Origin of the sequence: Pararobbsia alpina (assembly GCF_902859895.1) — a bacterium.
Lineage (GTDB): Bacteria > Pseudomonadota > Gammaproteobacteria > Burkholderiales > Burkholderiaceae > Pararobbsia > Pararobbsia alpina.
The window spans coordinates 56,902-114,572 of the sequence record NZ_CADIKM010000012.1 but is presented as its reverse complement, the minus strand read 5'-3'; the positions used below and the strand labels follow the sequence as shown (position 1 = coordinate 114,572).

At 62.2% G+C, this 57,671-nt stretch carries 51 protein-coding genes and 2 pseudogenes (2 of these 53 only partly in view); 32 read left to right on the top strand and 21 right to left on the bottom strand.

Annotation, left to right across the window (positions count from 1 at the left end; all coding sequences use genetic code 11):
* A pseudogene (locus HV670_RS31015) lies at positions 1-95 on the top strand (IMPACT family protein); it begins 498 nt to the left of the window's first position.
* A gap of 322 nt (positions 96-417) precedes the next feature.
* Positions 418-630 carry a 30S ribosomal protein S21 gene (rpsU, locus tag HV670_RS14720; RefSeq protein ID WP_175105525.1) on the top strand — a complete coding sequence of 71 codons (213 nt, stop codon included), beginning with the start codon at positions 418-420 and terminating at the stop codon, positions 628-630.
* 407 nt (positions 631-1,037) lie between these two features.
* On the opposite strand, the gene HV670_RS14715 is transcribed toward rpsU, so the two are convergent.
* The gene (locus HV670_RS14715; RefSeq protein ID WP_175105524.1) at positions 1,038-1,895 is read right to left on the bottom strand and encodes an NAD-dependent epimerase/dehydratase family protein; all 858 of its coding nucleotides are present in this window, start codon (positions 1,893-1,895) and stop codon (positions 1,038-1,040) included.
* A 239-nt stretch (positions 1,896-2,134) separates the two neighbouring features.
* Here HV670_RS14715 and ydiK point away from each other — a divergent pair, with 239 nt between their 5' ends.
* Positions 2,135-3,256, top strand: a complete 1,122-nt coding sequence (gene ydiK / locus HV670_RS14710; RefSeq protein ID WP_246257431.1) for an AI-2E family transporter YdiK — start codon at positions 2,135-2,137, stop codon at positions 3,254-3,256.
* A gap of 28 nt (positions 3,257-3,284) precedes the next feature.
* On the opposite strand, the gene HV670_RS14705 is transcribed toward ydiK, so the two are convergent.
* Positions 3,285-3,578: an acylphosphatase gene (locus tag HV670_RS14705; RefSeq protein WP_175105522.1), complete on the bottom strand. Its 294-nt coding sequence runs from the start codon at positions 3,576-3,578 to the stop codon at positions 3,285-3,287.
* 101 nt (positions 3,579-3,679) lie between these two features.
* On the opposite strand from HV670_RS14705, the gene HV670_RS14700 reads away from it, so the two are divergent.
* The 17 genes from HV670_RS14700 (at position 3,680) to HV670_RS14620 (ending at position 23,094) form a co-directional block, all read left to right on the top strand.
* Positions 3,680-4,714, top strand: a complete 1,035-nt coding sequence (locus tag HV670_RS14700) for a substrate-binding domain-containing protein (protein WP_175105521.1) — start codon at positions 3,680-3,682, stop codon at positions 4,712-4,714.
* Between the two features lie 449 nt (positions 4,715-5,163).
* On the top strand, positions 5,164-6,396 hold the full coding sequence (locus HV670_RS14695; RefSeq protein ID WP_217478424.1) for an ABC transporter substrate-binding protein: 1,233 nt from the start codon (positions 5,164-5,166) through the stop codon (positions 6,394-6,396).
* 107 nt (positions 6,397-6,503) lie between these two features.
* Complete coding sequence (locus tag HV670_RS14690; RefSeq protein WP_175105520.1) at positions 6,504-7,406, top strand: carbohydrate ABC transporter permease; 903 nt, start codon at positions 6,504-6,506, stop codon at positions 7,404-7,406.
* An 11-nt stretch (positions 7,407-7,417) separates the two neighbouring features.
* Complete coding sequence (locus HV670_RS14685) at positions 7,418-8,230, top strand: carbohydrate ABC transporter permease (RefSeq protein ID WP_175105519.1); 813 nt, start codon at positions 7,418-7,420, stop codon at positions 8,228-8,230.
* 53 nt (positions 8,231-8,283) lie between these two features.
* Complete coding sequence (gene yicI / locus HV670_RS14680) at positions 8,284-10,698, top strand: alpha-xylosidase (RefSeq protein ID WP_175105518.1); 2,415 nt, start codon at positions 8,284-8,286, stop codon at positions 10,696-10,698.
* A gap of 82 nt (positions 10,699-10,780) precedes the next feature.
* The gene (locus HV670_RS14675; protein ID WP_175105517.1) at positions 10,781-11,248 is read left to right on the top strand and encodes a GNAT family N-acetyltransferase; all 468 of its coding nucleotides are present in this window, start codon (positions 10,781-10,783) and stop codon (positions 11,246-11,248) included.
* A gap of 275 nt (positions 11,249-11,523) precedes the next feature.
* On the top strand, positions 11,524-12,822 hold the full coding sequence (glgC, locus tag HV670_RS14670; protein ID WP_175105516.1) for a glucose-1-phosphate adenylyltransferase: 1,299 nt from the start codon (positions 11,524-11,526) through the stop codon (positions 12,820-12,822).
* Positions 12,819-14,300 carry a glycogen synthase GlgA gene (gene glgA, locus HV670_RS14665; RefSeq protein WP_175105515.1) on the top strand — a complete coding sequence of 494 codons (1,482 nt, stop codon included), beginning with the start codon at positions 12,819-12,821 and terminating at the stop codon, positions 14,298-14,300. The genes glgC and glgA overlap by 4 nt, the downstream gene beginning before the upstream one ends.
* A gap of 277 nt (positions 14,301-14,577) precedes the next feature.
* Positions 14,578-15,660 (top strand): sugar ABC transporter substrate-binding protein, encoded by a 1,083-nt coding sequence (locus tag HV670_RS14660; protein WP_175105514.1) that lies wholly within the window; start codon positions 14,578-14,580, stop codon positions 15,658-15,660.
* An 8-nt stretch (positions 15,661-15,668) separates the two neighbouring features.
* Positions 15,669-16,658, top strand: coding sequence for an ABC transporter permease (locus tag HV670_RS14655; protein WP_175105513.1), 990 nt, complete (start codon positions 15,669-15,671; stop codon positions 16,656-16,658).
* Entirely contained in the window at positions 16,658-17,455 is a 798-nt protein-coding gene (locus HV670_RS14650; protein ID WP_175105512.1) for an ATP-binding cassette domain-containing protein, read from the top strand. Before HV670_RS14655 ends, HV670_RS14650 begins: the two co-directional genes overlap by 1 nt.
* A gap of 101 nt (positions 17,456-17,556) precedes the next feature.
* Positions 17,557-18,177 carry a LysE family translocator gene (locus tag HV670_RS14645; RefSeq protein WP_175105511.1) on the top strand — a complete coding sequence of 207 codons (621 nt, stop codon included), beginning with the start codon at positions 17,557-17,559 and terminating at the stop codon, positions 18,175-18,177.
* 107 nt (positions 18,178-18,284) lie between these two features.
* On the top strand, positions 18,285-19,214 hold the full coding sequence (locus HV670_RS14640; RefSeq protein ID WP_175105510.1) for a nucleoside hydrolase: 930 nt from the start codon (positions 18,285-18,287) through the stop codon (positions 19,212-19,214).
* Positions 19,215-19,351: 137 nt separating this feature from the next.
* Positions 19,352-20,635 (top strand): ABC transporter substrate-binding protein, encoded by a 1,284-nt coding sequence (locus HV670_RS14635; protein WP_175105509.1) that lies wholly within the window; start codon positions 19,352-19,354, stop codon positions 20,633-20,635.
* Positions 20,636-20,673: 38 nt separating this feature from the next.
* Positions 20,674-21,558, top strand: a complete 885-nt coding sequence (locus HV670_RS14630) for a carbohydrate ABC transporter permease (RefSeq protein ID WP_175105508.1) — start codon at positions 20,674-20,676, stop codon at positions 21,556-21,558.
* The gene (locus tag HV670_RS14625) at positions 21,555-22,421 is read left to right on the top strand and encodes a carbohydrate ABC transporter permease (protein WP_175105507.1); all 867 of its coding nucleotides are present in this window, start codon (positions 21,555-21,557) and stop codon (positions 22,419-22,421) included. The genes HV670_RS14630 and HV670_RS14625 overlap by 4 nt, the downstream gene beginning before the upstream one ends.
* Positions 22,422-22,620: 199 nt before the next feature.
* Positions 22,621-23,094 carry a VOC family protein gene (locus tag HV670_RS14620; RefSeq protein WP_175105506.1) on the top strand — a complete coding sequence of 158 codons (474 nt, stop codon included), beginning with the start codon at positions 22,621-22,623 and terminating at the stop codon, positions 23,092-23,094.
* Positions 23,095-23,185: 91 nt separating this feature from the next.
* On the opposite strand, the gene HV670_RS14615 is transcribed toward HV670_RS14620, so the two are convergent.
* Complete coding sequence (locus tag HV670_RS14615; RefSeq protein WP_175105505.1) at positions 23,186-23,485, bottom strand: hypothetical protein; 300 nt, start codon at positions 23,483-23,485, stop codon at positions 23,186-23,188.
* A 151-nt stretch (positions 23,486-23,636) separates the two neighbouring features.
* Between HV670_RS14615 and HV670_RS14610 the strand changes: the two genes are divergently transcribed.
* From HV670_RS14610 to ribA, 3 genes are all read left to right on the top strand, one after another.
* Positions 23,637-24,842 carry a calcium:cation antiporter gene (locus HV670_RS14610; protein ID WP_217478423.1) on the top strand — a complete coding sequence of 402 codons (1,206 nt, stop codon included), beginning with the start codon at positions 23,637-23,639 and terminating at the stop codon, positions 24,840-24,842.
* Positions 24,843-25,006: 164 nt separating this feature from the next.
* Entirely contained in the window at positions 25,007-25,681 is a 675-nt protein-coding gene (locus tag HV670_RS14605; protein WP_175105504.1) for an alpha/beta hydrolase, read from the top strand.
* Positions 25,682-25,951: 270 nt separating this feature from the next.
* Entirely contained in the window at positions 25,952-26,602 is a 651-nt protein-coding gene (gene ribA, locus HV670_RS14600) for a GTP cyclohydrolase II (protein WP_175105503.1), read from the top strand.
* A gap of 112 nt (positions 26,603-26,714) precedes the next feature.
* Here ribA and HV670_RS14595 read toward each other — a convergent pair whose 3' ends face one another.
* The 3 genes from HV670_RS14595 to HV670_RS14585 form a co-directional block, all read right to left on the bottom strand.
* Positions 26,715-28,283: a DHA2 family efflux MFS transporter permease subunit gene (locus tag HV670_RS14595; RefSeq protein WP_175105502.1), complete on the bottom strand. Its 1,569-nt coding sequence runs from the start codon at positions 28,281-28,283 to the stop codon at positions 26,715-26,717.
* Positions 28,284-28,478: 195 nt separating this feature from the next.
* Positions 28,479-29,360: a GNAT family N-acetyltransferase gene (locus HV670_RS14590; protein WP_175105501.1), complete on the bottom strand. Its 882-nt coding sequence runs from the start codon at positions 29,358-29,360 to the stop codon at positions 28,479-28,481.
* A gap of 217 nt (positions 29,361-29,577) precedes the next feature.
* Complete coding sequence (locus HV670_RS14585; protein WP_175105500.1) at positions 29,578-29,739, bottom strand: hypothetical protein; 162 nt, start codon at positions 29,737-29,739, stop codon at positions 29,578-29,580.
* Positions 29,740-30,206: 467 nt separating this feature from the next.
* Between HV670_RS14585 and HV670_RS14580 the strand changes: the two genes are divergently transcribed.
* Entirely contained in the window at positions 30,207-31,580 is a 1,374-nt protein-coding gene (locus HV670_RS14580) for a pyridoxal-phosphate dependent enzyme (protein WP_175105499.1), read from the top strand.
* Entirely contained in the window at positions 31,577-32,758 is a 1,182-nt protein-coding gene (locus HV670_RS14575) for a cystathionine gamma-synthase (protein WP_175105498.1), read from the top strand. Before HV670_RS14580 ends, HV670_RS14575 begins: the two co-directional genes overlap by 4 nt.
* 35 nt (positions 32,759-32,793) lie before the next feature.
* Here the strand turns inward: HV670_RS14575 and HV670_RS14570 are convergent, their stop codons facing one another.
* Together HV670_RS14570 and HV670_RS31010 are read right to left on the bottom strand one after the other, a co-directional pair.
* On the bottom strand, positions 32,794-33,129 hold the full coding sequence (locus HV670_RS14570; RefSeq protein WP_175105497.1) for a hypothetical protein: 336 nt from the start codon (positions 33,127-33,129) through the stop codon (positions 32,794-32,796).
* A 452-nt stretch (positions 33,130-33,581) separates the two neighbouring features.
* Positions 33,582-33,992: pseudogene (locus tag HV670_RS31010) on the bottom strand (YaiO family outer membrane beta-barrel protein); the annotation flags it as partial.
* 93 nt (positions 33,993-34,085) lie between these two features.
* Between HV670_RS31010 and HV670_RS14560 the strand changes: the two are divergent.
* Both HV670_RS14560 and wecB read left to right on the top strand, forming a co-directional pair.
* A complete protein-coding gene (locus HV670_RS14560; protein ID WP_175105496.1) occupies positions 34,086-34,433 on the top strand; it encodes a hypothetical protein in 348 nt (115 codons plus the stop codon).
* 1,008 nt (positions 34,434-35,441) lie between these two features.
* Complete coding sequence (wecB, locus tag HV670_RS14555) at positions 35,442-36,656, top strand: non-hydrolyzing UDP-N-acetylglucosamine 2-epimerase (protein WP_175105495.1); 1,215 nt, start codon at positions 35,442-35,444, stop codon at positions 36,654-36,656.
* Positions 36,657-36,692: 36 nt separating this feature from the next.
* Here the strand turns inward: wecB and HV670_RS14550 are convergent, their stop codons facing one another.
* The 3 genes from HV670_RS14550 to HV670_RS14540 all read right to left on the bottom strand — a co-directional run bounded on the left by HV670_RS14550 (position 36,693) and on the right by HV670_RS14540 (position 39,100).
* Positions 36,693-37,022: a thioredoxin family protein gene (locus tag HV670_RS14550; RefSeq protein ID WP_175105494.1), complete on the bottom strand. Its 330-nt coding sequence runs from the start codon at positions 37,020-37,022 to the stop codon at positions 36,693-36,695.
* Positions 37,023-37,107: 85 nt separating this feature from the next.
* Complete coding sequence (locus tag HV670_RS14545) at positions 37,108-37,929, bottom strand: alpha/beta fold hydrolase (RefSeq protein WP_175105493.1); 822 nt, start codon at positions 37,927-37,929, stop codon at positions 37,108-37,110.
* A gap of 244 nt (positions 37,930-38,173) precedes the next feature.
* Positions 38,174-39,100, bottom strand: a complete 927-nt coding sequence (locus HV670_RS14540; RefSeq protein WP_175105492.1) for a helix-turn-helix transcriptional regulator — start codon at positions 39,098-39,100, stop codon at positions 38,174-38,176.
* Between the two features lie 152 nt (positions 39,101-39,252).
* Here HV670_RS14540 and HV670_RS14535 point away from each other — a divergent pair, with 152 nt between their 5' ends.
* A complete protein-coding gene (locus HV670_RS14535) occupies positions 39,253-40,071 on the top strand; it encodes a sugar phosphate isomerase/epimerase family protein (RefSeq protein ID WP_246257428.1) in 819 nt (272 codons plus the stop codon).
* 7 nt (positions 40,072-40,078) lie between these two features.
* The gene (locus tag HV670_RS14530; protein WP_175105491.1) at positions 40,079-41,230 is read left to right on the top strand and encodes a Gfo/Idh/MocA family protein; all 1,152 of its coding nucleotides are present in this window, start codon (positions 40,079-40,081) and stop codon (positions 41,228-41,230) included.
* Positions 41,231-42,517: 1,287 nt separating this feature from the next.
* On the opposite strand, the gene HV670_RS14525 is transcribed toward HV670_RS14530, so the two are convergent.
* From HV670_RS14525 to HV670_RS14515, 3 genes are all read right to left on the bottom strand, one after another.
* Positions 42,518-42,871: a DOPA 4,5-dioxygenase family protein gene (locus tag HV670_RS14525; protein ID WP_175105490.1), complete on the bottom strand. Its 354-nt coding sequence runs from the start codon at positions 42,869-42,871 to the stop codon at positions 42,518-42,520.
* 84 nt (positions 42,872-42,955) lie between these two features.
* A complete protein-coding gene (locus HV670_RS14520; protein ID WP_175105489.1) occupies positions 42,956-43,318 on the bottom strand; it encodes a translation initiation factor Sui1 in 363 nt (120 codons plus the stop codon).
* Positions 43,319-43,554: 236 nt separating this feature from the next.
* Positions 43,555-45,207, bottom strand: a complete 1,653-nt coding sequence (locus tag HV670_RS14515; RefSeq protein ID WP_175105488.1) for an FAD-dependent oxidoreductase — start codon at positions 45,205-45,207, stop codon at positions 43,555-43,557.
* A gap of 436 nt (positions 45,208-45,643) precedes the next feature.
* On the opposite strand from HV670_RS14515, the gene HV670_RS14510 reads away from it, so the two are divergent.
* The gene (locus HV670_RS14510; RefSeq protein ID WP_175105487.1) at positions 45,644-47,080 is read left to right on the top strand and encodes a DHA2 family efflux MFS transporter permease subunit; all 1,437 of its coding nucleotides are present in this window, start codon (positions 45,644-45,646) and stop codon (positions 47,078-47,080) included.
* Between the two features lie 316 nt (positions 47,081-47,396).
* Positions 47,397-48,965, top strand: coding sequence for an SH3 domain-containing protein (locus tag HV670_RS14505; RefSeq protein ID WP_175105486.1), 1,569 nt, complete (start codon positions 47,397-47,399; stop codon positions 48,963-48,965).
* Between the two features lie 32 nt (positions 48,966-48,997).
* Here the strand turns inward: HV670_RS14505 and HV670_RS14500 are convergent, their stop codons facing one another.
* From HV670_RS14500 to xylA, 7 genes are all read right to left on the bottom strand, one after another.
* Positions 48,998-50,137, bottom strand: a complete 1,140-nt coding sequence (locus HV670_RS14500) for an ABC transporter ATP-binding protein (RefSeq protein ID WP_175105485.1) — start codon at positions 50,135-50,137, stop codon at positions 48,998-49,000.
* 16 nt (positions 50,138-50,153) lie between these two features.
* Complete coding sequence (locus tag HV670_RS14495) at positions 50,154-50,831, bottom strand: ThuA domain-containing protein (RefSeq protein ID WP_217478422.1); 678 nt, start codon at positions 50,829-50,831, stop codon at positions 50,154-50,156.
* Complete coding sequence (locus tag HV670_RS14490) at positions 50,824-51,957, bottom strand: Gfo/Idh/MocA family protein (RefSeq protein ID WP_175105484.1); 1,134 nt, start codon at positions 51,955-51,957, stop codon at positions 50,824-50,826. Before HV670_RS14490 ends, HV670_RS14495 begins: the two co-directional genes overlap by 8 nt.
* Before the next feature lie 165 nt (positions 51,958-52,122).
* Complete coding sequence (locus HV670_RS14485; protein ID WP_246257427.1) at positions 52,123-53,007, bottom strand: carbohydrate ABC transporter permease; 885 nt, start codon at positions 53,005-53,007, stop codon at positions 52,123-52,125.
* A gap of 1 nt (position 53,008) precedes the next feature.
* Positions 53,009-53,941, bottom strand: a complete 933-nt coding sequence (locus HV670_RS14480) for a carbohydrate ABC transporter permease (RefSeq protein ID WP_175105483.1) — start codon at positions 53,939-53,941, stop codon at positions 53,009-53,011.
* A gap of 77 nt (positions 53,942-54,018) precedes the next feature.
* Entirely contained in the window at positions 54,019-55,293 is a 1,275-nt protein-coding gene (locus HV670_RS14475) for an extracellular solute-binding protein (RefSeq protein ID WP_175105482.1), read from the bottom strand.
* A 199-nt stretch (positions 55,294-55,492) separates the two neighbouring features.
* Positions 55,493-56,809 (bottom strand): xylose isomerase, encoded by a 1,317-nt coding sequence (xylA, locus tag HV670_RS14470; protein WP_175105481.1) that lies wholly within the window; start codon positions 56,807-56,809, stop codon positions 55,493-55,495.
* Between the two features lie 262 nt (positions 56,810-57,071).
* On the opposite strand from xylA, the gene HV670_RS14465 reads away from it, so the two are divergent.
* A protein-coding gene (locus HV670_RS14465; RefSeq protein ID WP_246257423.1) for a LacI family DNA-binding transcriptional regulator crosses the window boundary here: on the top strand, positions 57,072-57,671 show its 5' portion. 477 nt of this gene lie beyond the right edge of the window; only the first 600 of its 1,077 coding nucleotides appear in the window; its start codon is at positions 57,072-57,074; its stop codon lies off the right edge, out of view.

The window sequence follows — 57,671 nt, the reverse complement described above, 5'->3', positions numbered from 1 at the left end:
TGGTCGTGCGCTTGCCTGCTTCGACCGAGGCCAGTGCACGCAACGAACTACGCGACCTCACGCATGGCCGTGGTGTGTTCAGGGACGTGGAGTGAAGTCCTGCGGCCGCGCTTGAATCTGCGATAATTCAAGTCTCGGATGAACGCGCGGGCCACGCGAGATGTCTGCTGGAAAATCGGCAATCTGCTTAAAACTTAAGCAAATCCGCATACCGATAGTCCAACTGACACATCGAAATAGCGTGATTGGCCAAAAAAACGCGTTTCACGCTATCCGAATTGGCGCAAAACGGCAGAGGAAACCGCGAGGACGTGTATACTGCGCGTTCTCGTCTCCGCGATGAAAGACTGGCGGATGACCCCTGCCGATTGCGATCGGCAATTTGAGCACCCCCCTGACATTCAACTGAAGGATTGCATGACGACCGTTCATATCAAGGAAAATGAGCCGTTTGACGTAGCGCTGCGCCGTTTCCGCCGTACCATCGAGCGCAATGGCCTGATCACCGAACTGCGTGCGCGTACCTCGTACGAAAAGCCGACGACCGAGCGCAAGCGCAAGAAGGCTGCTGCTGTCGCCCGTCTGCGCAAGCGCCTGCGTCGCGATCAGTTGCCGAAGAAGATGTATTGAGCGTTTCGATGCACGACGCGAGCCAGCGTTCATCGGCTTGCGTGCTTGCGTTGTAACCGCTGTGGATCGCAGGAACGTGCCGGTGAATCATGCGAATTCGCGCCAGCGAATTTCGTCTCCCGGACGTGACCTGCGGTGCATTTGAAGTGTGTGCACCCTTCAGGCTTCATCCGGTAGTTCGTCCCCGCGCCGATCGACTGTCCAACGTCACCGTTTGAATGAGTGTGACGCGCTTTGGCACGTCCAGAATTTCTCGCTACGCATATTCAGGTCCTTCGTTTTCGAGTCATCCCCATCCCGATTCAAAGCGTCTGCACGTGAGGTTTGCTGGCCTGCGCGGCGGCAGCACGAATGGATGTTGAACCACTCGCACCGCCGCCTCCCCCTGTAAAGGTTCGCTTCGAGCGTCAGGCCGAGTACGTCTTGCGCCAGCTGAATTGCGGCTGGTAGCCGAGGATGCGGCGAGCCTTTTCGATCGACAGCAGCGTGTCGTTGGGTCCTTTCGGTTCGGTGAACGGTACCGTCGGGAAAAATTCGGCCACCAGTTCACGATTCGAACGCGTCATCACGGTGTCGGCATTCGCAATGATGAAATGGTCGGCACCTTTCAACGGCGCTTCGAGCGCGCGCCGGACGGCCTGTGCACCGTCGCGCGCGTCGATATAGCCCCACAGGTTCCACTTGCGCGAGGCCGGCTTGTCATCGAATGGAAACGCACCATACTCGGACGGCTCAAAAACGTTCGAGAATCGCAGCCCGACAATCTTGAGCTCGGGGTCCCAGCGACAGAACTGCTTGGCCATCTCCTCGCCGACCAGCTTCGACAGGGAATACGCCGTTTCGGGCCGCGGCTCGCATTCCTCGTCGATCGGAATGCGCTGGGGCGGGATGTCGAGTGGCAGGCCGAGCAAGGTTTCGCTCGACGCCCATACGACGTTGCGGATCTTCAGCCGCCGCGCCGCTTCGAACACGTTGTAGGTCGTCATCGTATTCGTGCGAAACAGCACGCCGTTGGGCTGCAAGCCGGGCGCCGGAATCGCGGCCAGATGCACGACACCATCGACGCCGTCGAAGCGGTCATCGACCTGCGAGAGGGCCTCGATGGTCTGCCCGAGGTCTTCGAGATCGACCTTGACGAAAGGGCAATTGCGCTGCGCCGGGAGCGCGGCGTCGACGTTGACGACGTCATAGCCATGTTCGAGCAGGTCAGCCACGCAAGCCCGACCGAGCTTGCCGCTGCCGCCTGTCACTACGATCCTTGCCATACATTTGTCTCCTGTGGGTTGTCGTGCGATCGTTAGCGTAACCGCGATTCGCGTCGGCCGTTTGAAATGAACTCACGTGCGCCCAAAGCTTCGGCCCCGATGAATCGAACCCGTTGGCCCCGAGATCGCCTATCCTTGTTGTCGAAAAGCGCACGCTCGCGTGCCGGCGGTCTCCACGAAGCGATTTATGGGATGCTGGAACCCGCACAATGCGCCCGCCACTCCTGGAGCCCATATTGTTGAACCGAGAGCAACACGTCGATCTAGCCCGCAACCTTCTGGTCATTGTGATTCTGTCTGCCCTCGCGGCCGGCAGTTTCTATATCCTGAGGCCGTTTATCCCAGGGCTGATCTGGGCGACGATGATCGTCGTCGCGACCTGGCCGCTGATGCTGGGACTCCAGCGCCGCCTCGGCAACCGGCGCTGGCTCGCGACCACCCTCATGCTGATCGCGCTGCTGGTGGTCATCGTGCTCCCGATGTACGAGGCGATTTCAACGCTCGCGCTCCATGGCGGCGACATCATGGACTCGATCAAGGCACTGCCGAGCTATTCGCTGCCGCCGCCGCCCAGTTGGGTCACGGACATCCCCCTGATCGGCATGCGGATCGCGCAAGAATGGCAGAGACTGTCGGATGCAGGCCCTGGCGGCATACTCGCGACCCTCGAGCCCTACATCACGGTTGCGGCGCGCTGGTTACTCGGCCATGCGGCGGTCGTCGGCGCTTTCGTGATCCATATGTTCATCACGCTGATCATCAGCGGTATTCTCTATATGCACGGCGAGGCTGCCGCCGGGATCGTGATGCGCTTTGCGAGCCGTGTCGCGAAGGAGCGCGGAACGGCTGCGATCCGCCTGACCGGTCTCGCGATCCGCGCGGTCGCGCTCGGCATCATCGTGACCGCGATCACGCAATCGGCGCTCGGCGGCCTCGGCCTGTGGATCTCCGGCGTACCGGGCGCGGGCATCCTGACCGCCCTGATGCTGATGTTCTGTCTCGCGCAGATCGGCCCGCTCCCCCCGCTGCTCGGCGGCATCATCTGGCTGTTCTGGCACGATGCGCATGTCTGGGGCGTGCTGCTGATCATCTGGACGGTGCTCGTCGCGATGCTCGACAATGTGCTGCGGCCGATGCTGATCCGGCGCGGCGTCGACCTGTCGATGCTGCTGATCCTCTCGGGGGTGCTCGGCGGAATGTTCGCGTTCGGGATCGTCGGGCTCTTCATGGGTCCCGTGATCCTGGCCGTGACCTACACCTTGCTGCGCGCGTGGATTGACGACATGCCCCAGCAGCACTCGGACGATCCGGTGGTCGAGGCACTGCTCGTGCCGTCCGTCGACGAACCGAAGGACGACTGAGGCGAGCCACCGTGGCGGCGGACCGGTCCTAGCGTTGCTCGAACCGGTCGTAGCGGCGCTCCGCGTAGCTGCGCTCGCTTTCGAGCGCCATCACACGGGCCGCGGGCGGCCCGCGCCGCATGAACTCCAGCATCCGGTCGACCTGATCGGGCGGTCCCTGGACGACGGCCTCGACCGTGCCATCTTCCATGTTCTGCACCCAGCCACCGATGCCGAGTTCATGCGCGCGGCGAACCGTCGAGTTGCGGTAGCCCACTCCCTGCACCCGTCCCTGGACGCGGACGTTATACGTCTCGACACGTTCTTCGAGCCCTCTGCGCATCGTTGCTTCTCCCTGCATGTTCGTGGTCGGCGATATTCTAGGACGTCTGGGGCAATCGCGAAGGTCAGGACCTATAATCCCGCCGAACAACCGGAGACGACGTGGGCATCAAGAAACTGGCGAGCCATCTGAACTTGTCGATCGCGACCGTCTCACGCGCGTTGAACGCGAGCGACGAAGTCAGCGCAGCGACCCGCCAGCGCGTACTCGAGGCGGCCGCGGAACTCGGCTACTCACCCAACAAGGCCGCCGAGAGCCTTCGCAAGGGCCGCATCGACACGATCGGCCTGATGCTGCCGATGCGAAATCCCGAAGAAAACTACACACTGTCTCTGTTTCTCACGCTGGCCGACGGCATCCAGGCGGTGCTGGCCCAGCACCAGCTCGACCTCGCGATCTATCAGAGCAATTCGGATGAAGACGAGCTGGGCCGGCTCAGGCGGATCGTCGAGCGCCGCCAGGTCGACGGGCTGATCGTGTCCGGCACGCGCCGCCACGACGCGCGTCTCGACTATCTCGCGAAGCAGAAATTTCCCTTTGTCGCGTTCGGCCGCAGCGACTCCGGCGGCGACCATGCATGGCTCGACCTCGACTTCGAAGCAGCGGCGCAGGAGGCCATTGCGCGACTGGTGGGCTTCAGGCATCAACGCATCGCCATCGGCATGCCGGGCCAGGATGCGATGCAGGCGCATGTCTATCTCAAGGGCTACAAACGCGCGCTGAGGCATTTCGGACTGCGCTTCGACGCTTCGCTCGCGTTGCATGACGAGCTCAGCGAACGCGGCGGCTATCGCATCACGGAGAGGCTGCTCGCCTCGCCGACGCCGCCCACCGCGATCCTGTTCCAGAGCGATTGCATGGCGATCGGTGCGTACCGCAAGCTCAGCGAACTCGGGCTGCGGCCCGGCAAGGACATTGCGATCAGCGGCGGCGTATTGACCGGCGAGATGCCCGACTACCTGTCGCCACGGCTCACGGGCTTCTCGATCCCGGTCCGAGAACTCGGCATGCGCATGGCCGAGGCGATCCTCGCCAGGCTCCCGGGCACGCGCACTCATGACAAGCGCGTGCTCGTACAGGAGGTCTGGCCGCTGCAGTTCAAGGCGCGGTCGAGCGATGCGAGCGAGGAGAAGTAGCACGGGCGGCGCTTGACCCCGTTGCGTATTCCGACTCGTTTGAACCTCGTTTGAATATAGAGGGAGGTCCGCGCGTACCGCCGCGCTTGTCGTGGTTCAACTTCCGCATGGACTTGGCGCCCGTGACCCGGCAGCACGGATCGATGTTTACCCGCGGCCTCCCGCGCGACCCGCGCACGCGGGCGCGCTTCTCTCCCCCTCCGGAATCCTTGTCGGGCAAGGCTCCCGCGCCGAGTTTGCGTCAATGCGCCTCTTACGTTTTCGCCGTTTTGCGCTTGCGATTCATCGCGCCAAGGCTTGACATCGCTCCTTACCGGGACAAGAATTCGCAGCGTTCCCGGAAACGTTTCCGGAACCGTTCCGGCACCAGTCCCGCGGAACGCTTCCTGGACCGGGTCAAAAGAAGTGCGCCAAACGAGCGCCCCTATCTACAAAACCTGGAGGAGCACATGAAACGAACTCTCACCGCGACCTGCGCGGCGATCAGCGTTGCCGTCTCGATGTTCTCGATGACCACCGCGGCTCAGGCGGCCGATCAGCAAACGCTGAGCGTGTGGACGGTCGACGAACCGAATCCGTTCACGGAACACATGGCCAACGAGTTCGCCAAGCTGCATCCCGAAGTCAAGGTGCAGATCCGCCGCGTGGGCTTCGCAGCGCTCAACGACGAAGCGATGCGTGCGGTCATGTCGGGCAATGGTCCCGATGTCGTGCCGGTCGACAATCCGAACACGGCGATGTTCGCTGCACGCGGTGCGCTGCTCGATCTGAACCCGTACCTCGCGAAATCGAAGGTTATCGACGCCAAGCAGATCTACCCGGGCCCACTTGCCAACGCCACCTGGGACCATAAGGTCTACGCGATTCCGCGGGGCGCGAATACGCTCGCGCTGTACTACAACCAGGATGCCTTCAAGGCCGCGGGCCTCGATCCGAGCAAGCCGCCGCAAACGTGGGACGAGCTCTACGCCGACGCGAAGAAGCTCACGGATGCATCCAGGGGCGTCTATGGCCTCGCGTTCTCGGCGATTGGCACGGAAGAGGGCACGTTCCAGTTCCTGCCGTTCATCCAGACCACCGGTGCCGACTGGACCTCGCTCGGCTCGGCCGGCGCGATCCGCGCGGCGCAGTTCTGGCAAAAGCTGCTCGACGACAAGGTCGCTTCGCCCGATACGCTTTCGCATTCGCAATCCGAAGCTGCCGCGACGTTCATCAACGGCAACGCCGCAATGGACATCGATGGTCCCTGGGAACTTCTCGCGGTCTCGAAAGGTGCGAAGTTCAAGTGGGCGGTCGCGCTGCTGCCGGTCGAGAAAGCCGGTTTGCCGCGTGCCTCGGCGCTGGGCGAACAGAATCATGCGATTCTGAAGACCAGCAAGAACCCGGCACTGGCCTTCGAATTCCTCGAGTACATGTATAGCCAGGGCGGCCGCGACTGGAACGAGTACGGCATGCTGCCGCCGTCAAAAGACGCGGTCACGAAGGACCCGAAGTGGCCCGAGGGTTATGCGGTCTTCAACGAGCAAATGCAGTATGCGCGCGGCCGTGGTCCGAACCCGAACTGGCCGCAGATCTCGAAGGCGATCTACACGGCCATGCAGCAGGTACTCACGCATCAGGCCGATGCGCCCACGGCCATGAAGGCCGCCGCGACTGAAATCGACAAAGTCACGAAGAAGTAGGCAGGGCACGATGCGTTTTCGACTCATGGCGGCCACGATGCTGTTGCGCGCCATGGGTCGAAGCCGCGATGTCGCGGTTTGTCCGGACGAATTCCCGTGGAAGCAAGATGAACAAGCTGCTCAGCCGCGTTCAAGGCCGCAACGGCTTTGAAATCGCGATGGCCTCGCTGGCCCTGCTCTATTTGTTGCTGTTCGCCGGCATCCCGCTGGTCTACAACCTCGCGCTGTCGTTCCAGCAAGTCGACCTGATGAGCCCCGCGTTTCTCGTGCGACCCTTCGCGGGCCTGAGCAACTACATCGACGTGATGGCGCGGCCGGAGTCGCGCATGGTGGTCGTCAATACGATCCTGTTCGTCGGGCTCTCGCTGGTGTTTCAGATCGTGATCGGCTTGCTCCTGGCCGTGCTTTTCATGCAGCGCTTTCCGGCCGCATCGTTCATGCGCGGCCTGTTCCTTGCCGGATGGATCATGCCCGGACTCGTGGTCGGCGCGATCTGGAAGCTCGTGTTCGCGGGCGACTATGGCGTGCTCAATCATGCCTTGATGTCGATCGGCCTGGTTCACGGCAAGATCTTCTGGCTGTCCGATACTCACTATGCGCTGTTCGCGGTGATTATCGCGAACGTATGGCTCGGGGTGCCTTTCAATATGCTGCTGCTTTCGGTCGGCCTGCTTGGCATTCCTGCCGAGATCTACGAGGCCGCAAAAATGGATGGCGCAGGCCCGATTCGCCGCTTCTTCTCGATGACCTTGCCGATGATGCGCTCGACACTCGGCGCGGTCGTCTCGCTCGGCGCGATCCTCACGATGCAGCAGTTCGACCTGATCGCCGCGCTCACGCAGGGTGGTCCCGCGAATGCCTCCGAGGTCGCCCAGTACTGGTCCTGGCAGCTCTCCTTCCAGACCTTCGAAGTCTCCCAGGGCAGCGCGGTCGCCACCGTCATGCTCCTGCTCGTGCTCGTCGTCGCCATCGTCTACGTGCGCTCGATCCGTCACGAGCAACTGGCCTGAGGGCGAGCGCCATGAAGAAAACGATCCTTTTCGTCATCGCCCTCGCCGTCACCGCGCTCTATCTGTTCCCGCTCTACTGGATGTACGTCACCGCCTTCAAGAGCGCGGCCGAGATGTTCCGCTATCCGCCCACGCTCTGGCCCCTCGCGCCTCAGTCGCATTTCGTCGCGACCTTCGTCGACCGCCAGATGGCCAACTACCTCTGGAACTCCTTCGCGATCGCGTGTGGCACCACCTTCGCCACGATCGTGCTCGGCACCGGCGCTGCCTATGCGCTCGCCCAGTCCCAGAACCGCATCACCGGCATCGCGATCTTCGCCGTGCTCGTGCTCCAGGCGCTGCCCTCCTCGCTGATGGTCACGCCGTTGTTCACCGCCTTCAAGTCCCTCGGTCTGCTCGCGACACCCCGCGTGGCCGTGGTGCTCGCACAGATCGCCAAGACCCTGCCCTTCTTCATCGTGCTGTGCCGCTCCAGCTTTGTACAGGTGCCGCGCGATCTGCGCGATGCCGCACTCGTCGACGGCGCTACGCCCGCGGGTGCGTTCTTCCGCGTCGTACTGCCACTCGCGGTCAACGGCATCCTCGTGAGCGGCATCCTCGTGTTCCTGCAGTCCTTCGGCGAATACGTCTATGCGCGCTCGCTGATTCTCGACGACAGCTATCAGACCGCGACGGTCGGCCTGTCGGCCTTCGTCGGCGCGACCAACACCGACTGGATCGGCATCATGACCTACTCCGCGATCTACGTGACCCCGATCCTCGGCATCTTCATGCTGCTGCAACGCCGCATCGTCGGCGGACTCACCGCGGGCGCGCTCAAGTAAGGAAGACTCGCCATCGCCATCGCAACATCGCTTATCGAAACGAGACAATCCATATGAAAATCAGCGACGGTAACTGGCTGATCCACGAAGGCTTGCAGGTTCTCTATCCGGTCCATGTGCACGACGTACAGCTAAGGGGGAAGGAACTGCGGGTCCACGCCGCGCCGCGCGACGTGAGTTCGCGTGCCTTCCAGCTCGATACGGCACTGCTGACGCTGCGCATCTTCTCGCCGCAGGCGGGCGTAATCGGAGTCAGAATCGAGCGCTATCAAGGGGCCTATCCGGTCGGGCCGAATTTCGAACTCCACTGCGACGAGGATCTCGACGTCCAGACCCGGCTCGACGACAACGAAGCCACCCTGACGAGCGGTTCGCTGACCGTGCGCATCGCACGCCGCGGCGACTGGGCGATCGACTTCCTGCGCGACACTCACGCGAGCGGCGCGGGCGCCGGGGGCGGACCGGTCTTCGAACGCCTGACCGGCAGCGGCGTGCGCGCCGCGGGCCATGTCACTGAAACCGGCGGTGGTACACATGTCTTCGAACGGCTCGACCTCGGTGTGGGCGAGACCGTCTACGGACTCGGCGAGCGCTTCGCGGCCTTCGTCAAGAACGGCCAGACCATCGACATCTGGAATCGCGACGGTGGCACCGGCACGGAGCAGGCCTACAAGAACATTCCCTTCTACCTGACCAACCGCGGGTACGGCGTGTTCGTCAATCATCCGGGCCATGTGGAGTTCGAGGTCGCCACCGAGAAGGTCGCGAAGGTGCAGTTCAGCGTGCCGGGCGAAGGACTCGAGTATTTCGTGATCGACGGCCCCTCACCCAAGGCGGTGCTCGACCGCTACACCCGCCTGACCGGCCGCCCCGCCCTGCCGCCGGCCTGGTCGTTCGGGCTTTGGCTCACGACGTCTTTCACGACCGACTACGACGAAGGCACCGTCAACCGCTTTATCGACGGCATGCGCGAACGTAATCTGCCCCTGCACGTATTTCACTTCGACTGCTTCTGGATGCGCGCCTTTCACTGGTGCGACTTCGAATGGAACCCCGCGACCTTCCCCGATCCCGAAGGCATGCTGCGCCGGCTCAAGGACAAGGGCCTGCACATCTGCGTGTGGATCAATCCGTATATCGCGCAACCGTCGCCGCTTTTCGCCGAAGGCATGGCCCGTGGCTACTTGCTCAAGAAGGCCGACGGGAAAGTCTGGCAGTGGGACAAGTGGCAGCCGGGCCAGGGCATCGTCGACTTCACGAACCCCGCGGCATGCGAGTGGTACGCGGCTCATCTGCGCCGGCTGCTCGCGATGGGCGTCGATTCCTTCAAGACCGACTTTGGCGAGCGCATCCCGACCGATGTCGTCTATCACGACGGATCGGACCCGGAACGCATGCACAACTACTATGCGTTCCTCTACAACAAGCTCGTCTACGACGTGCTCGCCGAGGTGCGCGGTCCGAAGGACGCGGTGCTGTTCGCCCGCGCGGCCGCGGCCGGCAGCCAGCAATTTCCGGTGCATTGGGGCGGCGACTCCAATTCGACCTATGAATCGATGGCGGAAAGCCTGCGCGGCGGCCTGTCGCTCGGACTCTCGGGCTTCGGCTTCTGGAGCCACGACATCGGCGGTTTCGAAAACACCGCGCCCGCGCACATCTACAAGCGCTGGTGTGCGTTCGGCCTGCTCTCGAGCCATAGCCGGCTACATGGCAGCAAGTCGTACCGGGTACCCTGGCTGTTCGACGAAGAGGCTGTCGATGTGCTGCGGCACTTCACCCAATGGAAGTCGCGCCTGATGCCTTATCTGTACGACCAGGCCGCGCTCGCCGCGCAACACGGCACACCGCTGATGCGAGCGATGCTGCTCGAGTTCGCGGAGGATCGCGCGTGCGACTATCTCGATCGCCAGTACATGCTCGGCGAATCGGTGCTGGTCGCGCCGGTGTTCAGTGAAGCCGGCGACGTCGACTTCTATCTGCCCGCCGGACGATGGACGCACCTGTTCACCGACACCGAGGTCGCGGGCGGCAGCTGGCGGCGTGAACGGCACGACTTCATGAGCGTGCCGATCTATGTCCGGCCGAACACGCTGCTCGCGATCGGTGCCGATGCGTCAAAGCCCGACTATGACTACGCGAACGAGGTCGAACTGCGTCTCTACGCGCTCGACGAGGGCGCGCGTGCCGGAGCGACCGTTCGCGATCTCGACGGCGAAGTCCGCCTGTACGCCGCCGCGAGCCGTACCGGCATGCGGCTGAATGTCGAGCTCGAGGGCAACGATCGGCCGTGCACGCTGTCCTTGCAAAATCTCGCGAGCTCGACCATGCAAGTGTTCGCGACTGACACCGGCGCAGGATCAGGCATGGGTTCGGCCAACGCGTCGGGCTCGTTCACGGTCGAATCCGACGCACGTCACACTCACGTGCGGATCGCCGCGAACGTCAAGCGCTTCACCATCGAACTGTAATCCAGCCTCGATTGAGGGACGGTATCATCGAGGGGCCGGACGCCGCAGCCGCGGCGTCCGTGCCTGCCCCAAGAGGATACGTATGCAGCTCTCCCTGCTGTGCGATGTCCCCCAATTCCTGCCCGCGCTTGCGCACGCCCTCCATGAGACCTTCTGGCTGACCGACCCCGCCGCCTCCGTCGCGCGAGCGGGTGAGCGCCTTTCCCTGCGCATGAATGCCGATGCGCTGCCGTTCACGATCGTCGCGCACGATACGGACCTGCTGCTCGGCACGGGCAGTGTGGTCGTCAATCAGCAGCCTGACGATACCGTCCTGCGAGCACTATCCGCATGGCTCTCGGGCGTCTGGGTCGACGACGCCCAGCGCGGCAAGGGCGTCGGCACGGCCGTCATCGATGCGTGCTGCGCCCACGCACGCAAGCTCGGCGAGCCCGCCCTCCTGCTGATGACGGCGGACGAACGTAAGTTCTACGAGAAACGCGGCTGGACAGTGATCGATGCGCTCGCCAGCCCGACCGTCGTCATGCGCCGCTCGCTGCGCCCCACCTAGCCTCCCCATCCCGCACCCGCCCGGGTTGACGCACATAGGGTTCAGCCCTAGTCAATTTATGTGCGGGATGGCGCGTAATGCAATCTTCTTTTCGACTACAGTATTCCGGCGCGCCCTAACCTGTCGGCGCGGCATCGTTCTTGCGAATCGACCCTCGACCCTGGGCTCCCGAAGCGCATGCTGCACTGCCACATCGTCGAGTTGCCTTGCCTCACGCGGCGGGAAGCCGATCGTCCCTCGCGCCCTGTGTACGTCAACACAAGATGGAGGTTCGAATGGAGACGCCGGCAAATCTCAACGATCTACAGAAGTCCACACTGGCCATCGTCCTTGCCGGCGGTCGCGGCACACGGCTCGGGGCGTTGACCAACAAGCGCGTCAAGCCTGCCGTTCATTTTGGCGGCAAGTACCGCATCATCGACTTCGCCCTGTCGAACTGCCTGAACTCCGGGATCCGACGCATCGCGGTCGTCACCCAGTACAAGGCTCACTCGCTGCTGCGGCACCTCCAGCGTGGCTGGGGCTTCCTGCGCGGCGAGTTCAACGAGTTCATCGATCTCTGGCCCGCGCAGCAGCGCGTCGACGACAGCTGGTATCGCGGCACCGCCGACGCGGTATTCCAGAACCTCGACATCATCCGCTCGATCGGCCCGCGCTTCATCATCGTGCTCGCGGGCGACCATATCTACAAGATGGACTACACGCGCATGCTGCTCGATCATATCGAGAGCGGCGCCGACTGCACGGTCGGCTGCATCGAAGTGCCGCGCGAGGAGGCGGTTGCGTTCGGCGTCATGCACGTCGACGCGAACCGGCGTGTAACAGGGTTCGTCGAGAAACCGGCCGACCCGCCCGCGATGCCGGGCAAGCCCGACATCGCGCTCGCGAGCATGGGGATCTACGCGTTCAGCGCCGACTACCTGTACCAGCTGCTCGAGGAAAACATCGAGAAGTCGGGGACGGAGCATGACTTCGGCAAGGACATCGTGCCGCAGGTCGTCCTGACCGGCAAGGCGATCGCCCATCCGTTCGGCATGTCGTGCGTGACCTCGGACACCGAAGCACCCGCCTACTGGCGCGATGTCGGTACGATCGATGCCTACTGGTCGGCCAACCTCGACCTTGCCTCGACGATCCCGGCGCTCGACCTCTATGACGGCCGCTGGCCGATCTGGACTCACCAGGAGCAATTGCCGCCGGCCAAGTTCGTGCGCGATCTCAACGGCCTGCAGGGCACCGGCACCAATCTGCTCGCCTGCGGCGGCTGCGTCGTGTCCGGTTCGCAGATTTCGCGCTCGGTGCTGTCCTCGGCGGTGCGCGTGCATTCTTTCTGTAACATCAATGAGGCAGTATTGCTCCCACAGGTTACCGTCGAAAGGAGCTGCCGCTTGCGTACAGTCGTGATCGACCGGGGGTGCACGATCCCCGAAGGCACGGTGATCGGTGAAGACCCGGATCTCGATGCCGAGCGTTTCTACCGGACTGCGAGCGGTGTCGTGCTTGTCACGCGCGACGCGCTGAACGCGATGGTCGAGGGCAGGCGTTTCCATCCTGCCGAGGGGAATCGCCAGTGACGGTGCGCGTCCTGCATGTCGCTGCCGAACTGTATCCCCTGCTGAAGACCGGCGGCCTCGCGGACGTCGTCGGCGCGCTGCCGCCCGCGCTCCAGCCGCTCGGCGCGGACGCGCGCGTCGTGATGCCAGGTTTCCCGGCGATCGTGGCCGGGCTCGACGACCTGCACCCGGTCGCGCATACGGGGCCGCGCTTCGGCATCGCCGACCCCGTGATCGAGTTCGGCACGATGCGCTCGAACGGCACGGGCGTCTATGTGGTGCGCGCCGATGCGTTCTACGACCGCCCCGGCAGCCCCTACCTCAACGCTGGCCATCAACCGTTTGCGGACAACGCACAGCGCTTCGCGATGCTCGGCTGGGCCGCCTCGCTGCTGGCGCAAGGTGCCGACCCCGCCTGGACGCCGCAGGTCGTGCATGCGCACGATTGGCATGCGGCGCTCACCCCCGCCTATCTGAAGGCGGCATCCGCCGCGCAACGCCGGCGCATGCCGCCGTCGATCATCACCGTGCACAACCTCGCCTATCAGGGCGTGTTTCCGGCCTCGCTGTTCGTCCAGCTCGGCTTGCCAGATTCGTTCTATGGCATCGAAGGCGCCGAGTTCTATGGCCAGGTCTCGTTCCTCAAGGCCGGTCTCGCGTTCTCGGACCGTATCACGACGGTCAGTCCCACCTATGCGCGTGAAATCCAGACCCCGCAGCAAGGGGCCGGTCTCGACGGACTGCTGCGCAAGCGGGCACACGATATCAGCGGGATTCTCAACGGCGTCGACTATACGGTCTGGCATCCCTCGGTCGACCACGCGATCGCGGCACCCTACCGGGCCGACGACATGGCCGGCAAGGCGAAGTGCAAGGCCGCCCTGCAGGCGCGCTTCGGGCTTCTCCCGCGCACCGACACGCCGCTGTTCGGCGTGGTCAGCCGGCTCACCGAGCAGAAGGGCATCGATGTGCTGCTCGCGGCGGTTCCCAAGATCGTCGCACGCGGCGGCCAGCTGGTCGTGCTCGGCACCGGTGAACCCAAGCTCGAGCAAGGTCTCAAGCGCGCCGCCGAGGCGCATCCGGAGGCGGTCGCGATCGAACTCGGCTTCGACGAAACGCTCGCCCACGCGATCATCGCCGGGAGCGACGTGGTCGCCGTGCCGTCACGCTTCGAACCATGCGGGCTCACCCAGCTCTATGGCCTCGCATACGGCACCTTGCCACTCGTTCATTGCGTTGGCGGTCTCGCGGACACCGTCGTCGATGCTTCGCTCGAAAACCTCGCCGAGGGGATCGCGACAGGCTTTGCCTTCCATCGCTTCGAACTCGCATCGCTCGCGGCCGCGATCCGGCGCGCGTTCGCCTTGTTCGACCGGCCCGATGAGTGGGTCGCGACCCAGCGTCATGCGATGAAGCAGAACTTCGGCTGGGAAGCATCAGCCTTGCGGTACTACCACTTGTACGAGCAGCTCGCCCATTCCTCATGGCGTGTGGCGTGACTCATGACGGGGCGTGCTTTCACCTATATGGATGACTGAGCAATAACCTCATCTTGACAATTACCGCTCGCCTGCCATTATTAGGCGTTCAAATACGTCGCCGCCCGACCCCGATGCTTTCGCTCATTGCAAGCCTGCCTCGCGTTCCGATCGGCGAGAAATGGTATTGCAGCCGTTCAGCTTGATGAGACAAAAGCCGCGCCGAACCAGACCGATGCCGACGACGACGCACTGTGTGACGTGAAATCACATTGGTCCATCTGGAGGAGCGTTCAACATGGCAGACAATCAAGACGACGAATTGGGCGAAGCGCAACGCACTCGCCGCGGGCTGCTGCAGGCGGCCGGCGTCTCGGGCGCACTGGCGATGCTGGGTGGCATAACCACGCCGGCACTGGCGGCCGAAGGCGGCCCTTTCCCCGCACACAAGCGCTGGAAGATCGTATTCGTCAACCACGTGACCACCAACCCCTTCTTCGTGCCCTGCCAGTATGGTATCCAGGACGCGTCGGAACTCCTCGGCTTCGAGTATCAGTGGACAGGTTCGGTCACCTCCGACGTCGGCGAAATGATCAATGCGTTCAACGCCGCGATCGCCGGCAAGGCCGATGCCATCGCAGTGCCAATCGTCGATCCGAAGGCATTCGACAAGCCGGTACGCAAGGCGCTCGACGCCGGCATCGCGGTGTTCTCGTACAACGCCGATGCGCCGGCAGGCGGCGCCAATGCGCGCCTCGCCTATATCGGCCAGGATCTGTATCTGTCCGGCTATCAGATGGGCGAGCGCATTGTCCAGGCGATCGACAGCGGCCTCGTCGCGCTTTTCATCGCGACGCCCGGGCAGCTCAACATCCAGCCGCGCCTCGACGGCGCGTCCGACGCGATCAAGAAGTCCGGCAAGAAGATCGACGTGCAGACCATCGCAACGGGCGCCACCGTCAACGAAGAGCTGTCGAAGATCAAGTCCTTCTATCTCGGACACCAGGATCTCAAGGGCATGTACGCGGTCGACGCGGGCAGCACGCAGGGCGTGGCCCAGGTCATGAAGGAATCGAATCTGCCAGCCAAGGGCGTGCATGGCGGCGGCTTCGACCTGCTGCCGCGCACGGTCCAGCTGATTCACGAAGGCTTTCTTGATTTCACGATCGACCAGCAGCCGTATGTGCAGGGTTTCTATACCGTGGTCGAAGCGTTCGTCTTCCTGTCCTCGGGGGGACTCGTCGGGCCCAGCAATATCAACACCGGCCTCAAGTTCGTCACGAAGTCGACCGTCGAACCCTACCTGAACACCGAGACGCGCTACGAAGGCAAGAGCACCAAGCCGCAGATCGTGCCGCGCTCCGGGCCCATCGGCTCCTGAGCCAGCACATGGCCAATCCGAAGGTACCTCGCGCGCGGCCGGGCTTCGCCGCGCGCGCACTCGGGCGATCGGGCGAACTGAGCATCCTGTTCGTGGCCGTGATCCTCATGATCTATTTCGAGATCGCGAATCACGACTTCCTGCTCACGAGGGCGAGTCTCGAGAATCTCTCGCAGTTCATCGCGCCGGTGGCGATCATCGCGTGCGGTGAAATCATGCTGATGATCGGTGGGGAAATCGATCTCTCCGCCGGCATGGTGTTCGCCTTCGCGCCGTTCGTGATGCACTTCGCGAGCGAGGCAGGCCTGCCCGTCATCCTCGCGATGCTCTGCGGGGTGGTGGCCGCCGGGCTGGTCGGACTGTTCAACGGGCTGATCACGGTGGTGCTGCGCATCCCCTCGTTCGTAACGACGCTGGGTACCCTGTTTCTGCTCAATGGGGTGACCCTGGTGATCTCGCGCGGTACGCCGGTCGCGCCGCCGGGCACCGAACGCTTTACGGCGTATTTCGGTGCCTGGGGCTATAGCGAGATCATCTGGGCGCTCGCGATCGTCGTAGTCATGCATATCGTGCTGCGCCACACGCGCTGGGGCCTGCACACGATCGCCGCGGGTGCGAATCCGATCGGCGCGAGCGAGGCAGGCATCCACGTCAACCGGATCAAGATCGGAAACTTCATCGTGGTCGGCATGCTCGCGGGCTACACCGGTATTCTCGAAGGCTTCCGGATCGGCTCGAACGATCCGCAGGCGGGCGGCAACCAGATCATGTTCCTCGCGGTCGCCGCGGGGGTGATCGGCGGCACCCCGCTCGCGGGCGGCTCGGGCACCATCATCGGCGGTCTGATCGGCGCCGCGGTCCTTGGCATTCTCGCCGACGGGTTCACGCTGATCGGCGTCAACGCGTTCACGTTCAACATCATTCTCGGCGTGGCCATCCTGGTGGCGATGATCTTCAATATCCATGTGGTTCGTCTGGCACGCCGGGGAGGCCCGTGATGCGGGAGCTATCCGAAGCGGGGCAGACATCCTCGCAAGAGCAGCAGGAAGCCCTGAGGGGCCAGGACCTCGTCAAACGCTTCGGCGCGGTCACCGCGCTCGAGGGCGTGTCGCTGACGCTGCGGCGCGGCGAGATTCTCGGCATCCTCGGCGACAACGGCGCGGGCAAGTCGACGCTGATGAAGATCCTGACCGGTTATCACCAGCAGAACAGCGGCACCCTCTATATCGACGGCCAACAGATATTGCTGCGTTCGGTCGACCATGCGCGCTCGCTCGGTATCGAGTGCGTGTATCAGGATCTCGCGCTCGCGAACTCGCTGAGCATCTATCACAACATGTTCCTGAACCGGGAGATCGTCTATCCCGGGCCGATCCGCCTGCTCAACAACCGCGCGATGCGGGCGCGGGCGGCCGAGCTGCTCGAGGAGATCGGCGTTCAAGTGCCCTCGGTCGACCTCCCGGTCGAGCAGTTATCCGGAGGACAGCGGCAGGCGATCGCCGTTGCGCGCGCGATCAACTCGAATGCTCGCATCCTGCTGCTCGACGAGCCGCTTGCCGCGATGGGCGCGCGTGAGGCCGGCCTGATCATCGACTTGATCCTGCGGCTCAAGGAGAAAGGGAATCTGTCGATCGCGATGATCATGCACAACTACGCGCAGACGCTCGACATCGCCGACCGTGTCATTCTGATGCAGCGCGGGCGCGTGACCTATCAGCAGGACACCGCCAATACTTCCGTGACCGAACTGATGGAAATCGTGCGGCGCGAGTACCGGGCGATGCGCAGCGCGTAGAATTGAGCGCTCCGGCGGCGGATTCGGTGAAGATTCGCTGACAGATTCAAGCGCCAGTCCCGCCGCCGGATTCACATTTGCGCCTCTACCGAACCATCGCCATGACTTATCTTCCCCAGCTCGCCGCCGTCGCGGGCGTCATGTTCCTGGCCTGCGTGAGCCCCGGCCCAGACCTCGTCGCCGTCACGTCCCATGGACTCGCAGGTCGGCGCTCCGGCCTCGGTGCCGCGGCGGGTATCTCGAGTTCGCATCTGGTCTGGGCAACGCTCGCCGTGTTCGGCCTCGGCATCGTGGTGTCCGAGATGGCCTGGCTCTATGGAGCGATCCGTCTGATCGGCGCGGCCTACCTGCTTTATCTGGGCGGCAAGATACTGCTGGGCCTGCGCAAGGACGGCGGTGCGTCTCCCGTCAGCCGCGCGCCGGCGCGCAGCCTTGCGCATTCCTATCGCAAGGGCCTGCTGGTCGGTCTGACCAATCCGAAGGCCGCCGCATTCTTCGGCAGCCTATTCGTGACCTTGCTGCCGGCCCATGCGCCGACCTGGGTCCATTGCACAACTGTCCTGATCGTCGGCGGCGTCTCCGCCTGCTGGTTCTGCGCGATTGCCGTGCTGTTCTCGACGGGGCGCGTCCAGCAGGGCTATGCGCGGCTGCGCAGGCCGATCGAGGCTCTGATGGGTGTGGCCCTGGTTTCACTCGGCGCCAAACTCGCTCTCGATCGCTAGCTGTCCTGCCGGTCCTTTAAGGCAATCCCTGAGTGTACATTCCCTCGATATTCTGTATGTTATGAGAACGCGCAAACGGTTGCGCTCGGAAGGACGAGGAGATAAGCATGGATTTTCCGAAAATCGCCGAGAGCGATCGGATCGCCCGCCTTGAACCGAGGCCGGGCAAAATAAGGGTCGTTATCGACTCAGACACCTTCAACGAGGTCGACGATCAGTTCGCCATTGCCTACGCCTTGCTGTCGGGGGACAGGATGACGGTCGAGGCGATCTACGCGGCGCCTTACTTCAACCGACGCTCGACCGGTCCCGCCAACGGCATGGAACTCAGCTACGAAGAGATCCTCCGCCTGCTCGAGCTGATGGGAAAACCGCACGAGGGCTTCGTGCATCGGGGTTCGAAGGACTACGTCGGCAAGTGCCTTGAGCCCCAACGCAACGACGCGGTGAACGATCTCATCGACCGCGCGATGGCCTCCTCGCCCGACGATCCCCTGTACGTCATCGCGCTTGCCGCGATCACCAATGTCGCGTCGGCGATCCTGATCGAGCCGCGCATCATCGAACGCATCGTGCTGGTCTGGCTCGGCGGCCATGCGCTGTCGTGGCCGCATACGCGCGAGTTCAATTTGAAGCAGGATGTGCCCGGCGCACGTGTGGTATTCGATTGCGGCGTACCGCTTGTCATGCTGCCCTGCAATGGCGTCGTCTCGGCGCTCAGCACGACGATTCCCGAACTCGACCGCTACGTTGAACCCGCGGGCAAACTCGGTTCCTTTCTGGCAGGCCGGGTACGCGGCTATCGCGATGAGCCCCAGCATATGGCCTGGTCCAAGCCGATCTGGGACATGGCGCCCGTCGCCTATCTGAACGATCACCGCTGGACGCCTTCGATCCTGACGCCGAGCCCCGTGCTCAACGCCGATGTGACGTGGAGCGTCGATGGCTCGAGACACCTCATCCGGTGCGCCCAGCAGGTCGATCGCGATGCGATCTTCCGGGATTTCTTCGTCAAGCTCGCGGCGTTCGCCGGGTGATCTGAACAACGTCATGCCCGCCGGGACCTGAAAAGCCCGGACACATGGCCGTGTCGGTCCACTTAATGGAGTAGTTAGTTACGCAAAACGATTGAAATCGTAGGCAAACGATAACTTGCGAATCTGAGGAGACAGCTGTGATCGGTTACCGCGTCGCGTTACGTCTGACGGCCGGCCTGTTCCTGATTGGGCTTTCCACGATCTCGTCCTCTGCCGCGCAGGCGGAGGACGTCACCATCAACTTCCTTCATGCCCAGAACGATCGGACCTACGGCCCCGTCATTCAGGCATTCGAAAAGGCCAATCCGGGCATCAAGGTCCGCGAACAACGTGTTCCTTTCGATCAGCTGAACGCACAGGTCCAGGCACGAATCGGCGCGGGAGACGATAGCATTGATCTCTACGGCGTCGATGAACCCCGCGTGCCCGCGCTCGCGATGCGCGGGCTACTCAAGGACTTGTCCTCCGAGCGTGCAACCGTCATCGCGAAGACAACGCCTGAAGCCGTGGCGGCCACGAGCGCCAACGGCAAACTCTATGCGTTGCCGCAGTGGACATCGACACAACTGTTGTTCTACAACAAGGACCTGCTCGCGAAGGCAGGCATCCAGCCGCCGTCGGCCGATCCGGCCAAACGCATGAGCTGGGATGAATTGCTCGCCAGTGCACAAAAGGCCCAGGCCGGCGGGGCGAAATACGGCATCGGCTTCGAACAGGTCGATCGCTACTATCAGCTTCAGCCCTTGTTCGAATCGAGCGGTGCCGGCTCAGGACTGACGGGTAACGGCCTGTTGACGCCTGAGGTAAATTCCGACAAGTGGGTCAAGACCATGACCTGGTACGGCGATCTCTACAAGAACGGCCTGTCGCCGCGCGGGGTATCGCCTGAACAGATGTCGTCTCTGTTTTTGAATGGCCAGATCGCCTATTTTGTTGCTGGTCCGTGGAATTTCTTCGACTTCGCCAAAGCCGGTGCCACTCTCAAGTGGAGCATCGCGCCGCATCCGTATTTCGCCGGTGGCAAGCCCGTCACACCGACGGACTCGTGGGCCGTCGGCATCAGCCCGCATAGCAAGCATCCGAATGAAGCACTCAAGTTCGCGATGTTTATGACGATCGACGACGAGGGCGCACTGCTGTCGACCGCCACCAATCCGCTGCCACCGGCCAACAAGGTTGCGTTCGAGCATCACGTGAACGAAACAATGAAACTCGGAGGGGATTCAACAGCACCGTACGCCACGCTACTGCCCTATGAACTCAAGAACACGGCGGTCAGCCGTCCGCGAACAATCGGCTATGTCGCATTCGAAGAGATCATGAACAAGGCGTTCAGCGACGTCAGAAACGGAGCCGATGCGAAATCCACGCTCGATCGCGCGGAGAATCAATTGAAGGCGATGTTCGGCCGGCTCAAATAGCATTGGACAGCCGGACAACTCTGGTCAGGAAGCGATCGATGAGACCCCTGCGATATGGATGGTGGGCCCGCTTGAGCAATCACGAAACGGCGGTCGGCCTGCTAATGCTGTCGCCTGTCTTCGTCGCGTTGATCGTGCTGAGACTCTGGCCCGCGCTCATCGCGATTGGTCATTCGCTCACTTCGGACAAGCCGGGGCAGGGGTTCAACTTCTCGGCGTACGCGTATCTGTTTCAGGACCCGACCTTCCTGAACTCGCTGTACCGGACAGCGCTGTTCTCAATCATCGTCAATCCCCTGCAGGTCGCGATCGCCCTGGCTCTCGCCTTGCTCATGCATCGCAAGATCGCGCTCGGCGGGCTGTGGCGCACACTCGTACTGCTGCCCGTCGTGATTCCGCAGAGCATTTCCTCGCTGATCTGGGGAGTCGCGTTCCGGCCCGACGGGCCGATCAACGCGACGCTCGTCGCGCTCGGCCTGCCCGCACAGGGTTTCCTGACATCCACGCATCAGGCGATGCCGGTCATTATCGTGGTGGTCAGCTGGGTCGGCGTCGGCTACTGGATGACCTTCCTGCTTGCAGGTCTCAAGGATATTCCGGTCTCCCTCTACGAGGCCGCGGGACTCGACGGCGCCAAGGGCTGGCAGCGCTTCTGGCACATCACCCTGCCGCTGCTGCGCAGGCCGCTCCTGTTCGTACTCGTTGCCGATACAGTTGCCAATTTTCTTGTCTTCGCACCGGTACAAATACTCACGGGCGGCGGCCCGCAGGAGACGACCAATCTTGTCATGCTCGAGATTTTTTCGCGCACCTTCGTCTATGGCGACGACAAGGGCGGCGCGGCGGCGACGGTGATTCTCGTCTCGGTCGTGATGGCCGTCGTGCTGGTCCAGTTTCGGATGATGCGGGGGAGAAGCGAATGAGGACGACCCGGAAACAGCAAGGCGAACTCGAGAGCACACACCCGGCCGAGCGGCTTGCGCTGGTCGGCGCCGTGATCGTCGCCGCCCTGTCGATGGCGCCGCTCTACTGGGCACTCGTCTCGTCGCTGCGGCCGGGCGCGGACATTCTCAAGTATTTGTCGCCGCTGAGCATCTGGACCTTCATCCCGAACCGGCTGACCCTCGAAAACCTCGTCAACGTCTGGTCGGGACCGTTCGGCCGTTCGATGATGAACAGTGTGATCGTCGCGCTCGTGACGATCGTGCTCGGGCTTGTCATGTGCTCCATGGCCGCGTTCGCGCTAGCAAAACTCCGTATTCCAGGCAAAGCAGCGATTTTTTCGATCGTAATCGTGAGCTTCCTGATTCCATTCGACGCGATCGCCGTGCCGCTGCTATCCCTGTTTCGGAGCTTCGGTTTGCAGAACACCTATCTCGGCATCATCCTGCCCGGCGTCGGCAACGGGTTTGCCGTGTTCATGCTCAGGCAGTTCTTTCTTGGCATCCCGCCCGAATTGTCAGATGCCGCACGGGTAGACGGGCTCGGCTGGTTCGGCGTGTTCCTGCGAATCTACTTGCCGCTTTCGGGTCCCGCGCTGATCTCCGCGGGATTGATCCTGTTTGTCTTTCAATGGCAAGCATTTCTCTGGCCGCTGCTGATCGCACCTGATCCGAACTACAAGGTCGCGGCGGTCGCCACCGCCGATTTTGCCGGCCAGTTCTCGACGGACTTCGGCGCCCTGTTCGCCGCGACGATCATCGTGTCCATCGTGCCCCTCGTGATTCTGCTGGCGTTCCAACGATACTTCACCGCATCGGTGGCTTCGAGCGGCACCAAGGAATAGGATGCAAGGGGCGAGCATCGGCAAGCGGTGCCGCACTTGATCCCGGTCGTTCAGTCAATGCCGGTCACCTCACGGCATCGTGGAAATTTTTTTGACTGGACTGTCGATTCGGCACGGGCTCGTTCGTCGTCGTGGATGGAGCCACCGGCCTTGCGCCGTACGCCCATCCATCCGTTCACTCTCACGAGGAGTCGTCAACATGTCACAGCCAGCAGTCAAGCCTATCCCCGATGGAATGCATTCGCTGACCCCACATCTGGTATGCGCCGGCGCCGCCGACGCGATCGCGTTCTATGTGAAGGCGTTCAACGCGGTCGAACTGTCACGTCTGCCGGGCCCGGACGGCAAACTCATGCATGCCATGGTCCGGATCGGCGATTCGATCCTCATGCTCAATGACGAGTATCCCGAACACGGCATGGTCGGGGCCAAGGCACTCAAGGGTTCGCCCGTCACCTTGCATATGTATGTCGAAAATACCGATGCGATGGTCGCACAGGCCACCGCTGCCGGCGCGACTGTCAAGATGGCGCCCGCGGATATGTTCTGGGGCGACCGCTACGCCCAACTCGAAGATCCTTTCGGCCACCGCTGGTCAGTCGCGACGCATATCCGCGACGTCAAGCCCGAGGAGTACGAGCAGGCGATGCGCGAGTCCGCCGGGACGCACTGAAGCCGAGACCGAACGCGCATAGTGGGGCGCACCCCTTCCCCATTGTTGCAGCGCAGGACGGGAGACTCGACGCGCTACCGGGGGCGTCGAGTCATACCAGCAGTGACACCACGATCGCCAACCACATCGCACCGACGCCGAACAGAAAGGCGCGCCGTGCCACTCGCAGCCACGATTCATCGTCGGCCTGCTCGGTCGGCTTGGTCGCGAACCACGGGACGAGCCCCAGGCAGACGAATCCGCCCAGCGCGAGCACCGCCACCACGACATCTCCGACATGCCAGGCGGTCGATTCGGTGATGCCCCAGTAGCCGAGAAAAACCATGCCGATCGAAAACACGGTCGACGCGGCCGAACTCAATGCGACCACCGACCCGGTCGGAGACTGCATGATTCACCTCCCGTGCAATGACAGCGGTTTCTTGCGGCGATCATACAAGCAGATCCGAGCCCTCAGCGAGGGAACGAAGAGCGCGCACGCATAAAAAGAGAGGGCACGAATCCACCCGTGTCATCGGGAAGGTAGGTTCGAGCGCGCGTTCATGGCATATTACGCAGACCATTGCGACACATTCCCATTTCATTGGGCTGACCCGCACGTGAACTCCACGCTAACCATGGCATCAGGCCGCTTTCTGTCGCGCCTCAAGAGCGAATGGTTTCTTGCTGCGAGCGCGCTGACGTGTGCGTTGTTCTGGCTATCGGGCGAGGCGATCTTCAGCACGCTATCGAATCGGTGGGTGCTGGTCGGCATGCTCGCCTGGCTGCTCGCGGCCGTGCTCTGTTCAGCCATCTCGGTCGTCCGGCATGCCGATGCGCTCGCCGAGTGGCTCGGCGAACCTTATGGCACGCTGATTCTCACGCTATCCGTGACCTCGATCGAGGTCATGAGCATTGCGGCCGTCATGCTGCACGGCGAAAACAACCCGACACTCGCGCGCGACACCTTGTTCGCGGTGACGATGATCATCCTCAACGGGATGATCGGGCTGTCGCTGCTGCTCGGCGGCTGGCGCTACCGGGAGCAGCAGTACAACCTGCAGGGCGCGAACGCGTATCTCGGCGTCATCATCCCGCTCGGCGTGATCGTGCTGGTGCTGCCCAATTTCACGATCACGACTCCGGGGCCGACCTTGTCGCCCGCGCAGGAGATTTTCTTCGCCGTGATGTCGGCCAGCCTCTATGGCGCGTTCCTGTTCCTGCAGACGCGACGCCATCGCAGCTACTTCACGCACAGCGGCACCATCGACCACAGCAGAAAACTCCAACGCCACCGCGCCTCGCCTGGACGAACCATGAGCCCCTACGCGCATGTCGCCCTGCTGCTCGCCTACATGGCACCGGTCGTCTACCTCGCCAACCGGCTCGCGCGGCCTGTCGACTATCTGATCGAAACGATGCATGCCCCCGTGCCGCTCGGCGGCCTCGCCATCGCGATTCTCGTTGCGACACCCGAGGCCATCAGTGCGGTCCGCGCGGCCTCGGCGAACAATCTGCAACGTTCGATCAATATCTTCCTGGGCTCCGTACTGTCGACGATCGGACTGACCGTGCCCGCCATCATCGTGATCAGTCACCTCACACAGCATCCGATCGAGCTCGGACTCCAGCGCACCGATCTGATGCTCTTCATCCTGACGCTCACCATGTGCGTGGTCAACTTCTCGAGCGGCCGGACCAATGTGTTACAGGGAGGGGTGCATCTGACGCTTTTCGCGTCCTATCTGTTCCTGATCTATCAGGGGTAAGGGTTCGAGGGTTGGAGAGCAGGCACGCCGCTGGCGTCCGGCCTTGGGCGTCAGGCAAGAATCGCGCGGCATCGCCTGCTCGTTTACCATGGTGACGCTGTCGACACGATCATCGCGGCGCGATCGTGTCGTCCGCCCCCCAGAACACACCACGGAACCCCTCGATGAATGACTTCCTGCCGGCGATCGAACTGCAAACCGGACCGCAACCCGACTATTCAGTCATCTGGCTCCACGGACTTGGCGCCGACGGCAACGACTTCGCGCCGATCATCCCTGAACTCGGCCTTGGCACTTCACCCGCGGTTCGCTTCGTGTTTCCGCATGCACCGCATATGCCGGTCACCTGGAACAACGGTCTTGTGATGCGCTCGTGGTACGACATCCATTCGCTCGACGAGGGCCGTCGCCATGCCGATGAAGCCGGCATTCGCGAGTCGCGCGAAGCGATACGCCGTCTGATCACACGTGAAAACGAACGCGGCGTACCGACCAGCCGGATCGTACTCGCAGGATTCTCGCAGGGGGGCGCGATGGCCTATGTCGCCGGTGTTACCCATCCCGAGCCGCTTGCCGGCATCGTCGCGCTGTCGACCTATATTCCGTCACCCGAACTGCTCGCCCTCGAGAAATCAAACGCGAATCGCCACACACCGGTGTTCGCCGCCCATGGCACGGAAGACCCGGTCGTGCCGCTACAACTCGGTGTCGCCGCGCGCGATACGCTGGTCGGACTCGACTATCCGGTCGAATGGCACACATACCGGATGCCGCACTCCGTGAGCCTCGAGGAAATCCAGGACATCGGAGCATGGTTTCGGGCGCGTTTCGCGCAGTGAGACCGGTCTGAAACCGAGACAGCCCGTAGCGCTCAGGGCACCTCGATCTGGCGGTTCCAGTTGTCGAGAACCGACTTTGTGAGGTGGCATCGTCGCGGCTCAGATGGCGTCCGCCCGGAGTCCGTACGAGCCCCGCCGGATGCGCGCAGGGCACTTACGGGTAATGAGAAGCAGCCCGTGGTAGCCTTACATGCTTGGCACACAGGATTGGGCTATGCTGGAAACCCGCCTGAGCCGGTACCGGTTCACTAGAAAAACTGCAGTAAGAATATGAAAACATCTTCGGCAACACAGCGCGTCATCGGCGAAACCGCCCCGAACGACTGTGTCGAGTTCGTCGCGAAAGCGACCGTCCCGACCCGCTATGGGTCATTCATGTCGTATGTGTACCGGGTCAAGGCCAGCGGCGCCGAACATATCGCCTTCGTCATGGGCGAGGTCGGGGACGAATCGCCGGTGCTGACCCGCCTGCACTCCGAATGCGTGACCGGCGATGTGTTCGGCTCGTACCGGTGCGATTGCGGCGAACAGCTCGACATGGCCCTGCGGTATATCGCCGCGGAAGGCCGCGGCGTGCTGCTGTACCTGCGGGGTCACGAGGGCCGTGGCATCGGCCTCGCCAACAAGATCCGCGCGTATTCGCTGCAGGAACAGGGTTTCGACACCGTCGATGCCAACCTGCAGCTCGGTCTGCCTGACGATTCGCGCGAGTACGATTCGGCCGCGGCCATCCTCCGCGCGCTCGGGGTGAGCTCCGTTCGTCTCATGAGCAATAATCCTTCGAAGTTCGAAACCCTGTTGCGCCATGGGATTCCGGTCTGCGAGCGGGTTGCGCTCGCCATTCCGGCACGCGAAGAGAACGAACGCTACATCAGGACCAAGCAGGTCCGCTTCGGCCACTACTTCGACGAAAACGAATAAGGCCGGCGCATAGGGTCCGCGACCACGGCCGGCGACAGGCTGGCGACGATGGCCGACGAAAACGGCGAATAAGGTTGACGAACCAGGCCCGCGCGAGACGCAGGCCTCGGTCTCAGTGCGCGCCGGCGGCCGCCGCGCCCCCCGCACCGCTCTTGCTGCGCTGTGTGATCCAGATGAGCGGGATGATCATGATGAAGATCACCGCCGACGCCCAGAACACATCGTTGAGCCCCAGCATGGCAGCCTGGTTGTCGACGTTCAGGCCGAACATCGCACGCGCGGTCGACGCCGGGACGCCGAACATCGACTGGAAGCCGCTGATGCTTTGCTCGTACGTCGGGTTATAGGGATTCGCGACTTCGGTGAGCTGCGCGTGATGGAGAATGGTCCGGTTGTTCCAGGCCGTGCCCGCAATCGAGGTCCCGATCGCACCGCAAAAGATCCGCACGAAGTTCGACAGGCCGGCCGCGGCCGGGATCTTCTCGGGCGGGAGCCCCGACAGGATGATCATGGTCAGCGGCGTGAAGAACAAGGCCATTGGAATGCCTTGCAGCAGGGTCGGCAGCACGAGCGTCCATGTATCGACATAGACCGTGTAGTGCGAGCGCAGCACGAAGCAGAAGGCGAAGAACACAAAGGCAACGGTTGCCATAATCCGTGCGTCGGAACGCGGCATGATTCGCCCGATGATCGGTGCAAGAATCACCGCAAAGATACCGAGGGGCGCCGTCACGAGGCCCGCATCGACCGAGCGATAGCCCAGGTACTCCTGCATCCATTGCGGCAACAGCACGAGATTGCCGAAGAACACCCCATAACCGATCGAGATCGCGATCGTTCCGCCCGTGAAGTTGCGGCCCTTGAACAGCGACAGGTCGATGACCGGGTGCGCATCGGTGATCTCCCAGATGAAAAACGCGGCAAAGCCGACAATCGCCACCAGGCCGAGCACGACGATCGTCGTCGAGTTGAACCAGTCGAGATCGCGGCCCTTGTCGAGCATGATCTGGAGCGCCGCGACCCAGATGACCAGCAGCGTGAGGCCCACTGTATCGATCGGCAGCTTGCGCGTCGCCGTCTCGCGGTGGCGGTAAATGCCCCAGACCGTGAACGCGGCGAACAGCCCGATTGGAATGTTGATATAGAAGATCCATGACCAGCTATAGCTGTCGGTGATCCAGCCACCGAGCGCCGGGCCCGCGATCGGACCGACCACCGCCGTCATCGCCCAGAGCGACAACGCCATCGATGACTTCTCGCGCGGGTACGAGCCGAGCAGCACTGCCTGCGAAAGCGGAATCAACGGGCCCGCGACGATGCCCTGGAGCACGCGCGCGAACAGCAGGATGCCGAGGCTAGGTGCCAGTCCGCAGAGCCAGGAGGCGAGCACGAACAGCAGGATCGCGCCGACAAACAGCTTGATCTGGCCGATGCGCTGGGTCAGCCAGCCGGTCAGCGGCACCGCGACCGCGTTGGACGCGGCAAACACCGTGATGACCCAGGTACCCTCATCGATCGAGACACCGAGATTGCCCGAGATGGTCGGAATCGCGACATTCGCGATCGACGAGTCGAGGACGACCATGAATGTCGCGAGCGCGACAGCGAAGGTCGCCAGGATCAGCTGCCCACCCGCGAGAGGGGGAGGCGGCGCGGCGGCAGGGGATGTCGGTGTACTCAACAGGGAGCCTCGAACGCTGGAGAAGGCCGCGCACGGCGCAGCCAGGCCGCCGGACGCCGGCAACCCTCGCAGGATCGTACAACGCGCGGGAGATTCCCGCTGCCTGCGGCGCTATTGTTTGGCTAATGTATAGCTATTGCTTTTTTGCCGGACATTTTCCGGCATTCGGGCGACGAAAGCTGGTAGACGTTCCCGCTACGCGGGATGCCGGACGAATATGGATCGCGTGTAAGCAAGTTGAAACCCCACGCGCTCGATCGTCCGCGCGCAAGCTTGTGCGGCATCGACCGTCACACAGGCAATTTCGTATCCTGCCTCCCTTGCGACGGCAAGGCGCGCGGCCAGCAGGCTCGTGAAAACGCCCCGCCCGCGACAAGCAGTCAGCGTGTGTGCATGACGAAACTGGGCGACGCGCCCATAGGGCGAGTCGATCAGACTGAGGGTCGCGATTCCCGCGACTTCGTTGCCGATCCATGCCGAAAACAGCACAGTGTCGGAACGCGCGCTTGCAATCTTGGCCAGCGATTCGACAGGGATGGGACAGCGCGCCTCGACGGGGTTCGCGCAGACCGCGACCGACTGGGCGACAAACTCGTTTGCCTGAAAAGCGTTCATGCCACTGAGCAACGGGCACGGGAGCGAGGCGTTATCGGGAATCGCGGTACGCACTTCGATGTCTGGCTCATTGCGCACGGACGGCTCGAGACTCGTAAGCGCACACACATAGACACTGGTAAAGCCCTGGATAGCGTAGTGCCGCTCCGATAATGCACCTAGTGCGCTCGGATGGGCATGCGGGCAGAGTTCAATCTCGACCGGCAGGCCGCGCTGCGCATAACGTGGCTCGAGTGCGCGCAAATCATCAGCACACGCGCATGCACCCATGGCGAAACCGGCCACATGATTGAACTGACGCCCAAGCGCCGGGCGGGTCAGCGCGGCAATGCCTCCGGCGACCGGAAGCGCGACGCTGGATCTATCTTCCGCAAGCCGTGCGTAACACTCGGTCTGACGGGTCAGGTGGGTAGCTTCCGCCATCTCGAGCTGGTAAGCGGTGTCCTCCGACGTCAACAACATCGCCTGCCACTCATATGACTGAACTTCGGATTGATTTTGGCTGGATGGGTGCTTCTCGTCACACTATCCTAGCCGGAAAATCCATATAGGCAAGCTGTCCTTACCGACGCTCTATTGCATTACATTACAAAAGCTTTGCTTTATGCGGCGATTCATGACGCGCAATGCCAAGCGCCTCGAAGAGGCGGGTAGCTTCACGGCACGCAAGAAGCCTGTATCAGGCGAGCTCACTCCGGGGCACAGCCTCGTGAACAGATGAGGACAGCGGTTGCGGCGGCGCGATGCTGCTGGCGCGAAACGCGTTGGGCTGCCACGTTGTTTCAGTGGGCCCGAGCTCATCGAGCAGCGAAAACGATCCCAGCGGTGCAAAGTCGGACATTGCGAACTCCTTTATTCAAGCCAATCCTGTCGACTGCATTCGAACCATCGCAACATCAAACAGGCAATCGGCGCGCCTTGCGGCAGGCACTGCACATGCATCACATTGCGATGGTGCAAAGCTAGCCCTTAAAACAAAAGAAATAAATGCTGCTTCGCAAAAAACACTGGTGCGCCCGCGAGAACAATGACAATCTGCTTACAAACTGAAGGATGATCGCAATACTAATTCCATGAAAATGAATGGATTAATGAGAATACCGGAGATCTCCGATTGATCTCAAAAGGCTCGTCATTCAGTACAGCTATTGGCCTCATAGCGAAATCAAAATTCTGGATAGCCGGATTTTTCTCGCATTGCAACATCGATGGATTTCTCACCGGCTGTATCCCCCCTGTCATGCAGGGTCGGGATGATACGGAGGGGTTGGTGTATGCTTTTTTCACCCGACCCGCCGAGGTGAGCGCATGACGAAGTCTTCCGGACCCGCGGTGCTCGACCTGATCGGCAACACGCCGCTGGTCGAGCTCACGCGCTTCGACACGGGTCCCTGCACGCTGCTCTTGAAACTCGAATCGCAAAATCCCGGCGGCTCGATCAAGGACCGGATCGGCGTCGCGATGATCGAGGCTGCCGAACGCGACGGCCGGCTGCGCCCCGGCGGCACGGTGGTCGAGGCGACCGCGGGCAATACCGGTCTCGGACTTGCCCTCGTCGCGCGTGCCAAGGGCTACCGGATCGTGCTGGTCGTGCCGGACAAGATGTCGACCGAAAAAGTGCTGCATCTGAAGGCGCTCGGTGCCGAGGTGCACATGACGCGCTCCGATGTCGGCAAGGGCCATCCCGAGTATTACCAGGACTACGCGGCGCGGCTCGCGGCCGGCATCGAAGGCGCGTTTTTTGCCGACCAGTTCAACAATCCCGACAACCCCCGCGCGCATGAAGAGGGCACGGCGCCCGAGATCTGGGAACAGACCGGTCACGATCTGGACGCGATCGTTGTCGGTGTCGGCTCGGCGGGAACGCTGACCGGCCTCACCCGCTATTTCCGCACCGTGCGGCCCGGACTCGAATTCGTGCTCGCGGACCCGGCCGGCTCGGTGCTGGCCGAGTACACGCGCACCGGCATCGTCGGTACAGCGGGATCGTGGGCCGTCGAGGGGATCGGCGAAGACTTCGTACCGGGCATCGCAGATCTCAGCGGCATATACGCCGCGTATTCCATTTCCGATGAAGAGAGCTTCGGCACCGCCCGCGAACTGCTCAGGCGCGAGGGCATCATGGGCGGCTCGTCGACCGGCACCCTGCTCGCGGCCGCACTGCGCTACTGCCGTGGACAGAGCGTGCCCAAACGGGTCGTCAGCTTCGTCTGCGATACCGGTACTCGCTATCTCTCGAAGGTCTACAACGACTACTGGATGATCGAGCACGGGCTGCTTGCTCGGCGCCAGTATGGCGACCTCCGCGACCTGATCTCGCGTCGTTTCGAGGAAGGCAGCGTGCTCAGCGTCGGCCCCGTCGATACCTTGCTGACCGTGTTCCAGCGCATGCGCCAGCTCGATGTCTCGCAGCTGCCCGTGCTCGACGGCAACCGCGTGATCGGGCTGATCGACGAGTCGGACCTGTTGCTGTTCGTGCAGGCCGATGCTGAAGGCTTTCACGCCCCCGTTGCCAAGGCGATGACCGATGCTCCGCAGACCCTCGCCCCCTCGGCGAGTCTCGCGGAACTCGGCGCACTGCTCAGCCGTGGACTTGTCGCGATCATCGCGGACGCATCGGGCTTTCACGGTCTGATCACCCGCATCGACCTGCTGAACCATTTGAGGAGAACGCTCGCATGACGCAAGATACGCATTCAGGCCTGGGGTTCGCGACCCGTGTGATCCACGCGGGCCAGTCGCCGGACCCTTCGACCGGCGCGATCATGCCGCCGATCTACGCGACCTCGACCTATGTGCAAAGCAGTCCCGGCGTGCACAAGGGCCTCGACTATGCGCGTTCGCACAACCCGACCCGCTGGGCACTCGAACGCTGTGTCGCCAATCTCGAGGGAGGCACGAAAGCCTTTGCCTTCGCATCAGGACTCGCGGCGATCTCAACCGTGCTGGAGTTGCTCGATAGCGGCTCGCATATCGTCGCGAGCAACGACCTGTACGGCGGCACCTTCCGCCTGTTCGAGCGTGTGCGCCGCCGCAGCGCCGGCCATGAATTCACTTTCGTCGACCTGGCCGATCCCGCCGCGATTGAAGCCGCGCTGACACCGCGCACGAAAATGATCTGGGTCGAGACACCGACCAATCCCCTGCTGCGTCTTGCCGACCTGCGGGCGATCGCCATGCTCGCGCGGTCGCGCGGCATCGTGACCGTCGCCGACAATACCTTTGCGAGCCCCTATGTCCAGCGACCGCTCGAGCTTGGCATCGATGTCGTCGTGCATTCGACGACCAAATACCTCAACGGACATTCCGATGTCATCGGCGGTATCGCGATCGTCGGCGCCGGCGCACACCTCGACGAACTGCGCGAACGCCTGGGTTTCCTGCAGAATTCGGTCGGTGCGATCTCGGGTCCGTTCGACAGCTTCCTGACCCTGCGCGGCATCAAGACGCTCGCCCTGCGCATGGAACGTCACTGCAGCAACGCGTTGACCCTCGCGACGTGGCTCGAGACGCAGCCCAAGATCAAACGCGTCCACTATCCAGGTCTCGCGTCGCACCCTCAGCACGCGCTGGCCCTGCGCCAGATGCACGGCTTCGGCGGCATGATCTCGATCGACCTCGCGACCGACCTCGACGGCGCAAGGCGCTTTCTCGAAGCCGTGCAGATCTTCTCGCTGGCCGAAAGCCTGGGCGGCGTCGAGAGCCTCATCGAACATCCGGCAATCATGACGCATGCGAGCATTCCCGAGGACAATCGCACAGCGCTCGGGATCGGCGACGGCCTCGTCAGGCTGTCCGTTGGCGTCGAGGACCTCGACGACCTGACCCTGGATCTCAAGCAGGCATTGGAGAAGATCTGATTTCGCTGCTACCCCTCGTGCGCCGCTGATCAATGCTACGACTTGGCAATATAAGCGGCACGATGCATATTGATCACGTTCGCTCCGAGCTCCTTGCTGCGACAAAACCGTCCGAGCTCCCTTCGCACCACGCGCTCGGCCTCGGAACTGCCGCGCGCCTCGAGCGCGCGGCATAGCAGCTGTAGAAACGGCCTCACGTCATCGGCGCCGAACTGCGCCTCGAATTCGCTGACGACGTTGCGCACGCGCGCACTCATGTCCTCCACATGCAGCGTGCTTTCGATATGCGCCGCCTGTCGCGCAACCTCCATGCTATAGGTCACCCTGCAGCGATTGCGCTCACTCCCACCGTACTGGTTGATTCGCGGCATGGCGTTAACCTCGCATTCAGAGTCGTCGATGTCCGACTCCAGATCTTTTTGTCCACCGGGCTGGCTGCGCCCGGACATCCATCCCGCGGCAACTAGGACGGACAACACTGCACGGGCTCCAACGGGTTAACCATTCGATCCTCGAAGGCCAGATACAAGGTCTCTTCGAGCACATTCCAATGCGTCGCGCATGCGATGCGCAGCAGGTAGGCGAACGGCAGCCACCGCTCCTTGCGCGCGAAGCCGCCCACGATGCACACACACGAGGTCAGCGCGAGCAGCACGGGGTCCGGCTCATGGGGGGCGATGTTCGCGCTAAGCAGCGACGTATGCACCCAGTCGCCGTGGTAGTCGATCACCTCGAGCTTCAATGCCGGATCCATATACTCAATACTCCGTGACAACACCGCCATCCAGTAAGCCATGGCCAGCGGGTGGATGCTCCAGGTCAAATACGCCGGCGCCTTGATCGACCCCGGTGAATCGACGCTGTAGTTCCAGCCCGCTTCCAGGATCCATTGCGGCACCACGTACCAGATGAGACCCGCGTGATACAGCTGGGTGCGGTGTCCGGAGCGGTTCCATGCATATCCGGCACCGAGCGAGAACACCAGGCTGCGATCGAGCAGCACCTTCCGGTTGATCGACAGGTCGACCCGCGCACTCGGCAGGATCGTGCCCTGCGTCGTGCCCGCGAACCTCGCGGCGCCGAACCAGTCCGCGTCGAGGTCCTTGATGTAGTCGATCGAGCCGAACGTCGTGCGCTCGCCGAAGCGGTGCAACTCCGCGATCTCGTCAAGAAAAGTGCTGTATGCGCGGCGGCGAAGACGGTCAGCGTCGGCCAGTCGGCATGCACGATGGATCGATACGGCGTGCGTTGCGGCGCGAACAGGCGCCCAATGCTGAACACGTAGTGACGTGGCGCATAGACGCAGATCAGCACGATGAAGTCGCGCATGTACGCGAGCATCGCGACAACCATCGCGTGGCCTGACCAGCGCATCGCGGACGAGACTTCGTCGACGATCGCGATCGGCACGCGTCGCTGCGCGGCATCGCGGCGCGGGTCCTTCCGCGGGGCGTCGTCGCCGTCGGGGAACGTCGGCTCGAGCAGGCTCGCCGAGCCAACGACGAACGTCATGTCCCGCGTGCCGGACGTCGCCGCGGAAAGGAGCTGCCCTGCGCCCCGCAAGTCAGCCGCGGCGCCGGTAACCGGTGATACCGTCCCTGCAAAACATCGGCACCAGATGACCCATGGCAACGATGCAAGCGCGCTCAGCAAGACCGTTCTCCTGACGACTTGAAATGTCGGAGGGATGGGATTCACGCTGGCTCCTCTTAAGTCCGCGTGCGACACGTGAACGCGCCGCAGCCACGGTGGCAATCCGCTCTTCTTTTGGGAACACGCCCGGTCCTCAAGCCGTGCCCGGAGATTGGAGGCAAAACGCAAGACTCGGACCAGAGCGGGAAAAGACGTCGAGGAGGGGGAAAGACACGAGCGAATGCCGTACGCGGCGACTCGTCGCGTGAACGCCGAGTCGGCTCGCGACATGATTGGCATCCCGAAACATCGTTTATCGTTTCAAGCTTGAAACGATAAAATCCGCGCGTTTCCGGCGCTCATTCATATACGGTGCACGCTCATTGGCCCATCGAGAGTATTTAGGGCAGCAGCAAGGAGATTTTAGTCGGCCGCGCACGCGGGGCGAACCGATAACGCACTATTACTTAGCCTGCAAGAAAAACCTTTCGATACGCTGACATCAATGCTTACATCATAACTTTCTTGCCACAATACGAAACATTCACGATACGTTTCGCATCTGCTACATCCTGCAGTCAGCTTTCATTTGGAAGGCTCAGCCTGGTGGTCGCGGATTCGCGGCACACGATTGCCGCCCCTATGGAGTTCATCGGTCCTGCGGCGGCGCCCGACGGCCGTCGCAGAGTTTCACAAGTGCAACCTTTTTTCAACCGCCAAATTTACCGAGCGGCAAATTCACTGAGTGAATACGCGACTCGACGAAGTACCGTCAAAAAAAACAATAATCCTTGGACCCATGACGCTCCGCCGACCGGGTCTTGATTACCTTATTAAAAGTTGTGTTTTAGGAGCGCAAACCTCTGTTCCGTCACTCGCGACGAGCCCTTTTCGAAGCTCGCCCAATCCACCTCGCGCGACCGCTCCGACTGTTCGCATCGCGGATTCCCCGCATCTCGCGTGGTCCGTATATTGCTCGGCGTGGCCAGTCCCTATATCGGACATCAACCGCCATGCGCCCAACGAGCCGCATGCCATCGGCGAGGACCCCATGAAGAAAATCCTGACAGTGTTCGGCACCCGGCCGGAAGCCATCAAGATGGCACCGTTGGTACGCGCGCTCAGTGCGCGAAGCGATGTCGACGCGAAAGTCTGTGTGACCGCCCAGCACCGCCAGATGCTCGATCAGGTGCTCGGCCTGTTCGAGATCGTGCCGGACTTCGATCTCAACGTGATGCGCAAGGATCAGAGCCTGAGCGATCTGACCTCGGGCATTCTCCAGGGAATCGACGCGGTCTACGGGGAGTGGAAGCCCGATACCGTGCTCGTGCATGGCGATACGACGACGACGCTGGCGACGAGCCTTGCGGCGTTCTATCGATATATTCCGCTGGGCCACGTCGAGGCGGGCCTGCGCACCGGCAACATCCGCTCGCCATGGCCGGAGGAACTCAACCGCCGCGTGACCGATGCCGTCGCTTCATGGCATTTCGCTCCGACCGAGCAGGCCAAGAACAATCTGTTCAGCGAAGGCGTGCCGCCCGCCGGTGTCGTGATGACCGGCAACACGGTCATCGACGCGCTGCTACAGGTCAAGCGCAAGCTCGACCACGATCCCGTGCTCGTGGCGCGGATCGCATCGCGCTATCCGTTTCTCGATCCCGCGCGCCGCTTGATCCTCGTGACCGGGCATCGGCGCGAGAGTTTCGGCGAACCGTTCAGGCACGTCTGCCAGGCCCTGCGCGAACTCGCGATGCGATACGACGATATCCAGCTGGTCTACCCGGTTCACCTGAATCCCAATGTGCAAGCGCCGGTCAAGGCGATCCTGGGCGGGGTGGATAACGTGCACCTGATCGCGCCGCAGGATTATCTGCCGTTCGTCTTCCTGATGTCGCGCGCCTACCTGATCATTACGGACTCGGGGGGCATCCAGGAGGAAGCGCCGGCGCTCGGCAAACCGGTTCTCGTGACGCGTGAAACGACCGAACGTCCCGAAGCCGTGCAAGCCGGCACGGCCCGCCTCGTCGGCACGCATGCCGAACGCATCGTGGCCGAGGTCGCCGCGTTGCTCGACAGCCGCTCCCAATACGATGCGATGGCGCACGCGAGCAATCCCTACGGTGACGGCCGCGCGAGTGAACGGATCGTCGAGGCCCTGCTTGGCCGTCCCGCGACATCACCGATGGCCCAGGACGAAACGTGGATGCAAGTCACTTTCCGTAGCGCGGTGGCTGCGGGGCTCAACGCCTTGCGTTCGACTTGAAGTGAAGCACGCGCGGTCGCGAGGGTATCGAGGGCTTCAGCCTGCGTGGATCTGCGCGAGTGCGCGCCCGATCTCGCCCGCATCGGTCGGGCGAACCAGGCGCGCGACTTCCTTGCCGTTGTTCATGAAGACCAGTGTCGGCCAGAGTGTCACGCGAAACGAGCGGCCGAGGCGGCGCCCCTTGCCGTCCTCGATCTTCAGATGCCGCAGCGTGTCGTGCGCATGCATCGCCAACGCAAGCAACGGCTGAGCCGCGCGGCAATAACCACACCAACCGGTACCGAATTCGACGAGTGTCGGTCCTTCGAGCGCGTCGAGTTCAGCGCGCGCGGGTTCCGCATCGGTATAGATTGTATTCATCGGCATGGCCGTTCCCCTGCTATGGAAGTCGTCGTGACGACATTACAGCAGAGGATCGACAAGGCTGCAGGACCGCGGCGCGTCGACGCACTCAGGACTTCGCAAACGCAAGCAGGTCCGCGTTGACCCGATCCGCCAGCGTCGTGCACATGCCATGCGGCGCACCTTCATAGACCTTGAGCGTCGCATTCTTGACGATCTTTGCCGACAGGCGGCCGCCGTCGTCGATCGGTACGATCTGGTCGTCGTCGCCATGGAGGATCAAGGTGGGGACATCGAACTTCTTGAGATCTTCCGTGTAGTCGACTTCTGAAAACTGCTTCACGCAGTCGTACTGCCCCTTGATGCCGCCGCGCATGCCCTGCAGCCAGAACGCGTCGATCACACCTTGCGAGATCTTTGCGTTGGGCCGGTTGTAGCTGTAGAACGCCATTGCGAGGTCCTTGTAGTACTGCGAGCGATCTGCCTTGACCCCTGCGCGAATCTGCTCGAAGACTTCTATCGGCAAGCCGCCCGGATTCGCGGCGGTCTTGAGCATGATCGGGGGGACCGCGCCGATCAGTACGGCCTTCGATACGCGCCGCGTGCCGTGACGGCCAATGTAATGGGCAACCTCGCCGCCGCCGGTCGAATGCCCGACCAGCATCGCTTCCGTGATGTCGAGCGTGTCGAGCAGCGTCGCGAGATCGTCGGCATAGGTATCCATGTCGTTGCCGCTCCACGTTTGGCTCGAGCGGCCGTGGCTGCGGCGGTCGTGCGCGATGACGCGAAAGCCCTGCGCACCGAGGAACAGCATCTGCGCATCCCATGCATCCGCGTCGAGCGGCCAGCCGTGCGAGAAGACGATTGGGCGACCGCTGCCCCAATCCTTGTAGAAAATCTGCGTGCCGTCTTTTGTCGTGATGGTATTCATCTAGGGGCTCCATATTGATGTGGATGCGTTCTCCCCGCGCGGAACACCGGTCATGCGACAGGCGCAGGACCGCTCGATGATGTGCGCATCGACAAACAGGACAACGCTCGCCGAGTGTAGGAGAGGCACAGAAAGCTTGCAGACCGGGGTTGTGCCGACTCGACTGTCGATACGCAAGGCGCGATCCGACGCGGGATCTACGCTGTCATGGCCGGTCAGCGGCCTGGCCGCGTTGCAAAACCGTTCAGACTGGATGTACGTTGAGCGGCACCGCGCGCGCATCGGCATCATGCGCGGGCGCCTCTTCCGCACGCACGCGGAACGCGAGCGGCGACACCCCGGACCAGCGCTTGAACTGGCGCGAAAAGCCGTTGCTGTCGGCATAGCCAAGCCGCGTGGCGATCTCGCCAACCGACAGCACGTCGTCGAGCAGCAGCATCTTCGCGCGGCGCAGGCGCAAGGTCGACTCGTACTGCCGCACCGACAGGCCGAAGACCTGGCGGAATAGCGCATTGCCGTAGTCGGGGTGATAACCGAGTTGCCGGATCATCGATTCGATCGATGTCGTGCCGCCGGCGTCAACTTCACGTTCGATGCGCTCTGCAAGCCGCGTCGCGGTCTGCAAGGTTGCCTGCGGCAGTTCGGGCAAGGCAGTGTATTCACGCTGGTAGGCCCCCGCCATGACTGCGAACAACGCAAACAGCGCCGAGGCCAGTTGGAGCCGGGAGACCAGGCCGTCGTGATGCGCGATCGAGCGCATTTGCTGAAGCACCGGCCGCAGGTGCTGGCCGACGGTGCTATCCGCCTCGAACAGGCGCGAGCCGCCGCGGCACAGCAGGCGCCGCAGTGCGAGTTCGTCGACGTCGAAATGGATGCAGTACAAGGCCGAAGCGACCGGTGTCGTGCTGGCGTGCGCGTCGAAGGGGCAAAGCAGCAACAGGTCGTCGGGCGCCTGGCGCAGCGTGCGGCCTGTGAGCCGCGTGTCCTGCCGGCCCGCTTCGAGCAGGCACAGTTCGAAATAGGGATGATCATGCCGCGGATAGGCCCAGCCCGCGGGGACCTCGCGCGAATGCGCGCCGGTCAGCTGAAAGCTGGCGGCGAGGTTCGGCTGTCTGAGCGTCGTTGCAGCGTTGGGCTCGAGACTCAGCAAAGGGCGATGGTTCGGATGCATAGGGTTTGTGCGGAGTCGGAATCTCGCCTTTGGCCATATGGATTGCGGCTCCGGCTATGTCTTGCAAGTGCGCTGGCTGGAATCATTCTATGTGATTTCAACCGCTCGTCGGTGATGTCCAACCCCAGATTACGCGTACGGAGGAGACAGACGTGTCTACAGTCGAAGCTTCAGCAGGAACCGCAGCAAGCACCACCGCAGGAAATGCACACGCATGGCCGCTTTCGATTCAGATATACAGCATGCGCAATATCGGCAATCTCGAGCGTGAACTCGACACGGTCGCGGCGGCGGGATACCGCCACGTCGAACTGATCGGCGCCCACCTGAACGATGCCGCCGGCACGCGGGCGAAGCTCGATGCGCGCGGCCTCACGGCCTCGTCGAGCCATGTCAGCATCGACGCCCTGCGTGCCGGCGTGGACAGCATTGCCGATGCCTGCCAGACCATCGGCTTCACACAGTTGTTCATGCCCTCCGTACCGGTGCCCGAACGCAATAGCGAAGCTCCGTACTGGAGTGCGCTTGGCAGCGAACTCGGCGGTATGGCCAGGCAGCTCGCGGGCCGCGGCGTCCAGCTCGGCTACCACAACCATAACTGGGAACTGCAGCCCAAAGAGGGCGGACGCAATGCACTCGAGCTGCTGTTCGAGGCGGCGGGCGACAGTCCCCTGACCTGGCAGGCCGACATCGCCTGGCTCGTGCGTGGCGGCGCCGATCCCAGGAAATGGCTCGAACGCTACCGCGACCGGGTCGTCTCGGTACATGCAAAGGACCTTGCGCCGAGCGGCGAGATGCTCGATGAAGACGGCTGGGCCGATGTCGGTTCAGGTGTCCTCGACTGGCACGATCTCGCGCAGGCCTGCCGCGAAACCGGGGCGACCTGGCTCGTCGCCGAACACGACAAGCCGTCCGATCCGGACCGCTTTGCACGCGCAAGTTTCAAATTCCTCTCTTCCCTGAACGGATAAAGGCAGCATGGGCACCACCACTATTGGCATCATCGGCTGCGGCAACATCAGCGACGCCTACCTGAAAGGCGCGGCCGCTTCGCAACTCATCAAGGTCAAGGCATGCGCGGACTTGCGGCCAGAGGCCGCACAAGCCAAGGCACGGCTTTACGGCATCGAGGCAAAGTCGGTCGAGGCCCTGCTCGCCGACCCCGAGATCGAGATCGTCATCAACCTGACCGTCCCCGCGGCGCATGCGTCGGTCAGCCTGCAGATTCTCAATGCGGGCAAGCACGTGTATCTCGAGAAGCCGTTGTCGGCACAGCTCGCCGATGCGCGTGCCGTGGTCGCGTCGGCCGATGCCAAGGGATTGCGGGTCGGTTGCGCGCCCGATACTTTCTTCGGCGCCTCGCATCAGGCGGCGCGGCATGCGATCGACGGCGGCCGTATCGGCCAGCCGGTCGGCGGAACGGTCGCGGTGCTCTCGCATGGCATGGAACACTGGCACCCGAACCCCGGGTTCTTTTTCAAGGCGGGGGGTGGCCCGATTCTCGATCTCGGGCCGTACTACATCACACAGCTCGTGAACATGCTGGGGCCGGTTGCTCGTGTTGCCGGCGTGACGACAATCGGCAATGCGACCCGTACGATTTCGAGCGAGCCGCTCAAGGGGCAGTCGATCGATGTCGAAGTTCCGACCACGGTCAATGGTCTGCTCCAGTTCGCGAGCGGTGCGAACTTGACGTTGAGTGCTTCGTGGGACGTCTGGCGCCACCAGCGCGCGCCGATCGAGATCTATGGCACCGAAGGCAGCATGCTGGTGCCGGACCCGAACTTCTTCGGCGGTACGCCGATGATCAGCGAACGTGATGCGCCGTGGCAGCCGCTTGACATCAGCGCACATCCGTTCGGTGTGAACAACCGGACCAAGGGATCGGGCGAAGCGGTAGCCGATTACCGGATCGTGGGTGTGCTCGATATGGCGAGCGCGATCCAGCAGGGCCGTGCGCATCGCGCAAGCGGGGCGCTGGCCTTGCATGTGCTTGAAGTGCTCGAGGCATTCGAACGCTCGTCGAACGAAGGGCGGCATATCGTGATCGAAAGCCGCTGCGAGCGGCCCGAAGCGGTACCGCTTGGTAGCGGCGAGGAAGTGTTCGGGGCCGCGTACGCGGTTGCTTAGACGGTTGACTGAGCGACGGCCGACGGTCGTTGGTCGTTGGTCGTTGGTCGTTGGTCGTTGGTCGTTGAACAGAGAGTGTGGATGACTGCAAACGTCGTTCGCACTCTTTTGCTTTTGAGCTGCGCGATGTGTTTCCTTACGCTGTTCCTTCTTTGATCACCCCCCGGTTCATTGTTCAACGCGTGTCACCTGCGCTGGCTATCCCCTTCCCTGCCCGTCCCCAAGACCCCGTCGAAAACCAGCCAGAAAAAACTGCGGCTGCGTCCTACACACCCGGAGATCCCGTCTCATTATTTCGCCTTGATCTGTGTGCGATTCTATTTCCTGATCATTCGCGCGCGATGCAAGCATCGAAGGGTTGCACCTGTCGGTGCGGGGATGTCGGCGGTCATAGCGCATGTCACCGCCGCTGTTTCAGCTGCGCGAAAGGGTTTGGCCGCCGGACTGGCGGTGTCAGCCCATGGAGAAAGCGTAAGTCCCCTGTCTCTTTGAGATGATGTTGGGTGGCATTCTTTGAAGTGGGAATCCCCTTTTTTCAGGTAGGGGAGCATGTCAATGACTCTTACGGAGGAGCGCTTTGCTAGAACGCCATGATCATTGGACGCATCACTTTCTCGTTCACACACGGGATTTCGATAAGCGGCAACGTCTCGTTCAACCCGCATGCCGGAGTCGCGCGGGTGCCCGGCACCCTTCATGAATTGGTGAAACGAGCACAAGACGGGGAGTGTTTTCCGGAGGTGGCGATGACTGCAGACGGGTTGAACTACCGGCTTCGCGAGGAAGCGAATGGCTTATACCACGCGAAGATTGCTGAACAAGGGTGTCGCTCGAGCAAGCGGTGGCACAGACGGTTGATAGACGGCCTGAGGAAGCCCAACCGGGAGCAGTGCCAACAAATGGGTAGGACCGTGCACGCGCTTGCGGTGCCATGCATCACTGGAGCCACTGGGCTGGCATATGCCGACCACTTCAATCTGACCGGTGCACATATCTTCGCCGTAATCAGTCTACTTTTTGGAACGCTCACCCTTTTGGCACTAGGCAATGCAATGATAGAGGGGCCATAGAACCCATACAGCAAGGCTAGTTTTCATCATCACCGCGATCTTCCGCAGCCTTCAGATAGCAACCTGTATCTCCATTTCTTTCGAGGAATGAAAATGTTCTACGCAATTGTCATTGGCTTCCCCGCACTACTGACGGCCTATTGTCTATGGGTGCTTTCCAACAGGGACTAACGGGTACGCACCGTGGCGCTTACCGCGCAGTCTGCCGATCTTCGTGTCAGCCGCCGAGTACTTTCAAATTGAGTTGATGGCTATGACCAAGCCAGACTGCGCAATCCCGGTGGTCGCGCAGCGCATCGTCGGTGTTGGGATGCAGGAAGACGTCGAGCGCACCGTGATTGAGTGTCAGCCACGCCACAGCCTCCGCGAAATGCGTTGGCGTGAACGCTATCTGATAACTCCAAAGAGGATGGGGACCGACGGGTCGTTCATGGAAGCGCCCCATCTCCACAATATGGCCAAGCACGGTCATCACCTGCTCACGAAACGCAAAGGCAGCATCGCGGCTCGATGAATCGAAATACACATGTGCATGCCAACCGGTGACCGCTGACACATCTAGATACGCCATCGCTTACCCTTCGTTGTTCCTGGAGAACTCGAGATCAATTTAACCTTGTCCGCAACCCCGTCACGCGTTCGTACGTCGGAGTCATCAGCCACCGGCCCGCTTCGCGTTATGCCCATATTTTTTTAGCACGTCGACGACCCGCTCGCAGTGGTCGCCCTGCACTTCAATCACACCATCCTTGACCGTTCCCCCAGAACCGCATGCGGTGCGCAACTGTTTGCCCAACGAGGCGAGGGCGAGCGGATCGAGTGCCAACCCTGTGACGAGCGTCACGCTCTTCCCGCCTCGACCCTTGGTCTGACGTGACACGCGCGCCACGCCGTCACCGGCCGGCGTCGCCCTGGCGCCGGCCTTGCAAACACATTCCGCGATCACCCGCCGGCACTCGGGACACATCCGTCCGCCATCGGTGGAGTAGACAAGGCCGCCTGTCGAACTACTTTTCATGATTGACCTGCGCAAGACTCATTCAGTTGTGAATGGCAGCAAGTTTAGCAGCGGTACCGGGCAGCCACCTCCTACGCGTTCAACGCCCCCGACTCGATATGCACCGTCACGCAGCCGACAAACGCGTTCACTCGGCGAATCCGATGCCGTTTCAAAAACACGATCCCGCCGTACGCCAACAAGTCGCGATTCTGAACTCAAAGCGCAGATGATCGGAAAGACTAAAGTGCCAAACCCTATCGGGCGTCGTGCTGCAGATACTTATGCGCGAAGGCGATTGCCATGCTCCCCTCGCCGACTGCGGATGCGACACGCTTGACCGGACTCAATCTCACATCCCCGCAGGCAAATACCCCAGGGACACTCGATTCCAGCAGATAGGGGTCCCGGCTGCACGACCAGCGCCCGGCCTTCACGACGTCGTCACCGGTCAGAACATAGCCCCGTTTGTCGCACGCGATTTCCGCAGGCAGCCATTCTGTCTCCGCATCGGCACCGATGAACACAAAGAGGCCCCCGCACTCGTGCCGGCTCACTGTCTCGCTCTCGCGATCGGCGATGTCGATCGAGGTCAGATGGATATCGCCGTACGCGGCAACCACTTCGGAGCGCAACTTGACCACCACATTCGGCTTCCCGGCAAGCTGCTCGATCAGGTAGCGGGACATGCTTTTTTCCAGCGAGTCACCCCGGATGACGAGCGTGACCACGCGTGCATGGTTGGCGAAGTGCAGCGCGGCCTGGCCGGCCGAGTTGCCGCCACCGATCAGGTGAACATCGAGCCCATGAGTCGCGCTCGCTTCGCTGCGTGCGGCGCCATAGTAGATGCCTTTGCCGATGAAGCGGTCGAAGCCATCGATCGCAAGGCGGCGCCACGTTACGCCGGTCGCGAGGATGAGTGTGCGCACCTGGATGACATCGCCGCCGTCGAGGTGGACGCAGCGCGACTCGACATCGATGCGGGCAACCGAGCGCGTCACGAGAATCTCCGCACCGAGTCGCTTTGCCTGATGCAATGCGCGGCTCGCGAGTTCGTCACCCGACACGCCGCTCGGAAAGCCGAGGTAGTTCTCAATGCGCGACGAGGTGCCGGCCTGCCCTCCTGGAGCCTCGCGTTCGACCACTACGGTGCTCAACCCTTCCGACGCGCCATAGACTGCAGCAGCAAGCCCGGCGGGGCCTGCGCCGATGATCATCGTGTCGTATCCGGCGAAGCGGGGCTTCGTCTGCAAACCCAGAAGTTCGGCGAGCTCGCGCGTTGCGGGCCGGCTAAGCAGCGTCCCATCGACCAGCCGCAGTGCGGGGCAATCCTTCTCCGTCGGGCGGCTTCCGGGCCACCGCGCTGTCAGCTCAGGCGCATCGGGTGTCATCCAGTCATAGCTGATCTGGTTGCGCGCAAGGAACTGGCGCAACCCGGTGCAGGCATCATCCCAGCGACTGCCGACCATCGTCACACGCGGCTTGGGTGGCTCGGCGGCGAGTCCCTGTAGGCCGCCAAGACGCTCGCGCGCGAGGGCGCCCATCTTGGTCGCGACCTCCGGCGATACGGCGGTGACTGCATAGTAGCGCTGGGCGTCCACGCGCATGACGCGCGACGGTTCCGCGGCTCGATAGCCGCCTGGGAACGGCGAACTCAGCGCGAGCGGCACTTCGCCAAAGATGGTTCCCGGCAGACGCCAACCGAGCGTGCGCTCGACGCCATCGAACATCTTGACGACCTCCAACTTGCCGGTGAGAACAGCGTAGAGCGCGCGTTCTCCACCTTCATGGACAGCGAACTCACCGGCTCCAAGATGCAGGTCGGCTGCTGTCTGCGCCAGATGGTCGAGTTCGGAATCAGGGAGTGTTGAAAACAGCGGAACTGCGCGAATGTCGTCTATTGTCAGCATGGCTTCTTTGAAAGCAGGCAAGTGAGTTGGACCGCGTTCCAAGGACTTCGCTGTATTTCGGCTTGGCAATGAGCTCATACGCGAAGCAATGACTCAATTGCCTGGTATCCGATGAGGCGCGGGGTAAGGACAGCGTCCCTAGACCTTTTCTGCCGGGACCGGTGCTGCTCGACCCGTTGTACAAGCGCATCCGATACCTGCGCCATCGTCAGCGAGCAAACGCAGAGAGTATATGTCTTTTGGGTAGGGATGTTTTCGCACTTGAGCCAGCCAGTGATGTTGAATACGGCGATGGTGTTCAGGCAGATTTTTGCGACATGGACGACTGACTTGCGAGAAAATCCTCCTTGCAGGAGACGTCTACACACCAACACAACAAGCAGGTCGTCGACCGCCAAGGGCCGCCCTGCAATTGCCTTTCAGGAGTGTTTATCCGATGTCCGTTTCATCGTCCGCCCCAACGCGCATCGGTGCACCGGTGCTTATTACGTCGTTGGTAGCCGCTGCTATGTTCATGGAAAACCTCGATGGCACGATCATCGCGACCGCGCTACCCCAGATGGCCCGCTCATTCAATATGCACGCGGCGGATCTGAGTATCGGCATCACATCCTATTTGTTGACACTCGCGGTATTCATTCCGATCAGCGGCTGGATCGCGGACCGGTTTGGTACGCGCAACGTGTTCACCGCCGCCCTCGCCGTTTTTACGACAGCATCGGTGATGTGCGGTATGGCACACGGTCTGGTCGAATTCACGGCAACGCGGATCCTTCAAGGCATCGGGGGCGCCATGATGGTGCCGGTCGGTAGACTGGCCGTCTTGCGCGTGACGCCCAAAGAGGGCTTGATGCGGGCCATCTCGATCATCACCTGGCCGGCGCTCGTTGCCCCGATCATCGGTCCCCCGCTGGGCGGGATCATCACCACGTATTTCACCTGGCGTTGGATCTTCTATCTGAACGTGCCGCTCGGCATCGCCGGTATGGCGATGGCATGGCGCTTCCTGGGCCCGGATAACGAGAGACAAACGCGACCATTCGACGGCCTCGGCTTCGCGCTGTGTGGCATTGCGGGCACAACGGTGATGTACTCGGCGGAACTGCTCGGTAGCGCTGATACTTCCTGGCCTCTGGCGTCCGCGTTTCTGCTGGCGGGCGTTGTGACAAGCGCGGCGGCCCTGGTTCATTTGCGGCGCACACCCCATCCGGTCATCGATCTGTCTGCGCTTCGCATCAGGACATTTGCGGTGGCCATGGGCGGGGGCTCCCTGTTCCGGATGTCGATTGGCGCGGTGCCGTTTCTGTTACCGCTCATGTTCCAGATCGGCTTTGGCATGAATCCGTTTGAATCGGGCCTGCTCACGCTGGCCATGTTCGCCGGCAACCTGGCGATGAAGCTTGTGACGACGCCCCTTATGAGGCGCTTCGGCTTTCGCTCTGTACTGATCGTCAATGGAGCCTGCTCGGCATTGACCCTGGCATTGATAAGCCTGCTGACTCCTGCGACGCCTTACGTCTGGATTGTCGCGGCGCTGTTCCTGAGCGGACTCGCCCGCTCAGTGCAATTCACGGCACTGAACACGGTGAGTTTCGCTGATGTCCCCAAACCGCAAATGAGTGGTGCCTCGACCCTGTCGAGTACGATCAGCCAGATGTCGATGGGCATGGGCGTCGCAGCGGGCGCTGTTGCATTGCGAATCGCGGCTTGGTGGCATGGTCACGATGCGCACGCGCTGACGCCAGCCGATTTCAGCGTCGCGTTTGTACTGGTGGCGATATTGGGCCTGGTCGCCGTGGCAGATGTGCTCACTCTCTCCAGCAATGCGGGAGAACACGTTAGTGGGCATCGTCGATCCGAAAAGCCGTCGTAAAATTTTAATTGAGGCAATTGATTTCACTAGAATGACTACTTTCAGCAAATGCTGAAACCCGTGTTTGTAGTGAAAGACTCGCTCCCTGGGCGTCGTCGAGCGCGCAGTGACGGCCCCGTAAGCAGCCACGTTCGTGCAGCTCGCACGGCCTGACTGCACGACCCGCTTGGCCCTTGAACTCGAACTTCCTCGCAATGTCGCGCACTTCCTTCTCGGTGCCCCTCGAACCAGCCCTCGCCCCCACGAATCTCAGGGCAACGCGACACGTCGTATCATGATGCCGTTCTCCCCCACCGATTCCCGACTGACTCCCTGCATGACGTTTCCCCTTCCCGCGCCTGCTTCGTTGCCCCCACGTCCCGCCGCACTTACCCGCCGGGCGGTGCGGGGCTCGGGCGCATTGCTCTGCGCATGCCTCGCAGTGAGTCTGACGGGCTGTTCGTGGTGGATGCCGTTCAATCCCCCGCACAAGCCGGTTGAAGTCACGAGCCTGTTTGCGATCGACCGCTACGACCAGAATGTCGATCGTTGGATCGCCCCCTCGTCCCCCGGTTACGATCGTCCGGTGCTCCCGGAAGCCGTTCAGCGTGCGCATTTCGATGCACTGTTTGCACGGTACTTCGGCACGGCCGCGCGCGATTCGTCTCCATGGAATCAAGCCTTTATCAACACGGCGGTCTATCGCCAAGCCGGCACGGATATCGCAGCCTTGCAGCGGCGGCGCCTCAGTCGCTATGACAACCGGCTCCAGTCGACCCGACATCTCGGCTATGGGCAGAACCTGCGGCCGCACAGTGCCGAATGGATCGATGCAATCACGGCGAACCTCGATGTCGCACAGTTCGAACGCAGTCCCCGCTATGAACCCAAACGTCGTGCAATCGCCATCGACAATGCGCTCGTTCGCGGACTGCCGACCGCCGATCCCTCTTTCTCCGACAGCCGCATCGCGGGCGAAGGCTATCCGTTCGACAATCTGCAGATTTCGGCAATTCGTCCGGGTACCCCGGTCTATATCGTCGGGACGTCGGTCGATGGCGCATGGCGCTATGTCCAGACGCCGGATGTGCAGGGCTGGATAGCAAGCTCGACGATCGGCGTCGTCGACGATGCATTCGTGTCACGCTGGCGCACGACGGCCCGGCAGAGTCTGGGTGCGATCATCGGGGCTTCGGTGCCGGTACGCGATGCAAGCGGCGCTTTTCGTTTCGCGGCACCTGCCGGCACGATGCTGCCGATCGCCGGACATGATGCGCAGGGCTACGATGTCCTCGTGCCCGTGATCGATGCCGATGGCCGTGCGCAGATTCGCACCGCCCGGCTTGCTGCCGACGGAGTCATCGTCCCGATGCCCTGGCAAGTGACACCGCATCACATCGCGACGCTTCTCAAGGCCTTGATCGGGCGCCCCTATGGCTGGGGTAACACGGGTTTCTACAACGATTGCTCATCCGAGCTGCAAAGCGTGTTCGCACCGTTCGGCATCTGGCTGCCGCGCCATTCGTCGAACCAGATGACGGCGGGCACGAAAATCGATATCTCGGCGGACACGCCGGCTGAACGCATCGCCTATCTCGCGCATCATGGAGAACCGCTACGCTCGATCGTCTATATCGGCGGCCATGTGATGCTCTACCTCGGCAATACGACACTCGACGGGCAAGCCATCCCCGTGGTCTACCAGGACATCTGGGGCATGCGGCCTGCCGAAAATACACGCCGCGCGATCGTCGGTGGCTCAGTGATCATGCCGCTGACGCTCGAGGTCCCCGAAGATCCGTCGCTGCGCTCCCTGGCCGCCACGCCGATCTTCCAGATCATGACACTCGAAACGGAACCGTCCCCGGGACTGATGCCGGAAAGCGGGGACGATCCGGCAAGCTGAGTCGACGTACCACAGGGAGCCGGTTCCACTTCTCATCGATCGAGCAAAGGAAGTGCCAGCCCCTTCGCATCGAACACATGACAATGGTTTGCCGGCACGCCCAGCGTCACGCGATCGCCCGCATGATTCGCCGCATCGCCCGGCAGCTTGGCGATCATCGACTCCCCTTGTGTGCCTTCGAGGTGCAGATACGAATGCTCGCCCAGTCGCTCGACCAGACGTATGCCGCGCGTGATGCCCTGGCGCGCATCGGGCGCCGCGCCGCTCCCGGCTTCGGGCACGAAGTGTTCGGGCCGGATCCCGAGCGTGACGTCCTGACCACTCGCGACCCCGGCTCCGTCAACGGCGGCGCGAATCGTCTCGCCACCGAGTAACTTGATCACCACGCCCTGCGCGTCGACCGACGCCACCGTTGCTTCGATGAAGTTCATCTTCGGCGAACCGATAAAGCCCGCGACAAACTTGCTGCGCGGCCGATGATAGAGCTCGAGCGGGGCACCGGCCTGCGCGATGCTGCCAAACTTCTCGGTATCACTACCGGTATGGAGCAGCACGATCTTGTCGGCCAGCGCCATCGCTTCGATCTGGTCGTGCGTCACATAGATCGCGCTCGCCTGGTCGAATGCCTTGTGCAGCCGGGCGATCTCGGTACGGGTCTGCACGCGCAGCGAGGCATCGAGATTCGACAGCGGCTCGTCGAACAGAAACACCCCCGGCTCACGCACGATTGCACGGCCGATCGCGACGCGCTGCCGCTGGCCGCCCGACAGTGCCTTCGGCCTGCGGTCGAGCAGCGGCTCGAGCTCGAGAATGCGGGCGGCCTCGCGAATCTTCCGGTCGATATAGTCAGCCGACTTCTTTGCCTGCTTCAAACCGAACGCGAGGTTGTCGTAGACCGTCATATGCGGATACAACGCATAGTTCTGAAACACCATCGCGACCTTGCGCTTGGCTGGAGGCACGGCATTCATCGTCTGCCCGCCGATCCGAAGCTCGCCCGCGGTGATCGTCTCGAGCCCTGCGACCATTCTGAGCAGCGTCGACTTGCCACAGCCCGACGGCCCGAGGAACACGCAGAACTCCGAATTCTCGATCTGCAGGTTCACATCGCGAATGACCGGCGGGTTGGTCCCATAGGCCTTGTAGACGTTGCTCAGCGAAATACTTGCCATGATGCTTCTTCTCCGCTCAAGCGTTGTGTCGAGCCGCCCACAGCAGGCCGCGCAGGGTGATTTCCCTGACCGGCTCGACTTCGAAATCGGGGTTCACATGGCCGAGCGCCGAATAGAACACGCGCCCCTGCCCCCAACGCCGCTTCCAGACGACCGGCATCACGGCGCCCTTGACCCAGGGCACGTTCTCGCTGACAAAGGCACCGTCGAATGTCGTCGTCGCCAGCACTTCGTTGCTCGGGTCGACATGCATGTAGTACTGCTCCGACTTCACGGCAAACTCGCCGAAGCCCGCCACGATCGGATCGCCCGGCTCGGTGATCTGAATCTTGTAGTCGATCACATTGCCCGGATGCGCGACCCACTGGCCGCCGACCATGAACTGGTAGCCCGGGTTCGCGCGGAATGCATCGCCCGCGCCGCCATGCCAACCGCCAAAGCCAACGCCGCCGGCGATGGCCGCGAGCAGGTTCTCTTCGTGTTGTTTGCCGATCTCGCCCATTGTGTAGTTGTTCACGATCAGGTGCTGGCGCGCCAGCAGATCCTTGTCGAGATAGGCATCGAGCGATTCGGTCACGGTCGTGTCGAAGCCGTTTGCTTCGAGCAGCGCGGCAAACCGCGCGGTGATTTCCGTCGGTTGATGGCCGGCCCAGCCACCCGAAACCATCAGGGCCTTGCGACGATTCTCAGACATTCACGTGCTCCACGTTCGCGGCGAAGGGTTCGCTCGTCATTGGCAAAGGTTTGTCAGTGCTGCGTTCAATCGTGATCGTGCGCCCGCCGGTCGCGGCATCGAGCGTCGCCTGCATGACTTCGAGCACATGCAGTGCGAGCTCGCCGTTGGCACGGTGGGTGCGGCCGCTTGCGACCGCCTCGGCGAGGTCGGCCACACCGAGGCCGCGGGTGTTCTCCGCATAGGGATGCGTGAGCGCGACATCTTCCCAGTCGGCCTCACGGCGCTTGATCCGCACCGGGCCGCCGAAAGTGTTCGGGTCCGGTACGCTCAGGCTGCCTTCGGTACCGTAGATCTCGATGCGCGGAAGCACGGCACCCCAGATATCGAAGCTCGTCACGATCGTGCCGATCGCACCGTTGGCAAAGCCGAGCTGCGAGGCAATATGGGTCGGCGTGTTGACCTCGATCTTCTCGCCGCGCTTCGGCTCGCTCGTTATCGTCCGTTGCGCAAACGTCGCACGTGCCATTCCGGATACCTGTGCGATCGGGCCGATCAGGTTCACCAGCGCGCTCAAATAGTACGGCCCCATGTCGAACATCGGACCGGCGCCCAGCTGATAGTAGAACGCGGGGTTCGGATGCCAGCGCTCATGGCCGCGGTTGGTCATGAAGGCGCTCGCGGCGATGGGTTCGCCGATCGCGCCCGCTTCGATCAGCGCGCGGCACGTCTGGATGCCGGCACCCAGCACGGTATCGGGCGCGCTGCCGACGCGCAGGCCGCGCGCCTGCGCGGTCTCGATGATCCTGCGGCCATCTTCGAGCTCGAGCGCGAGCGGCTTCTCGCCATAGACATGCTTGCCGCCTTCGAGCGCGCGCAAGGCAATCGACGCATGCGACTCGGGCGTCGTGAGGTTCAGGATCAGGTCGACACCAGGATCGTCGAATACCCGCTCAAGTGGAATCGCGCGCTCGATGCCGTACTTCGCGGCGGCAGCCTGGGCCCGTGCAAAGTCGAGATCGGCTACGCCGACCACACGCAGGGCCGCGAAGCGCGGCATGTTCTTCAGATAGATATCACTGATGTTGCCGCAGCCGATGACGGCCACGCGCAAGGGAAGCGGGTTGACTGACGAACTGACAGACATGCGAATTGGACCCCTCGTATCAAAGTTCCCGGCAACGCGGGCTCACGCGATTGGACGGTCTCCGTATCGAGGCCTCGTCGCGTCGTTGTTTCATGACTTGCTGCGTGACTGCACCAGCGGGACCCCGCCTGCATCGCACAGGCGCCCGTCCCGAGGTTCGCATCCCTACCCCTTCACCGAGCCGGCCATCATGCCCTTGATGATCCGCTCCTGCCCGAACGCGTAAGCGATCACGAGCGGGAACGAGGTCAAGGCGACCACACAGAGCGTCATCGGAACATTCGAGGCGTACTGGCCTTGGAAGTCCCAGATCGCGAGCGGCAAGGTGCGATGCTGAGGTGTCGAAGTCAGTACATAGGCGAAGATGAACTCATTCCACATCATGATGCCGTTGAAGATCGCGACCGTCGCGAGGCCCGGCCCGGACAGCGGAAAGAAGATCGTCCAGAAGATCTTGAACGGACCACAGCCGTCGAGCTGAGCCGCTTCCTCGAGCTCCTTCGGGATCTGCCGCATGAACTCCGTCAGGATGAAGATCGATACCGGCAGCGCGAATGCGATATACGGTCCCATCAGCGCGGCGGCCGTATCGTAGAGTCCCATGTGCTTGGTCATCAGGTAGATCGGCACGAGCGTCACGTGAACCGGCACGATCAGCGCGGCAACGACAAAGGCAAACAAGGGCTTGGCGAAACGGAACTCGATGCGCGCGAATGCATAGGCTGCCATCGAACCGACGATCACGATCACCGTGACCGAGACGATCACCACCAGCACGCTGTTGAACAGGTAGCGATAGAAGGTCGCGTTGGTCAGCAACATTCCATAGTTTTCGAACGCCCAATGCTTCGGCATAGCCCACGACTCGCTCGACATGTATTCGGGCGCGTCCTTGAGGCTCGTGAAAATCATGAACAGAAAGGGCGTTGCGGTAACGAACAGCCAGAGCAGCGCGAGCACGCCGATGACGACGTTGCCCACCGTCAGACGACGGCCGGCGGCCATGGCATCGACCGGAGCCGCGGGCCGGATTACGGGGGAAGCACACATTTCAAACCTCGGTCTCAAAGCGGCGGGTGATGCGCATGCCCAGGCCCGCGACTACCACGACGATCACGAACATCCCCGATGCGACGGCGCTGCCATAGCCCAGCTGGAAGGAATTGAACACCTGCCGGTACATATAGGTCGCCATGAGTTCCGACGAGCCGTCGGGACCGCCACCGGTCATCACGAACACAAGGTCGAAGTAACGCAGCGACCCGATAATCACGAGCAGAATCGCGGTCCGGATGGTGCCCGACAGGTAGGGCAGCGTGATCCGAAAGAAGATGGTCCACTCATTGGCTCCGTCGAGCACGGCCGCCTCGCGCAATTCGCCGGGCATCGAGGCGAGCCCCGCGAGAAACAGGATCATGTAGAACGGAATACTCTGCCAGCACACCACGGCCGCGGTTGCAATCAGCGACCAGCGCGGATCGCCGAGCCAGTCGACAGCCCAGCTGCCCAAGCCAATCGCGGTCAGTACCGTGTTCAGGGGTCCGAAATTCGGATCGTAAAAATTCTTGAACAACACGCCGACTGCAACCGACGACATCAGCAGCGGCAGGAAATAGATGATCTTGAGGATTCGCGAGCGCTTGCCAGCCTTGTCGAGCAGCACGGCGAGCCCGAGCCCGATCGGAATCTGCACCGCGATCGAGACCACGGCGAGGATGCAGTTGTTCGCCAGTGCGCGCAGGAACAGGGGGTCCTGGGCCATCGTGATCCAGTTGTTCAGCCAGATGAATTTCGCGTTCTGGCCGAGGCCGTTCCAGTTCAGCAGCGACAGCCAGAAACTGGAGAGCAGCGGATAGATCAGGAACACGGACAACAGAATGATGGTGGGCAGCAGGAACAGCGTCGTCGTCAACCATTGACGGGGCGGCGCGTCCGACGTCTGACCGGGAACGTACGGAAGAGGAGTCTGTTGCGAAACGCTCATCGGTGTCTCACGAACGGGCCTGACGGGGTTCCCCGTCAGGCGTACATCGAACGCAGCCAACTTCGGCTGCGTACCGCTTACTTGAGTTCAGTCTTGGCCAACGCTTCCATCTTCTGGGCTGCCTGCTCCGGCGTCATCGACAAGCCGAACAGCGCCTGCGTCGTATCCTTGTGCAGTTCGCCGAGGGCCGGCGGCAGCATCTGGTCGTACCAGAGCTGCACGCTCGGTGCCTGTGCGACTTCGTCGAGCAGGGTGTTCACGAGCGGTTCGTCGCCTCGCAGACCCTTGACCGGGGGCACGCGGCCCGTCGCGACGTGATCCTTCATGGACTGTTCGTCATTGAGGGTCATGATCAGCTTGAACGCGCCGTCCGGGTTCTTGCAGCTCTTCGAGATGCTCCAGAAATTGTCGCCGACCGTGCCGATGATGTCCTTCGGGTCACCCTTGCCGCCCGGCACCGTCGGGAACATGAACGCGCCGACCTTCTTGTAGAAGTCCGGATTCTCGCTCTTGAAGGCCGAGATTTCCCAACTGCCGATCAGCTCCATCGCTGCCTTGTCCGAATACAGCAGGCGACGCGACGCACCCGTGTCGTAGTCCAGGCCGTTGAAGCCCGGTGCGAACGCACCCATCTTGACGAGCTCCTGCAATCGCTTGCCGGCTTCGACGAACGTCGGGCTGTCGAAGCTCCCCTTGCGCGAGACTGCGTCGAGGAACGGTTGCGGGCCGCCGATGCGGTCGGCCAGCGTCATGAAGTACATCGAACCGGTCCACTTGTTCTTGTTGGCCAGCGAGAACGGTGCGATGTCGTGCGACTTCAACACCTTGATGATGTTGACGAGCTCGTCCCAAGTCTTGGGCGGTTGCAGGTTGTACTTCGCGAACAACGCCTTGTTGTAGAAGATCGTCGCGATCGCGGTGTTGTCGGCGGCGACGCCGTAGACCTTGTTGTCGAAGGTGACGACCTGGTACGACGTCTTCAGGAACTTGTCGCGGAATGCCGGATTGGCATCGAGATACGGCGTCAGGTCGAGGACCTGGTTCGCCTTCACGTACTCGTGCAGGACCCCGCCACCCCAAGTTGCGAACACGCAGGGCGGATCGCCCGCGCCAAACGCAATTTTCAGCTTGGTCTTGTAGGCATCGTTGAGCGTGTGAACCGACTGGACATCCGTGCCCGGATTGGCGGCCTTGAAGCGCGCAACCGCGTCGTCGACAGCCTTCTGCTCGGCCGGGATGGTCTTCAGGTCCCACTGGGTGATGGTCTTGTCGTCCGCGAACGAAGCGCCGGTCGTCGCGGCAAGCGCGGCGAACACCAGCGCGGCGGCGATCGGTTTCAAATACTGTTTCATGCCGTCTCCTGAATTTTTTAGATATGGTTTGCACTACATACGTCTCGCAATACAGGACTGCGCAAGCGGGTATTCTGTCGGGCACGTGTGGCAGCATGCGCACAAACGATCGACCATGAACCGCCCTCGTCAGGCAATCTTGCCTGCCGGCGCAACATCGAAACATGCGGCGCCGGCAACAAGCTGAATCAGGACACGATCAACCGTGGACAGCCTGGTTGACCACGCCTTCCAGATACTCCTGACGGCCGCTCACATGCGGCGGATTGATCTGCTTGTCGACCGCGAGGTCGCGCAGCGCTTCGAGCGACAGGTCGCCCGACAGGATCTTCTTGCCGAGATCACCGTTCCAGCCCTTGTAGCGATCGTCCTTGAAGGCTTGCAGGCGATCGTTCTCGATCATCTTCGCCGCACGTTCGACCGAGACGGCGAGCAGGTCGATCGCGCCGATATGGCCATAGAACAGGTCTTCGGGGTCGATACTCTGGCGACGCACCTTCGAATCGAAGTTGAAGCCTCCCGTCTTGAAGCCGCCCGCCTTGGTCAGTTCATAGATGACCAGCGTGAGTTCTTCCGCGCTGTTCGGAAACTGGTCGGTATCCCAGCCGTTCTGCGGATCGCCGCGGTTCGCGTCGATCGAACCGAACACATCGAGCGCGAGTGCTGTCGCGATTTCGTGATGGAAGGAATGGCCCGCCAGCGTCGCGTGGTTCGCTTCGATATTGACCTGGATTTCCTTCTCGAGGCCGAACTGCTTGAGAAAACCGTGCACTGTCGCCACGTCGTAGTCGTATTGATGCTTGGTCGGTTCCTGCGGCTTCGGCTCGATCAGCAGCGCACCCTTGAAGCCGATCTTGTGCTTGTGATCGACCACCATCTTGAGGAAGCGCGCGATCTGTTCGCGCTCGCGGCGCAGATCGGTGTTGAGCAGCGTCTCGTAACCTTCGCGGCCGCCCCACAGCACATAGTTCTCGCCGCCGAGTTCGTGTGTTGCGCTCAACGCGTGAAATACCTGTGTCGCCGCATAAGCGAACACTTCAGGATTCGGGTTGGTCGCGGCACCGCCCATATAACGCTTGTGCGAGAACAGGTTGGCCGTGCCCCACAGCAGCTTCACGCCGGTTTCCGACTGCTTTTTCTGCAGCACATCGGTAAGACGTTTGAAGTTGTTGACATATTCCTTGATCGAATCGCCTTCAGGCGCGACGTCGGTGTCGTGGAACGTGTAGTACGGCGTGCCGAGCTTCGAGAAGAACTCGAACGCGGCGTCGGCCTTCAGGTGCGCGCGTTCTATCGGATCGCCCGCACGATGCCACGGACGGTCGAACACCGGCTGGCCGAAAATGTCATTGCCCTGCCACACGAAGGTATGCCAGTAGCAAACCGCGAGACGCAGATGCTGCTCGAGCGTTTTACCGAGGATTTTCTTCGACTTGTCGTAGTGGCGGAATGCCAGCGGATTGGTCGATTGCGGGCCTTCGTATTTGACTGCGGGAATCTTTTCGAAATAACTCATTTGCGGATCGGTCCGGTTGCGCGAGAAGTGCCGATTGCTCGGGTGACACATGATGCCGCTGCGCCGATGCCGGCCGCAATTATGAAATTTGGTGGCACAGGTAGTGTTTCTTAACTGTGCAGGTGCGCAATTGGACACCGGAAAAACCCTTATGCATCATGGCTCTGCGGCCTCGCTGCAGTGCTTTCGAGATGCTTTTGACGCGTTGTTTAACGTTATCGCTAACGTTATGATCCGGTGCAATCAAGAGGATCGGAGCGCAATGGACAAGCCCCTGATGAGCGATGGACCGGTGACGCTCGCGCATGTTGCGCAACGCGCGGGCGTGTCCCAGATGACCGCATCGCGTGCGCTGAACGGCCGCAGCGGTGTTTCGGCCAAGACGCGGCACGAGGTCGTGCGCATCGCGACGCAGATTGGCTACCGCGTCAACGTCGCCGCGCGCAAGCTTTCGAACGGGCGCAGCCGGATCATCGCCGTGCTCGCGCCGGATCTCACGAACCAGTTTATCGGCGAGCTGCTGATCGGCGCCGGTGAGGCCGCGCGCAAGGTCGACTATGAGATGCTGGTGTATACCCTGTTCGACGAGACGCGACGCAGTCACGATGAAGTGCTGCGACTGCTCCAGCAATTCGCCGACGGGCTGATCGCAATCCTGCCGCGCGGAGCCACCGACTATGTGAAGGCGCTCTATGCGGCGAGCATGCCGATCGTCATCCTCGATCATCGTGGCGAAGTGGCCGCGCTGCCGACGATTGCCTCGAATCATTACGAAGGCGCTTCGATGGCCATGCGTCATCTGCTCGAACTCGGGCATACCCGTATCGGTTTTCTGACGGGACCTGATGAGCCCGGTGCGTCG

Coding starts and splice junctions, on each gene's coding strand:
- HV670_RS14475 (WP_175105482.1), bottom strand. CDS start 55,293: ATGAAACAGTATTTGAAACCGATCGCCGCCGCGCTGGTGTTCGCCGCG.
- HV670_RS14620 (WP_175105506.1), top strand. CDS start 22,621: ATGTCACAGCCAGCAGTCAAGCCTATCCCCGATGGAATGCATTCGCTG.
- HV670_RS14480 (WP_175105483.1), bottom strand. CDS start 53,941: ATGAGCGTTTCGCAACAGACTCCTCTTCCGTACGTTCCCGGTCAGACG.
- HV670_RS14525 (WP_175105490.1), bottom strand. CDS start 42,871: ATGGCGTATCTAGATGTGTCAGCGGTCACCGGTTGGCATGCACATGTG.
- HV670_RS14485 (WP_246257427.1), bottom strand. CDS start 53,007: ATGTGTGCTTCCCCCGTAATCCGGCCCGCGGCTCCGGTCGATGCCATG.
- HV670_RS14580 (WP_175105499.1), top strand. CDS start 30,207: ATGACGAAGTCTTCCGGACCCGCGGTGCTCGACCTGATCGGCAACACG.
- HV670_RS14645 (WP_175105511.1), top strand. CDS start 17,557: ATGACTTATCTTCCCCAGCTCGCCGCCGTCGCGGGCGTCATGTTCCTG.
- HV670_RS14650 (WP_175105512.1), top strand. CDS start 16,658: ATGCGGGAGCTATCCGAAGCGGGGCAGACATCCTCGCAAGAGCAGCAG.
- HV670_RS14615 (WP_175105505.1), bottom strand. CDS start 23,485: ATGCAGTCTCCGACCGGGTCGGTGGTCGCATTGAGTTCGGCCGCGTCG.
- HV670_RS14530 (WP_175105491.1), top strand. CDS start 40,079: ATGGGCACCACCACTATTGGCATCATCGGCTGCGGCAACATCAGCGAC.
- HV670_RS14520 (WP_175105489.1), bottom strand. CDS start 43,318: ATGAAAAGTAGTTCGACAGGCGGCCTTGTCTACTCCACCGATGGCGGA.
- HV670_RS14630 (WP_175105508.1), top strand. CDS start 20,674: ATGAGACCCCTGCGATATGGATGGTGGGCCCGCTTGAGCAATCACGAA.
- HV670_RS14585 (WP_175105500.1), bottom strand. CDS start 29,739: ATGTCCGACTTTGCACCGCTGGGATCGTTTTCGCTGCTCGATGAGCTC.
- wecB (WP_175105495.1), top strand. CDS start 35,442: ATGAAGAAAATCCTGACAGTGTTCGGCACCCGGCCGGAAGCCATCAAG.
- HV670_RS14605 (WP_175105504.1), top strand. CDS start 25,007: ATGAATGACTTCCTGCCGGCGATCGAACTGCAAACCGGACCGCAACCC.
- HV670_RS14540 (WP_175105492.1), bottom strand. CDS start 39,100: ATGCATCCGAACCATCGCCCTTTGCTGAGTCTCGAGCCCAACGCTGCA.
- rpsU (WP_175105525.1), top strand. CDS start 418: ATGACGACCGTTCATATCAAGGAAAATGAGCCGTTTGACGTAGCGCTG.
- HV670_RS14515 (WP_175105488.1), bottom strand. CDS start 45,207: ATGCTGACAATAGACGACATTCGCGCAGTTCCGCTGTTTTCAACACTC.
- HV670_RS14560 (WP_175105496.1), top strand. CDS start 34,086: ATGTACGCGAGCATCGCGACAACCATCGCGTGGCCTGACCAGCGCATC.
- HV670_RS14625 (WP_175105507.1), top strand. CDS start 21,555: ATGAGGACGACCCGGAAACAGCAAGGCGAACTCGAGAGCACACACCCG.
- yicI (WP_175105518.1), top strand. CDS start 8,284: ATGAAAATCAGCGACGGTAACTGGCTGATCCACGAAGGCTTGCAGGTT.
- glgC (WP_175105516.1), top strand. CDS start 11,524: ATGGAGACGCCGGCAAATCTCAACGATCTACAGAAGTCCACACTGGCC.
- HV670_RS14495 (WP_217478422.1), bottom strand. CDS start 50,831: ATGTCTGAGAATCGTCGCAAGGCCCTGATGGTTTCGGGTGGCTGGGCC.
- xylA (WP_175105481.1), bottom strand. CDS start 56,809: ATGAGTTATTTCGAAAAGATTCCCGCAGTCAAATACGAAGGCCCGCAA.
- HV670_RS14570 (WP_175105497.1), bottom strand. CDS start 33,129: ATGCCGCGAATCAACCAGTACGGTGGGAGTGAGCGCAATCGCTGCAGG.
- HV670_RS14660 (WP_175105514.1), top strand. CDS start 14,578: ATGGCAGACAATCAAGACGACGAATTGGGCGAAGCGCAACGCACTCGC.
- ribA (WP_175105503.1), top strand. CDS start 25,952: ATGAAAACATCTTCGGCAACACAGCGCGTCATCGGCGAAACCGCCCCG.
- HV670_RS14545 (WP_175105493.1), bottom strand. CDS start 37,929: ATGAATACCATCACGACAAAAGACGGCACGCAGATTTTCTACAAGGAT.
- HV670_RS14610 (WP_217478423.1), top strand. CDS start 23,637: ATGGCATATTACGCAGACCATTGCGACACATTCCCATTTCATTGGGCT.
- HV670_RS14550 (WP_175105494.1), bottom strand. CDS start 37,022: ATGCCGATGAATACAATCTATACCGATGCGGAACCCGCGCGCGCTGAA.
- HV670_RS14685 (WP_175105519.1), top strand. CDS start 7,418: ATGAAGAAAACGATCCTTTTCGTCATCGCCCTCGCCGTCACCGCGCTC.
- HV670_RS14690 (WP_175105520.1), top strand. CDS start 6,504: ATGAACAAGCTGCTCAGCCGCGTTCAAGGCCGCAACGGCTTTGAAATC.
- HV670_RS14640 (WP_175105510.1), top strand. CDS start 18,285: ATGGATTTTCCGAAAATCGCCGAGAGCGATCGGATCGCCCGCCTTGAA.
- HV670_RS14505 (WP_175105486.1), top strand. CDS start 47,397: ATGACGTTTCCCCTTCCCGCGCCTGCTTCGTTGCCCCCACGTCCCGCC.
- HV670_RS14490 (WP_175105484.1), bottom strand. CDS start 51,957: ATGTCTGTCAGTTCGTCAGTCAACCCGCTTCCCTTGCGCGTGGCCGTC.
- HV670_RS14695 (WP_217478424.1), top strand. CDS start 5,164: ATGAAACGAACTCTCACCGCGACCTGCGCGGCGATCAGCGTTGCCGTC.
- HV670_RS14675 (WP_175105517.1), top strand. CDS start 10,781: ATGCAGCTCTCCCTGCTGTGCGATGTCCCCCAATTCCTGCCCGCGCTT.
- HV670_RS14575 (WP_175105498.1), top strand. CDS start 31,577: ATGACGCAAGATACGCATTCAGGCCTGGGGTTCGCGACCCGTGTGATC.
- HV670_RS14715 (WP_175105524.1), bottom strand. CDS start 1,895: ATGGCAAGGATCGTAGTGACAGGCGGCAGCGGCAAGCTCGGTCGGGCT.
- HV670_RS14500 (WP_175105485.1), bottom strand. CDS start 50,137: ATGGCAAGTATTTCGCTGAGCAACGTCTACAAGGCCTATGGGACCAAC.
- HV670_RS14655 (WP_175105513.1), top strand. CDS start 15,669: ATGGCCAATCCGAAGGTACCTCGCGCGCGGCCGGGCTTCGCCGCGCGC.
- HV670_RS14590 (WP_175105501.1), bottom strand. CDS start 29,360: ATGTTGTTGACGTCGGAGGACACCGCTTACCAGCTCGAGATGGCGGAA.
- HV670_RS14705 (WP_175105522.1), bottom strand. CDS start 3,578: ATGCGCAGAGGGCTCGAAGAACGTGTCGAGACGTATAACGTCCGCGTC.
- HV670_RS14510 (WP_175105487.1), top strand. CDS start 45,644: ATGTCCGTTTCATCGTCCGCCCCAACGCGCATCGGTGCACCGGTGCTT.